At 61.6% G+C, this 57,081-nt stretch carries 50 protein-coding genes and 2 pseudogenes (2 of these 52 only partly in view); 18 read left to right on the forward strand and 34 right to left on the reverse strand.

Annotated features, from left to right (window positions below; all coding sequences use genetic code 11):
* From PPA02S_RS09070 to PPA02S_RS09080, 3 genes and pseudogenes are all read right to left on the reverse strand, one after another.
* Positions 1-2,691: the 5' portion of an efflux RND transporter permease subunit gene (locus PPA02S_RS09070; protein WP_028634903.1), read on the reverse strand. 378 nt of this gene lie to the left of the window's left edge; the window shows 2,691 of its 3,069 coding nt (coding positions 1-2,691); it begins with the start codon at positions 2,689-2,691; its stop codon lies off the left edge, out of view.
* A gap of 6 nt (positions 2,692-2,697) precedes the next feature.
* Positions 2,698-3,783, reverse strand: coding sequence for an efflux RND transporter periplasmic adaptor subunit (locus PPA02S_RS09075; protein WP_028634902.1), 1,086 nt, complete (start codon positions 3,781-3,783; stop codon positions 2,698-2,700).
* 151 nt (positions 3,784-3,934) lie between these two features.
* Positions 3,935-4,673, reverse strand: a pseudogene (locus PPA02S_RS09080) (IS3 family transposase); the annotation flags it as partial.
* 694 nt (positions 4,674-5,367) lie between these two features.
* Between PPA02S_RS09080 and PPA02S_RS09085 the strand changes: the two are divergent.
* Positions 5,368-6,042 (forward strand): heavy metal response regulator transcription factor, encoded by a 675-nt coding sequence (locus PPA02S_RS09085; RefSeq protein ID WP_028634901.1) that lies wholly within the window; start codon positions 5,368-5,370, stop codon positions 6,040-6,042.
* On the forward strand, positions 6,039-7,457 hold the full coding sequence (locus tag PPA02S_RS09090; RefSeq protein ID WP_028634900.1) for a heavy metal sensor histidine kinase: 1,419 nt from the start codon (positions 6,039-6,041) through the stop codon (positions 7,455-7,457). Before PPA02S_RS09085 ends, PPA02S_RS09090 begins: the two co-directional genes overlap by 4 nt.
* Positions 7,458-7,514: 57 nt before the next feature.
* Here the strand turns inward: PPA02S_RS09090 and PPA02S_RS09095 are convergent, their stop codons facing one another.
* Positions 7,515-7,739 (reverse strand): hypothetical protein, encoded by a 225-nt coding sequence (locus PPA02S_RS09095; protein WP_028634899.1) that lies wholly within the window; start codon positions 7,737-7,739, stop codon positions 7,515-7,517.
* A 375-nt stretch (positions 7,740-8,114) separates the two neighbouring features.
* Here PPA02S_RS09095 and PPA02S_RS09100 point away from each other — a divergent pair, with 375 nt between their 5' ends.
* A complete protein-coding gene (locus PPA02S_RS09100; RefSeq protein ID WP_028634898.1) occupies positions 8,115-8,336 on the forward strand; it encodes a hypothetical protein in 222 nt (73 codons plus the stop codon).
* Positions 8,337-8,850: 514 nt separating this feature from the next.
* Here the strand turns inward: PPA02S_RS09100 and PPA02S_RS09105 are convergent.
* From PPA02S_RS09105 to PPA02S_RS09120, 4 genes are all read right to left on the reverse strand, one after another.
* Positions 8,851-9,174, reverse strand: coding sequence for a DUF2790 domain-containing protein (locus PPA02S_RS09105; RefSeq protein WP_028634897.1), 324 nt, complete (start codon positions 9,172-9,174; stop codon positions 8,851-8,853).
* A 162-nt stretch (positions 9,175-9,336) separates the two neighbouring features.
* A complete protein-coding gene (locus tag PPA02S_RS09110; protein ID WP_028634896.1) occupies positions 9,337-12,498 on the reverse strand; it encodes a CusA/CzcA family heavy metal efflux RND transporter in 3,162 nt (1,053 codons plus the stop codon).
* Positions 12,499-12,522: 24 nt separating this feature from the next.
* Complete coding sequence (locus PPA02S_RS09115; protein ID WP_028634895.1) at positions 12,523-13,719, reverse strand: efflux RND transporter periplasmic adaptor subunit; 1,197 nt, start codon at positions 13,717-13,719, stop codon at positions 12,523-12,525.
* A 68-nt stretch (positions 13,720-13,787) separates the two neighbouring features.
* Positions 13,788-15,059, reverse strand: a complete 1,272-nt coding sequence (locus PPA02S_RS09120) for a TolC family protein (protein WP_028634894.1) — start codon at positions 15,057-15,059, stop codon at positions 13,788-13,790.
* Between the two features lie 395 nt (positions 15,060-15,454).
* Between PPA02S_RS09120 and PPA02S_RS09125 the strand changes: the two genes are divergently transcribed.
* The 4 genes and pseudogenes from PPA02S_RS09125 to PPA02S_RS09140 all read left to right on the forward strand — a co-directional run bounded on the left by PPA02S_RS09125 (position 15,455) and on the right by PPA02S_RS09140 (position 19,667).
* Positions 15,455-16,798, forward strand: a complete 1,344-nt coding sequence (locus PPA02S_RS09125) for an OprD family porin (protein WP_028634893.1) — start codon at positions 15,455-15,457, stop codon at positions 16,796-16,798.
* 488 nt (positions 16,799-17,286) lie between these two features.
* Positions 17,287-17,961, forward strand: coding sequence for a heavy metal response regulator transcription factor (locus PPA02S_RS09130; protein WP_028634892.1), 675 nt, complete (start codon positions 17,287-17,289; stop codon positions 17,959-17,961).
* A gap of 746 nt (positions 17,962-18,707) precedes the next feature.
* Positions 18,708-18,970 (forward strand): annotated as a pseudogene (locus PPA02S_RS22585) (IS66 family transposase); the annotation flags it as partial.
* A 55-nt stretch (positions 18,971-19,025) separates the two neighbouring features.
* Positions 19,026-19,667: a TetR/AcrR family transcriptional regulator C-terminal domain-containing protein gene (locus tag PPA02S_RS09140; protein WP_028634891.1), complete on the forward strand. Its 642-nt coding sequence runs from the start codon at positions 19,026-19,028 to the stop codon at positions 19,665-19,667.
* Between the two features lie 640 nt (positions 19,668-20,307).
* Here PPA02S_RS09140 and PPA02S_RS09145 read toward each other — a convergent pair.
* On the reverse strand, positions 20,308-21,084 hold the full coding sequence (locus PPA02S_RS09145) for a class I SAM-dependent methyltransferase (protein WP_028634890.1): 777 nt from the start codon (positions 21,082-21,084) through the stop codon (positions 20,308-20,310).
* A gap of 104 nt (positions 21,085-21,188) precedes the next feature.
* Between PPA02S_RS09145 and PPA02S_RS09150 the strand changes: the two genes are divergently transcribed.
* Positions 21,189-21,809 (forward strand): hypothetical protein, encoded by a 621-nt coding sequence (locus PPA02S_RS09150; RefSeq protein WP_028634889.1) that lies wholly within the window; start codon positions 21,189-21,191, stop codon positions 21,807-21,809.
* 2 nt (positions 21,810-21,811) lie between these two features.
* Here the strand turns inward: PPA02S_RS09150 and PPA02S_RS09155 are convergent, their stop codons facing one another.
* The 7 genes from PPA02S_RS09155 to ppc all read right to left on the reverse strand — a co-directional run bounded on the left by PPA02S_RS09155 (position 21,812) and on the right by ppc (position 28,961).
* Positions 21,812-22,501 (reverse strand): extensin-like domain-containing protein, encoded by a 690-nt coding sequence (locus PPA02S_RS09155; RefSeq protein ID WP_028634888.1) that lies wholly within the window; start codon positions 22,499-22,501, stop codon positions 21,812-21,814.
* Entirely contained in the window at positions 22,501-23,331 is an 831-nt protein-coding gene (locus PPA02S_RS09160) for an isocitrate lyase/PEP mutase family protein (RefSeq protein ID WP_028634887.1), read from the reverse strand. Before PPA02S_RS09160 ends, PPA02S_RS09155 begins: the two co-directional genes overlap by 1 nt.
* Before the next feature lie 27 nt (positions 23,332-23,358).
* Entirely contained in the window at positions 23,359-24,228 is an 870-nt protein-coding gene (locus PPA02S_RS09165; RefSeq protein WP_028634886.1) for a DUF72 domain-containing protein, read from the reverse strand.
* A 3-nt stretch (positions 24,229-24,231) separates the two neighbouring features.
* Entirely contained in the window at positions 24,232-24,513 is a 282-nt protein-coding gene (locus PPA02S_RS09170; RefSeq protein ID WP_028634885.1) for a hypothetical protein, read from the reverse strand.
* Between the two features lie 129 nt (positions 24,514-24,642).
* Positions 24,643-25,317: a tRNA (adenosine(37)-N6)-threonylcarbamoyltransferase complex dimerization subunit type 1 TsaB gene (gene tsaB, locus PPA02S_RS09175; protein WP_028634884.1), complete on the reverse strand. Its 675-nt coding sequence runs from the start codon at positions 25,315-25,317 to the stop codon at positions 24,643-24,645.
* 108 nt (positions 25,318-25,425) lie between these two features.
* A complete protein-coding gene (adk, locus tag PPA02S_RS09180) occupies positions 25,426-26,076 on the reverse strand; it encodes an adenylate kinase (RefSeq protein ID WP_028634883.1) in 651 nt (216 codons plus the stop codon).
* A gap of 257 nt (positions 26,077-26,333) precedes the next feature.
* Entirely contained in the window at positions 26,334-28,961 is a 2,628-nt protein-coding gene (gene ppc / locus PPA02S_RS09185) for a phosphoenolpyruvate carboxylase (RefSeq protein WP_028634882.1), read from the reverse strand.
* Between the two features lie 199 nt (positions 28,962-29,160).
* Here ppc and PPA02S_RS09190 point away from each other — a divergent pair, with 199 nt between their 5' ends.
* The 3 genes from PPA02S_RS09190 to lptF all read left to right on the forward strand — a co-directional run bounded on the left by PPA02S_RS09190 (position 29,161) and on the right by lptF (position 31,018).
* A complete protein-coding gene (locus PPA02S_RS09190) occupies positions 29,161-29,502 on the forward strand; it encodes a hypothetical protein (RefSeq protein WP_028634881.1) in 342 nt (113 codons plus the stop codon).
* A gap of 269 nt (positions 29,503-29,771) precedes the next feature.
* Positions 29,772-30,185 (forward strand): DUF4398 domain-containing protein, encoded by a 414-nt coding sequence (locus PPA02S_RS09195; protein WP_028634880.1) that lies wholly within the window; start codon positions 29,772-29,774, stop codon positions 30,183-30,185.
* A gap of 50 nt (positions 30,186-30,235) precedes the next feature.
* On the forward strand, positions 30,236-31,018 hold the full coding sequence (gene lptF / locus PPA02S_RS09200) for a lipotoxin F family OmpA-related lipoprotein LptF (protein ID WP_028634879.1): 783 nt from the start codon (positions 30,236-30,238) through the stop codon (positions 31,016-31,018).
* A gap of 140 nt (positions 31,019-31,158) precedes the next feature.
* Here lptF and PPA02S_RS09205 read toward each other — a convergent pair whose 3' ends face one another.
* From PPA02S_RS09205 to PPA02S_RS09275, 15 genes are all read right to left on the reverse strand, one after another.
* Positions 31,159-31,485 carry a PA3694 family proteiin gene (locus PPA02S_RS09205; protein ID WP_028634878.1) on the reverse strand — a complete coding sequence of 109 codons (327 nt, stop codon included), beginning with the start codon at positions 31,483-31,485 and terminating at the stop codon, positions 31,159-31,161.
* Complete coding sequence (locus tag PPA02S_RS09210) at positions 31,482-32,405, reverse strand: alpha/beta hydrolase (RefSeq protein WP_028634877.1); 924 nt, start codon at positions 32,403-32,405, stop codon at positions 31,482-31,484. Before PPA02S_RS09210 ends, PPA02S_RS09205 begins: the two co-directional genes overlap by 4 nt.
* Positions 32,377-33,654, reverse strand: a complete 1,278-nt coding sequence (locus PPA02S_RS09215; protein WP_028634876.1) for a flavohemoglobin expression-modulating QEGLA motif protein — start codon at positions 33,652-33,654, stop codon at positions 32,377-32,379. The genes PPA02S_RS09210 and PPA02S_RS09215 overlap by 29 nt, the downstream gene beginning before the upstream one ends.
* Before the next feature lie 77 nt (positions 33,655-33,731).
* Positions 33,732-34,280 carry a hypothetical protein gene (locus PPA02S_RS09220; RefSeq protein ID WP_028634875.1) on the reverse strand — a complete coding sequence of 183 codons (549 nt, stop codon included), beginning with the start codon at positions 34,278-34,280 and terminating at the stop codon, positions 33,732-33,734.
* A 28-nt stretch (positions 34,281-34,308) separates the two neighbouring features.
* The gene (locus tag PPA02S_RS09225; RefSeq protein WP_028634874.1) at positions 34,309-35,013 is read right to left on the reverse strand and encodes a TetR/AcrR family transcriptional regulator; all 705 of its coding nucleotides are present in this window, start codon (positions 35,011-35,013) and stop codon (positions 34,309-34,311) included.
* A 141-nt stretch (positions 35,014-35,154) separates the two neighbouring features.
* Positions 35,155-36,657: a lysine--tRNA ligase gene (gene lysS / locus PPA02S_RS09230; protein WP_028634873.1), complete on the reverse strand. Its 1,503-nt coding sequence runs from the start codon at positions 36,655-36,657 to the stop codon at positions 35,155-35,157.
* Between the two features lie 93 nt (positions 36,658-36,750).
* Positions 36,751-37,846, reverse strand: a protein-coding gene (gene prfB / locus PPA02S_RS23010) for a peptide chain release factor 2 (RefSeq protein ID WP_154660095.1) whose coding sequence is annotated in 2 segments (ribosomal slippage) — positions 36,751-37,773 and positions 37,775-37,846 — 1,095 coding nt in all. Because the reading frame shifts where the segments join, the coding sequence is not laid out codon by codon here.
* A 150-nt stretch (positions 37,847-37,996) separates the two neighbouring features.
* Entirely contained in the window at positions 37,997-39,001 is a 1,005-nt protein-coding gene (gene wspR, locus PPA02S_RS09240) for a Wsp signal transduction system regulator diguanylate cyclase WspR (protein ID WP_028634871.1), read from the reverse strand.
* A 51-nt stretch (positions 39,002-39,052) separates the two neighbouring features.
* Entirely contained in the window at positions 39,053-40,066 is a 1,014-nt protein-coding gene (wspF, locus tag PPA02S_RS09245) for a Wsp signal transduction system protein-glutamate methylesterase WspF (RefSeq protein ID WP_028634870.1), read from the reverse strand.
* Positions 40,063-42,339 (reverse strand): hybrid sensor histidine kinase/response regulator, encoded by a 2,277-nt coding sequence (locus PPA02S_RS09250; RefSeq protein WP_028634869.1) that lies wholly within the window; start codon positions 42,337-42,339, stop codon positions 40,063-40,065. Before PPA02S_RS09250 ends, wspF begins: the two co-directional genes overlap by 4 nt.
* Positions 42,336-43,001: a chemotaxis protein CheW gene (locus tag PPA02S_RS09255; protein ID WP_028634868.1), complete on the reverse strand. Its 666-nt coding sequence runs from the start codon at positions 42,999-43,001 to the stop codon at positions 42,336-42,338. The genes PPA02S_RS09250 and PPA02S_RS09255 overlap by 4 nt, the downstream gene beginning before the upstream one ends.
* Positions 42,998-44,296, reverse strand: a complete 1,299-nt coding sequence (locus PPA02S_RS09260; protein ID WP_028634867.1) for a CheR family methyltransferase — start codon at positions 44,294-44,296, stop codon at positions 42,998-43,000. The genes PPA02S_RS09255 and PPA02S_RS09260 overlap by 4 nt, the downstream gene beginning before the upstream one ends.
* Positions 44,293-44,799 carry a chemotaxis protein CheW gene (locus PPA02S_RS09265; protein WP_028634866.1) on the reverse strand — a complete coding sequence of 169 codons (507 nt, stop codon included), beginning with the start codon at positions 44,797-44,799 and terminating at the stop codon, positions 44,293-44,295. Before PPA02S_RS09265 ends, PPA02S_RS09260 begins: the two co-directional genes overlap by 4 nt.
* A gap of 5 nt (positions 44,800-44,804) precedes the next feature.
* Positions 44,805-46,427, reverse strand: coding sequence for a methyl-accepting chemotaxis protein (locus tag PPA02S_RS09270; RefSeq protein WP_028634865.1), 1,623 nt, complete (start codon positions 46,425-46,427; stop codon positions 44,805-44,807).
* A 128-nt stretch (positions 46,428-46,555) separates the two neighbouring features.
* The gene (locus PPA02S_RS09275; protein ID WP_028634864.1) at positions 46,556-47,242 is read right to left on the reverse strand and encodes a tellurite resistance TerB family protein; all 687 of its coding nucleotides are present in this window, start codon (positions 47,240-47,242) and stop codon (positions 46,556-46,558) included.
* A 161-nt stretch (positions 47,243-47,403) separates the two neighbouring features.
* Here PPA02S_RS09275 and ydcS point away from each other — a divergent pair, with 161 nt between their 5' ends.
* From ydcS to PPA02S_RS09305, 7 genes are all read left to right on the forward strand, one after another.
* Positions 47,404-48,555, forward strand: coding sequence for a putative ABC transporter substrate-binding protein YdcS (gene ydcS, locus PPA02S_RS09280; protein ID WP_028634863.1), 1,152 nt, complete (start codon positions 47,404-47,406; stop codon positions 48,553-48,555).
* Positions 48,556-48,641: 86 nt separating this feature from the next.
* On the forward strand, positions 48,642-49,673 hold the full coding sequence (locus PPA02S_RS09285) for an ABC transporter ATP-binding protein (RefSeq protein WP_028634862.1): 1,032 nt from the start codon (positions 48,642-48,644) through the stop codon (positions 49,671-49,673).
* A 1-nt stretch (position 49,674) separates the two neighbouring features.
* Positions 49,675-50,586, forward strand: coding sequence for an ABC transporter permease (locus PPA02S_RS09290; protein ID WP_028634861.1), 912 nt, complete (start codon positions 49,675-49,677; stop codon positions 50,584-50,586).
* Positions 50,576-51,382, forward strand: coding sequence for an ABC transporter permease (locus PPA02S_RS09295; RefSeq protein WP_028634860.1), 807 nt, complete (start codon positions 50,576-50,578; stop codon positions 51,380-51,382). Before PPA02S_RS09290 ends, PPA02S_RS09295 begins: the two co-directional genes overlap by 11 nt.
* A 16-nt stretch (positions 51,383-51,398) precedes the next feature.
* Positions 51,399-52,823, forward strand: a complete 1,425-nt coding sequence (locus tag PPA02S_RS09300; protein WP_028634859.1) for a gamma-aminobutyraldehyde dehydrogenase — start codon at positions 51,399-51,401, stop codon at positions 52,821-52,823.
* A gap of 125 nt (positions 52,824-52,948) precedes the next feature.
* Positions 52,949-53,203, forward strand: coding sequence for a type II toxin-antitoxin system HicA family toxin (locus tag PPA02S_RS22590; protein WP_080667894.1), 255 nt, complete (start codon positions 52,949-52,951; stop codon positions 53,201-53,203).
* The gene (locus PPA02S_RS09305; RefSeq protein WP_028634858.1) at positions 53,200-53,532 is read left to right on the forward strand and encodes a type II toxin-antitoxin system HicB family antitoxin; all 333 of its coding nucleotides are present in this window, start codon (positions 53,200-53,202) and stop codon (positions 53,530-53,532) included. The genes PPA02S_RS22590 and PPA02S_RS09305 overlap by 4 nt, the downstream gene beginning before the upstream one ends.
* A 32-nt stretch (positions 53,533-53,564) precedes the next feature.
* Here PPA02S_RS09305 and PPA02S_RS09310 read toward each other — a convergent pair whose 3' ends face one another.
* From PPA02S_RS09310 to PPA02S_RS09320, 3 genes are all read right to left on the reverse strand, one after another.
* Entirely contained in the window at positions 53,565-54,671 is a 1,107-nt protein-coding gene (locus PPA02S_RS09310; RefSeq protein WP_028634857.1) for an NADH:flavin oxidoreductase/NADH oxidase, read from the reverse strand.
* A gap of 209 nt (positions 54,672-54,880) precedes the next feature.
* The gene (recJ, locus tag PPA02S_RS09315; protein ID WP_028634856.1) at positions 54,881-56,590 is read right to left on the reverse strand and encodes a single-stranded-DNA-specific exonuclease RecJ; all 1,710 of its coding nucleotides are present in this window, start codon (positions 56,588-56,590) and stop codon (positions 54,881-54,883) included.
* A gap of 8 nt (positions 56,591-56,598) precedes the next feature.
* Positions 56,599-57,081, reverse strand: the 3' portion of a protein-coding gene (locus tag PPA02S_RS09320; protein WP_028634855.1) for a YaeQ family protein. It continues 60 nt past the right edge of the window; the window shows 483 of its 543 coding nt (coding positions 61-543); its start codon lies beyond the right edge, outside the window; the stop codon is at positions 56,599-56,601.

Below are 57,081 nucleotides of genomic sequence, written 5' to 3' on the forward strand. Positions count from 1 at the left end.
CGCAGTGAGAAACACCATGACCGTGCGCGAGAAACTGCGCAGCTGGATCATCAACAGGCTCAGCACCACCACCACGAACAACGGCATACCCGCGTTCACCGACTTCTGCCCACGCTCGGCATCCTCGACCGTGCCGCCCACCTCCAGCAGGTAACCCTCGGGCAAGCTGGCCCGGATGCCCTGCAACGTCGGCTCGATCTGCTTCACCAGGGTCGCGGGTTGCTGCTTGTCGTAGATATCGGCACGCACGGTGACCGTCGGCAAGCGGTTGCGGTGCCAGATGATGCCTTCCTCGAAGCCATAGGCCAGGGTCGCCACCTGTGACAGCGCCACGCTGTGGCCATTTTCAGTGGGCAAGGCCAGGCTGGCCAGGTTGCCCAGCTCGCCACGCTCCTGCGCGGTGCCGCGCAACAGAATCTCGATCAGTTCGTTGTCCTCGCGGTACTGGCTGACCGTGGTACCGGTCAGCGAGCTTCGCAGGAAGCTCGACAGCTGAGCAGTGCTCACGCCCAGTGCCCGCGCGCGGTCCTGGTCAATCTCCAGGAACACCGCCTTGCTGGGCTCTTCCCAATCAAGGTGCACATTGACCACATGGGGGTTTTCGCGCACCTTCTCGGCCACCTGCCGTGCCAGCTCGCGTGCGGTCTCGATATGCTCGCCGGTGACCCGAAACTGCACCGGGTAGCCCACAGGCGGGCCGTTTTCCAGGCGCGTGACCCGGGCGCGGACGTCCGGGAACTGCTGGTCCACGGTATCGATCAGCCAGTTGCGCAGGCGCTCGCGGGCCTCCATGGATTCGGCCAGCACCACGAACTGGGCAAAGCTCGGCGCCGGCAGTTGCTGATCCAGCGGCAGGTAGAAGCGCGGCGAGCCGGTGCCCACGTAAGCCACGTAATTGTCGATGCCCTGCTGCTGGCGCAGCAGCGCTTCGAGCTGCCTCACCTTCTCGGCGGTGTTGGCCAGGGACGCCCCTTCGGCCAGCTTCAGGTCGACCATCAGTTCCGGGCGGCCCGATGCGGGGAAGAACTGCTGCGGCACGAAACGGAACAGCAGGATGCTTCCGGCAAAGGCGGCGAGGGTCAGCAGGATCACTGTCTTGCGCCGGCGCACGCACCACTCCACCACCCGCCTGACACGCCGATAGAAGGGTGTGGCGTAGGGGTCGGGCGCAAAACCATCCTCGCCATGGCGCGCTTCACGCTGCCTGGCCAGGTCCGGCAGCAGGCGCTCCCCCAGATACGGTACGAACACCACGGCGGCTACCCACGAAGCCAGCAGGGCGATGGTGACCACCTGGAAGATCGAACGGGTGTACTCGCCGGTACTGGAGGCGGCCGTCGCAATGGGCAGAAAACCCGCTGCCGTGATCAGTGTGCCGGTGAGCATCGGGAACGCGGTGCTGGTCCAGGCATAGCTGGCGGCCTTGAGGCGGTCGTAGCCCTGCTCCATCTTGATCGCCATCATTTCCACGGCAATGATCGCATCGTCCACCAGCAGCCCCAACGCCAGCACCAGCGCGCCCAGGGATATCTTGTGCAGGCCGATGCCGAAGTAGTACATGGCAGCGAACGTCATGGCCAGCACCAGCGGGATGGCCAGGGCCACCACCAGCCCGGTACGCAGCCCCAGGGAGAAGAAGCTGACCAGCAGCACGATGACCAATGCTTCGATCAGCACCTGGACGAATTCGCCTACACCGGCTTTCACCGCCGCGGGCTGATCGGAAACCTTGCGCAGCTCCATGCCCGCCGGCAGGCTGCGCGCCAGCCGCTCGAACTCGCTTTCCAGGGCCTTGCCGAGCACCAGGATGTCGCCGCCGTCCTTCATCGACACGGCCAGGCCAATGGCATCCTCACCCATGAAGCGCATACGCGGCGCGGGGGGGTCGTTGAAGCCACGCTGCACCTCGGCCACATCGCCAATGCGCAGGGTGCGGTCACCCACGCGCAGGGGAAACTGACGGATCTGCTCGACACTGTCAAAACGCCCACTTACGCGTAGTTGCAGACGTTCACTGGGCGTTTCGAAGAAGCCTGCGGTGCTGACTGCGTTTTGCTCCTGCAGGGCCTGTTGCACGGCCTGCAGGGGTATCCCCAACGTGGCCAGCTTGAGGTTGGACAGTTCGATCCAGACCTTTTCGTCCTGCAGGCCGAGCAGCTCGACCTTGCCCACATCCTTCACCCGCTGCAGCTGAATCTGGATGCGGTCGGCATAGTCCTTGAGCACCGCATAATCGAACCCTTCACCGGTCAGTGCGTAGATATTGCCGAAGGTGGTACCGAACTCGTCATTGAAAAACGGCCCCTGGATTTCCGGTGGCAGGGTGTGACGAATGTCCGCGACCTTCTTGCGGATCTGGTACCACAACTCAGGGATGTCCTTGGAATGCAGTGAGTCCCGCGCCATGAAAGTGACCTGTGACTCACCGGGGCGCGAGAACGAGACGATCCGCTCGTACTCGCCGGTTTCCATCAACTTCTTCTCGATGCGCTCGGTGACTTGCCGCGAAACTTCTTCGGCGGTCGCGCCCGGCCACAGGGTACGGATGACCATGGCCTTGAAGGTAAAGGGCGGATCTTCACTTTGCCCCAGTTTGGTGTAGGACAGCGCGCCGATCGCGGCCAGTAGAATCATCAGGAACAGCACGATCTGGCGGTTGCGCAACGCCCAGGCAGACAGGTTGAACCCCATCGGGACTTACTCCTTGACCGTCAGGTTCACAACCCGGTTATTACGGTCCACCGGGCGGACCTGCTGGCCCTCGCGCAGTACATGACCACCCGCTGCCACCACCCAGTCACCCGCCGCAAGGCCCGCCAGCACCGGCACGCTTTCTGACCCGTAGGGCCCCAGCTGCACCACGGCGCGCTCCAGCCGGCTTTCGCTGTTCACCCGCCAGACGTAGGCCTGGCCGTTTTCTGCGGTAACGGCCGACAGCGGCACCGACAATGGCACCTGCCCTGGATGGGCGATGAACACCCTGGCGCTCTGGCCCAGTTCGGCGGGCACAGCAGCGGAGGTGAACGCGATGCGCGCGGCGAAGGTGCGCGAGCGGGCATCGGCCGAAGGCGACAGCTCCCGGATGCGCCCAGCAAAGCGCTGGCCGGGGTTCGACCACAGCTCCACGCTGACCGGCTGGCCCACCTTCAGCCGGGCGAACTGCTGTTCAGGCAGGGCAATCGCCACTTCACGCTCACCGTCAGCGGCCAGGGTGAAGATGGTCTGGCCTGCGGCGACCACCTGGCCAACTTCCACCTGACGCCTGGCCACAACCCCCGCCTGGGGGGCGCGCAGCACGGCGTAGTCCGCCTGGTTGCCGGCTACATCCACCTCGGCCTTGGCCTGCTTGAGGCGGGCAAGGCCGGCGCGGTAGAGGTTTTCAGCATTGTCGTATTGGGAATGGCTGATCATCTGCCGTTCCAGCAATTTCTGGTAACGGTCACGCTCGGTGCGCACCAGCGCCAGGTTGGCTTCGGCCCCGGCTAATTGGGCACGGTTGGCTTCCAGTTGCAGGCGCACGTCTTGAGGGTCCAGCTCGGCCAGCGGCTGGTCGGCCTTGACCCGCTGCCCCTCCTCCACCAGCCGGCGGTTGACCTTGCCGCCGATGCGAAAAGCCAGCGCAGGCTCCAGCCGGGCCCTGACTTCGCCAGGGTAACTGTCGGCTGCCGCTTCAGCCGGCTGCGGCTGGGTAACCAGCGCCGGGCGTACTGCGGGTGGCGGTGCGGGTTCCTGGCTGCACGCGGCAAGCAGCAGCAAGGCAACGGGCATGGCATGGCGCGGCATCTGGAATCCTTTCGCGGCGTGCAGTATTGGATATTTGTACTGGTGAGTATATTAAGTCAGCCGGTGCACGCCGGAAAGAGGCAGTGAGGGTTTTTGAACCGTGGCTTTTCACCTGTGGCCCATGCCGTGTCTGGTTCTTGTAGTGGTCAACTAATCCCGAACACAGTTTTGAGTTTTCCTCAGCGTTGGCCGGAGCCAGCCCATCGTTGAACTGATGGGGTCTTACCCAGTTGTAATGATCCATCAGGTACAGGCTAATATCTCGCTGAGCGTGCTGTCCGGTCAGGTAGCCCGTGACCGGTATCCACTCTGTTTTCAAGCTGCGAAACACCCGCTCCATCGGCGCATTATCCCAGCAGTTGCCTCGGCGACTCCTGTCCTGGCGCATGCGGTAGCGCCATAACCGCTGGCGGAACTGACGGCTACCCTATTGCGATCCCTGATCGGAGTGAAACAGCACCCCTTGGGGCTTTCCACGTTGTTCGTACGCCACGTCCAGTGATAACCAAATCTGCATCCGGTCTTTCTGACAAAGCCCAGCCCATCACGCGCCGCGCATAAAGATCGAGGACACCGCCAGATAGTGCCCTTTACCCTGCGCCCAAATGCAGGTGATGTCGCCACACCAGACCTGATTTGGCGCGTCGACATCAAACGCTTGGTTCAACACATGAATACCCGGCCGCTCCACCGTCGCTTTCTTGTAAGCGTGCGACCCTGCTGCTTGCTGACCAGCGACAGCCCCGCATCAGGCTGCGCACCTAGAATCGTCCGATTTTCTCACCTTCATCTTGCAGCATTGACTTGATGCTGCGGCTGCCGAGTGCATCTCGACCTCGTGTGAAAAGCTCATTCACTCGACTGCGCAGCTTCAGACGCTCAACGTCAGGAATTCATAAGAAGTCCCTTAATAAAAAAGCGCCCGTAGAGAGGCGCTAAAATTCACCTACCACAGGCGCGTAGGGTTTACAGGTGAATGCACTGACGCGAACAACTGCCCGTCGCTCTTGCCAAGCTGCTTTGAAATGAGACACTTTCCAAAGCAGCGAGGCCTCTTCCGCTGGCCTTAAACTAACAAAGGAGGCTGACATCAAGATGATCGCGCAATGACAATTTGGACATGTAATAGAGGGTAAGATAATTATTCGAGAGACTACTGAGCCGGCACGCGTACTCATTCGCAGAAAGGCGTAGCCGTTTCTGCCATGCATGGGGACTGCCTGAGTGGCACACTCGATCCAGAGTCGGTACCCTTCTCTACAACCTAACGACCGAAATACTGCCTGCCCTGGCTGATTCAACATGCCAGGCGAAGCTGTCATACACCGTCGCAGGCCCAGAATCCGCGAAGCTCAGAGGTGGAGCCTGCATGACTGTCAGAAATCTTGCGGCTACATTACAAATTTGTAGGATTTCGCCGCGGCCAGCGTCTTCGCGTTAAAATTCAAGCGTCCTCAGGTGACCCGGCGTATGGGCAGAGGTAGCGACTACCCCATGCCATACCCCCAGCCAAATTTTCGAACAGCCTGCAACCATAATCTTGGCGGATTAGGCCATCTCCTTCCTCACACCTTGAGATAAGTTATGCGCGTTCTAGTTGTGGAAGACGAAGTAAAAACTGCCGAATATCTTCAGCAGGGCCTATCCGAAAGCGGGTACGTCGTAGATATCGTGCACAACGGTGTGGGTGCCCTGCACTTGTTCAACACTCATGTCTATTCGTTGGTCCTGCTGGACGTGAACCTGCCGGGTATCGACGGTTGGGACCTTCTGGAAACCATCCGAAAAACCAGCCGGGTCCGCATCATCATGCTGACCGCCCGAGGTCGCATCAATGACAAGCTCAAAGGGTTGGACGGTGGCGCGGATGATTACCTTGTGAAGCCATTCGAATTTCCTGAGCTCCTTGCTCGTATCCGTTCGCTGCAGCGCCGTGGGGATGAGTTGGTCGAGAAAAGCTCGCTGAAAATTGCCGACCTCGAACTCGATGCCGTCCGCCATCGCGTCTTCCGAAGTGGCACCCGTATCGATCTGACCACCAAGGAGTTTACGCTCCTGCACCTGCTCATGAGCCGAACGGGCGAAGCGCTGACTCGCTCTCAGATCATCTCGTTGGTCTGGGACATGAATTTTGATTGCGACACCAATGTCATCGACGTCGCCATCCGGCGCTTGCGCTCGAAGATCGATGACCCGTTTGAAACCAAGCTCATTCACACGCTCCGTGGCGTTGGGTACGTTTTTGAGGAACGCGCATGAGGCCATTCAGCCTGGCTGCAAAGCTGGGATTAAAAGTTGGGTTGATGAGTGCAGCGTTGCTGCTACTGTTCGCCACCTTCGGCTATCTGATGGTAGGCGAGGCTCTGGAGAGAAACGCCAGAGCGGATCTTGAAGTAAAGATGGCGGGGATGGCTCACAACCTGTCCACCCTCACGGATATCTCCGGTGTCAACGCGGATGCGCATCAGCTTGTCGACTTGGTCATGGGCCACAACAACCTGTATGTGAGCATATTCGATACCTCGCCCAGTCAGACTCCACTGCTCTCGATTGGCTCGAGACAGGTCAATCTGGAGGTACACAAGTTTCAGCCGGAGGCCCAGCCCAAAGAGCACGAATGGCGGGATACGCAGGGCCGTCCTCTGCTGAGTGCTTCCCGGATCATGCGCTTGGGCGATGGAACAGAGGTCAGCGTCTACATGACCATGGACCAGTCATCCAGTGAGGCGCTGCTCGATGCATTGCTGACTTGGGCCATGATGATGTCTCCCGTAATCCTCGCGCTGATCCTGGCCATAGGCTGGTGGACTGTGCGCAGAGGCCTGCTGCCACTGACCAAGTTCCTCAAGATCGCGTCGAAAATCTCAACCGAAAGCCTCGACCATCGTCTCCCAACTGATGGGATGCCGGCAGAACTCAAAATGCTCGCCGACGGCATTAACATCATGCTGGCTCGCCTGGATGATGGGGTTCAGCAGCTCTCGCAGTTTTCCGACGACCTTGCTCACGAGCTTCGGGCACCGCTCTCAAACCTGATGGGCAAGGCCCAGGTTGCCTTGACAAGAGAACGATCGCTTTCCGAGTACCGTGAGGTTTTGGAGTCGTGCACAGAAGAGCTGGACCGCATGAGTCGCATGGTTTCCGACATGCTGTTCTTGGCCCAGGTCAGTCACCCGGCGTCCATGGTGGAGTTTGAACCCGTGTCCTTGGTCGACGAGGTTCAGCGTGTGTGCGACCTCTTCAGCATTTCGGCAGAGGAAGGCGAGATCCAGTTGCAGATCTTTGGCAGTGATGATGTGGTGCGTGGGAACCGCCTGATGGTTCAACGGGCCGTGTCGAACCTTGTGTCGAACGCTATCCGCTACTGCCCTCGCGGCCGCACGGTCTACGTGAAGGTGCAACATTGTGCGAGCGGTACGACCTTGAGTGTAGGCAACCCCGGCCGTGGTATTGCCAAACAACACCACACGCACTTGTTTGAGCGGTTCTACCGTGTCGACAAAAGCCGAGCCCGGAGTGAAGGCGGTACCGGTCTGGGTTTGGCCATCGTGCAGTCAATCATGAGCCTGCATCAGGGCTCGGCTAGCGTGGAGGTGACCGAAGAAAACTTCACCTGGTTCCATCTTCACTTTCCCGCAGGCCAGCTCATGCAGCCGGCAATGGCCGCCGCTTAAAACGCGCAGTCATGAATAGGCCCGTCAATCGACGGGCCTTTTTGTTTGCCTTATGCATCAGTGCCGGAGGACCACCGGGTCCATGGGCGACCGCACAATCACCGACTCTATGATCTTCTGCTCGTTTGCCATTATGGTTGCTGTGGTCAGCTCAGCAATTAAAGGCCGAACGGCTAGCTTTTCTGCATTTGACCAAGCTATCTCGGCCTTGTGCACCTCTTCTTGGACCTGTCGACCAACCGCTTCTACCTGCTCCACCAGCTCGTTCGATTTTTCCAGCACCGCGCTACCTGCCCGTGTCTGGGTGGTGAGATCGTCAAGCTGGGCGGTGAGCTTTTCTGTGCATCGTCGGATAGCGCCAATGGCAACTGCCCAGGCTCAATGTCATTCAAGGCTATCTTCTAGGGCGGCCAACAACGCCGCGCTGAATTATCGCAATAGATATCAAAATTGTAATTGACGAGAAAATTCTTAGTCGCCCTCGACAGTGCCGAGATAGACATGACCCTCCAGATTTGACGATTTAACGCACTCTGCCTGCCGTAAAGATTACGGAATTGTAATTATTGACTCACCTTGTCGTTAGCTTCGCGCTCCTAAACTACAAACCCACAAAGGCTCCTAATCAGGCAGGCCTAGTATGAACCGGAGTTCACAGTGAAATTCGTCAACTCAATCGCTGTTGTTAGCCTGCTTCTGGGTCTCATGGGTACCGCTTACGCTGAAGGCGGCTTCGAGCGAGCGAAACAGTTCAACGAGCACTTCAGAGCTGAGCAAGCTCGCCTATGGAACGATGACGCTTCGGATCGGAACAAACAACACGTCGCTCACGAGCAAAAGAAAGCAAGCAAGGAGGGTAAGGAACACGCCGATAATTAATTGGCGATTAAACAGGACTTCAAATGACGAAAACAATCGACAAAAAAGCCAGGGTAAAACCTGGCTTTTTTGTGCCTGTAAATTGACTGTAGTGGTCAACAACTCCCGGACACAGAATTGAGTTTTTCTTCCGCAACCGCCGGCGGTACGAAGCCGTTGTGCTCATGCGGCCTTATCCAGTTGTACCGCTGCATGAGACGCCAATGGCCTGCTCGGCCAACGCTGTCGTCATGTAACTCACTGTCGGCACCCCCTCCGTTTCGAAGAGAAGGTGGTGCTCTCGATTACAAACCACGGGCAGCGTTTAGTATGCTTTGCCATCTGGCCCACCGGATACGATTGGAACTGACTGAGGCTTGTTCTGATCGATGTTGTTCCGCACCTTGCTCGACGCTCGTTTGTACTTGACCTCGCTGACCTTCAGCGAACAATGCTTCTGAAAGAAGCACCCCTAAAAATGCCAGGCACTGCCTGGCACTTGCGCATTCTCTAATTATTTTATTCACTGCGGTCACTACTTGTTATTGATGCACTGTGAATACATCGAGTAACGAACAGTCCTGAGCGTGCCCTGGGAGTCCTCGAATGTCATCAACCGTGGGTAGACTTGGCAGGTACGCGGGTCCTGCGACTGACGTACGAAATTAGCAACGTCTATCTTCATGCCATATTTGTAATCCTGTATCTCTGGCATTGGCTGGCCATTCTTCTCCGCGTACTTGGCCACTGCGGCCTGGTGTTCCTTGGTGTATTGCAGCTGCTGGCTCTCGGAGAACGTGTTGGCCTGCGAAGCCACCGAGAAAACAACAAGTGCAGCAGCGATCATTAGCTTTTTCATAAACCCCTCTCAATTTCAGATCTTCTCGGGCGTCATCTTAGCAATGCATAGGCATCACCGGCATGACGAGAAACTTACAATCTTGAAAGGTAAGTGCATCTACTTTACTTTAAACAAAAAAGCCCACAATACGTATTGTGGACTTCTCTTTAGCGGTGGCTATTAGCTAACCACTTCGGCCTCGTCGCCGTCCTCATCCATGCGGTGTGCCCAGTGATAAAGGGCAGGCAGTACCAGCAAGGTCAGTGCAGTGGAGGACAGGATCCCGCCGATCACCACCGTCGCCAATGGCCGCTGAACTTCTGCACCGGTACCGGTGGCCAAAGCCATCGGGATGAAGCCCAGTGACGCCACCAAGGCTGTCATCAAAACAGGTCGCAGACGGGTCAATGCGCCTTCATCGACTGCCTGCCTGAGCGTACGTCCCTCCTCCCTTAGCCCGCGGATGAAAGCAATCATCACCAGGCCGTTCAGTACCGCAACGCCGGACAGTGCAATGAAGCCGACACCTGCCGAGATCGACAGTGGGATGTCCCGCAGCCACAACGCCACAACACCACCGGTGAGTGCGAATGGAATACCGGTGAAGACCAGCATGCCGTCCTTCAGGTTGTTGAACATCAGGAACAACAGGGTCATGACCAACAGCAAGGCGACTGGAACAACGATCTGCAGGCGTTTGGCAGCCGACTGCAGCTGCTCGAACTGGCCACCCCAAGTCGTCCAGTAGCCCGCAGGGATTTGCACCTTTTTGTCCAGCGATGCGGTCGCTTCCTCAACGAAGGACCCCAGGTCGCGGCCCCGAACGTTGGCGCTGACGATTACCAGACGTTTGCCGTTCTCGCGGCTGATTTGGTTCGGGCCCAGTTGCAGGTCCAGGTTAGCGACCTGGGACAGCGGGATAAAACCGATCTGATTGGCACCCTGAGCCGCATTGGCAGGTACCGGGATCAGCAAGCTGGACATCCCCGCTACGTCGGTGCGAACGGTCTCTGGTAGGCGTACAACCAGGTCGAACCGACGGTCGCCCTCATACAGCGTGCCGGCCTGACGGCCACCCACGGCGATAGCGATCGAGTTCTGAACATCCGCGATATTCAGGCCGTAGCGTGCTGCTTTTTCGCGGTCGATGTTGATAGTCAGCACCGGCAGGCCGGATGTCTGTTCAACTTTCACTTCTGAGGAGCCCGGTACCGCATTGAGCGCTGCCGCGATCTTGTTGGCGGTGTTGTTGAGCACGTCCATGTCATCGCCGAAGACCTTCACAGCGACGTCACTACGCACGCCCGAAATCAGCTCGTTGAAACGCAGTTGGATTGGCTGCGACAACTCATAGTTGCTTCCTGGAACACCGGCTGCAGCCTTCTGCACCTCAGCAATCAGCTCATCGCGAGGCTTTTTGGGGTTAGGCCACTGATCCTGAGGCTTGAGCATGATGTAGGCGTCGGAGGCGTTCGGTGGCATCGGGTCAGATGCGATTTCCGCGGTACCCGAGCGTGCGAACATACGCTCGACTTCAGGCACCTGCGCTATCACCGCTTTCTCCAGACGCTGTTGCATCTCGACGGACTGAGTGAGGCTCGTTCCAGGCACACGCATGGCCTGCATCGCAAAGTCACCCTCACTGAGACTTGGGATGAACTCGCTACCCATACGACTTGCCAGCACACCGCTGAGTACGACCAAGGCTACTGCGGCCGAGAAAGCGATGCTCCGATGTCCCAACACCCATTGGAGAACCGGCTCATAGCGCAGTCGAGCAGTGCGCATGACCACGCCTTCCTCTTCCTTCACCTTGCCAGTGACGAACATGGCAATAGCTGCAGGAACAAAGGTAACGGACAGGACCATTGCCCCCAGCAGCGCCATCACAACGGTGAAAGCCATCGGGTGGAACATTTTGCCTTCGACGCCGGTGAGGGCGAAGATCGGCAGGTATACCACCATGATGATCAGCTGGCCGAAGATCAGCGGCCGCCGGGCTTCTCGCGCCGCCGCGAAGACTTCGTGGAAGCGTTCGGTTTTGGTGAGCATGCGGCCATGCTTATGCTGCGCATGAGCCAGTCGACGGATCGCGTTTTCCACAATAACCACAGCACCGTCGACGATGATGCCGAAGTCGAGTGCCCCCAAACTCATTAAGTTGGCACTGACCTTGTTGTTGAACATGCCTGTGAAGGTGAACAGCATGGACAGCGGAATCACCATCGCGGTGATCAGTGCCGCACGGATGTTGCCGAGGAACAGGAACAGAATGGCGATTACCAGGATCGCGCCTTCCACCAAGTTCTTCTTCACCGTCGCGATGGCTTTTTCAACCAGGTTGGTACGGTCGTAAACGGTCACAGCCACCACGCCCTTTGGCAGGGTACGGTTGATGTCCGACAGTTTGGCGGCGACAGCTTGAGACACCGTACGGCTGTTTTCCCCAATCAACATGAACACGGTACCGAGCACGACTTCGCGGCCGTTCTCAGTAGCCGCACCTGTACGGAGCTCTTTGCCGATGCTGATGTCAGCAACGCTGCTGATGCGAATCGGTGCACCCTCCACACTGGTGATCACGATATTGGCGATGTCTTCGATGTTGCCTACCTGACCCGGCGCACGGATGAGCAACTGCTCCCCATTACGCTCGATATAGCCGGCGCCGACGTTGGCGTTGTTACTTTCCAACGCTGCGACCAGGTCATTGAGGGTCAGCTTGTAGGTAGCCAGGCGCTTTGGATCCGGCGCTACCAGAAACTGCTTGGCATAGCCGCCGATGGTATTGATCTCGGCAACACCCGGCACGTTGCGCAGCTGAGGCTTGATGATCCAGTCCTGGATCACCCGCAGGTCGGTCGGGGTGTACGGCGTACCGTCCTCTTTGACCGCGCCATCTTCGGCTTCAACGGTCCATAGGAAGATCTCGCCAAGGCCGGTAGATACCGGCCCCATGACGGCCTCTACGCCTTCTGGCAGCTGTTCCTTCGCAACCTGCAGCCGCTCGTTGATCAACTGACGGGCAAAGAAGATGTCAGTGCCATCCTTGAAGATTACGGTGACCTGAGACAGGCCAGAGCGAGACAGGGAACGGGTCTGCTGAAGGCCCGGCAGACCGGCCATGGCCGTTTCAACTGGAAACGTGATCCGTTGTTCTGTTTCCAAGGGCGAATAACCAGGCGCTGCAGTGTTGATCTGCACCTGGACGTTGGTGATATCGGGTACCGCATCGATGGGCAGCTTTTGATAGCTGTAGATACCGATACCCGCCATGATCAGAACAGCGATCATTACTACGATGCGCTGCTCGATGGCGAATCTGATGATACGTTCAAACATGAGAAATCATCCTGTCAGTTCGCATCAGTGACCGTGTTCGGCAGAAGCTTTGCCAAGCTCGGACTTGAGTGTGAAGCTGCCACTGGTCGCTACCTGGGCGCCGGCATTGATACCGTCGGTGATTTCCACGTAGCCGTTGTCGCGGCGGCCCAGTATTACCGGCCGGGTGTCGAAGCCTTCAGAGGTGCGCACGAATACCGATGGTTTGTCTTCAACAGTCTGTATCGCAACTTCCGGAACGGCTACGGCCACTCGATCAGTCTGGGAAGTGACCGCGATATTCACGAACAGGCCTGGACGCCAGGCACCGTTGGGGTTGGTCAAGGTGACGCGGACGGTGGCTGCACGGTTCTGCTCACCCAGCAGGCTACCGACATACCCCACCTTTCCTTCGACCTCGACGTTCATGTCAGGCGAAGAGACTCTGACCGCACGACCTGTCATGACCTTGCCCAAGTCCGTAGGTGGCACGGCGAAGGTGGCCCAGACTTGGTTCAGGTCGGAAAGGATGAAGGCGTTGGTTGCCTCGCTGACAACTTCACCGACGGTCAGGTGCTTCTCCACTACCACGGCGTCGAAGGGAGCCCGAAGCTCGTATCGATTACCGCCGACGGAGTTGACCGAAGCGCCGATGGCGCCCACCTTCTGTTTGGCGTTGGCCAGGGAGATTTCAGCTTCTTGAAGCGCTTGACGGGCCTGGAGGTAGTCTTGCTCTGCGGAGACCTTGTCCTGCCACAGTTGTTTCTCACGATCAAAAGTCACGCGTGCCAGTTCTAGTCGACGCTGTGCAGCCTGTTGCTCACTGCGCAGGTCAGAAATCTGTTGGCTGGCGATCACCGCGAGGACCTGGCCCTTCTTGACTGTCTCGCCCAGATTGGCCTGGACAGTCTCAACAACGCCAGGTACGCGAGGAACGACATGGGCAGTGCGGTCTTCGTCGAAGCGAATTTCGCCTGGGAAGCTCACGACTGTACCCAAGTCACGAGGCGCCGCAGCTTCCAGGGTAACTCCGGCTGCCTTGATTTGTTCGGCGCTGAGCGTCAGCTTGCCCTCTTCTTCGCCGCCCTCTTCGTCGTGGCCTTCTTCCCCATGGCCGTCATTAGCGCCGTGCTCTGCGGTACTGGCAGGCTGCTGTTCAGAACTGTTGTTCCAGGCAAGGCTGCCAAATCCGAGGGCTACCACCGCGGCTACCGCGAGGGCCATGTTGCGTTTGTTGTCCATTGCTACTCCTGCTGATCGTAGGCACCGGCTTGTTCAGGGCGGTGTGCCGAAAAAAATGATTGGCCCGTTCAGCGAACGTCGACGGTCGAGCCGACTTCGCCATAAACCCTTTCCACTTGCGCACGCGCATTGGTCGCCGCTGCCAATGATTCGAGGTATTGGCCACGAGCGACGATCAAGGTGCGCTGTGCATCCAGCACTTCGATGAAGCCGAATTTGCCCATCTCGAAGCCGCGAGTTGCGGTCTCTACGGCTTGCTGGGCTGAAGGCAGAATGGTCTTGTCGTAGGACTCGACCTCCTGCATGGCGGTGGACCATTGATTCAACGCGGTTTGGGTTTCGGTGCGCAGGCGCAGCTCCACAGCGTTGCGCTGGTCTCGGGCTTGATCAGCACGTCGAGAAGCGGAAAGGATGTTGCCTTGGTTGCGATCGAATAGCGGTAAAGGCATGGATAGGCCCACGGTGTTCACTCGCTCACGTACAGAGCGGTCGTATTGGCTACCCACGCTGACAGTGAGGTTTGGAATACGCTGAGCTTTCTCTGAACCGAGCGAGGCATCACTTTTGTCGATCTGCACCACGGCCTGGCGCATTTCTGCTGTCTGGTCGAGCTTTGCCAGTAGATCATCAGTACGAGGCGGCAAGCCCGGAGACAGGGTTGGCGATTCGAGTCGATCAAACACGGTGACTGAGCTGCCCGTTATTTGTGCGAGCTGTTGGTAAGCGGTTACTTTCTCCGCTTCGGCGCGTCGAAGTTGCAGCTTGGCCTCGGCCAGTTGCACCTGGGCGCGAGTGGCCTCCACCGGGGAAGATTTACCCGCGCGAACACGGCTATCGACAATGCGAAGACTGCGGTCAGTCAGCTCCAGAGACTGCTCGGCCAGATCAAGGCCGGTCTGGGCACGCAACGCGGCGTAAAAGGCCTGCACAACGTCTGCTCGCAGACCGTTCACGCGCCGGTCCAACTCCAGCTGTGCGGCGGTCTGTCCGTAAGCGGCAACATCAACACGAGCCCCCCGCTTGCCACCCAGCTCCAGGGTCTGACTGAGCGAAACGGTCGTCGTGCTGGTGTTACGACGGGTGTCTTCCATGTCGTACGAAATTGTGGGGTTTGGGATAAGCCCGGCCTGCTTGCGAGCACCATCAGCGATGCCAATCTCTTGCCTGGCGGCAGCCAGATCAGGGTTTGCATCCATGGCCGTCGAAAGCGCCTGGGGCAAGCTGATGCTTTGGGCAAAAGCTGCAGGTGCCATCACACCGGAGATGACTGCACAGCGTGCAGCAATCTTCCAGGGCGAGACGGAGGTCTTGGATAAGAAACTGCGGTTATACCGGGGCACTTTGATGGTCCTCGTGCACAAACTTCGATAACGCTTGGCGAGAACGCCGAAACAGCTGCCAAGCCCCACTGGATTAGGTGATGGCACTCTAATGAGCGGTAGCTATCAGTGGGGTGGCTGGAAAATTACAATTTCGTAAAGAACGCCCTTAGATAGTGGGAGGTCCAGCGCAGCACCAGAGTCACGTTAGTAATCACGGAGAGCGTAAATACGTACGGCGACGCGTAGCCATAACGTGTAGATGACGAAATTGTAATTGTCCTATCACCCTCCCGTTATCTTCGGCCTGCAAATATGAGCTCGCGCTACGCTAGGCGCGCCGCCGGGTCAGAACAATTAACGACACCCGCATCGGTACACACAATAAAAACTGCCGTGAATCAAAGGAGCATCGGATGAAAACCAAAGTACCACTGTATGTGGCGGCAGTTTCTGCGCTGTCTGGAAGCTATGCGATTTCGGCACACGCTGAAGATAAGCCTGAAGGCTTCATTGAAGGCAGCAGCCTTACGGTGCTGAACCGTAACGTCTACTTCAACCGTGATAATCGCGACAGCACCGCCCCCACTTACAACAGTGGCAAGGGCAATACCAACGGCTACTCCGAGGCTTGGGCGCACGCGATCATCAGCAAATTCAACTCTGGGTTCACCCAGGGTACTGTCGGCTTTGGCGTTGATGCCTTTGCCATGATCGGCCTTAAGCTCGACACGGGTGATGGGCGTAACGGCGGCCGTAGCTCATTTGACGTACTGCCCGTTAACAACAAGGGCGAAGCTCGCGACGAATACACCAAGATCGGTGGCGCAGCCAAAGTCCGTTTTTTCGACACCGTCGTGAAAGTGGGTGATGTATTCCCATCAACCCCGGTCGTTGCATCCGGTGACTCGCGCCTGCTGCCTGAGAGCTTCCGCGGCGTGACGGTAGAGAACACAAGCATCCAGGGCCTTACTCTACAAGGTGGTCGGTTGCACGCCATGAGCCAACCAGTCTCTAGCAACCTGAACGACAACTTTGTTACGTTTTACGGCGGCCCGGTCAATTCGCCATGGATCGGCTACGGTGGTGGTGACTACACGGTCAACGATAATTGGACCGTTAGCGTATACGCGAGCCAGTTGAAGGACGTCTGGAACCAGTACTACACCGGTACCAACTTCGCCTACGCCTTGAGCGATGACGTGGCGCTGATCGGTGGCTTCAACTATTACAAAGCGGTCGACGAAGGTAAGCGACGGCTGGGTGAATTCGACAACAATATCTGGAGTGCGAAGGTTGGCGTACGCTATGGAGCTCACACCCTGGCCCTGTCGCACCAGCGCAACAACGGAGACGACGACTTCGACTACCTGCGTCAGTCGGACTCGATCTTCGTCGACAACTCCATCCAGTACAGCGACTTCAACTCGCCGAAAGAGCGTTCCTGGATGCTGCGCTATGACCTGAACTTTACCAGCTACGGTATTCCAGGCCTGACGTTCATGACTCGCTACGCCAGAGGTTCGGGCGCAGATTACTCGAACGCTAACCAGTTCTACATGCGCACTGACGATAACGGCAACCCGCTCGACAATCAGAAACGCTGGGAGCGTGACGTCGAAGTAAAATACGTTGTGCAAACCGGTCCGGCAAAAGACCTGTCCTTCCGGTTGCGCCAGGCAACCACACGAGCTACTGCATTTGAATCGGACTTGGATGAAACGCGCATCATTATTGAGTACCCGCTTTCGATTCTGTGATTCACTGAACGGAACCGTGCTTCGACGTCGGGTCCCATTAGTAAAGCGAGCATTACACATTCACCTTGAGTGGCTTAAGTGCTCCTTTGGTAAAGGTGGATATTTGGCGCCCATTGGGCGCCTTTTTTTTGCCTAACCTTCAAGTAAGCGTTCGATTTTAAGCATCACATGCCGATGAAATTCATGATGACACCCGTGGCCCGTCTCCTTAATGTGAGCCACCTCGCCGTCATCGGAGCGAAACGAAGCCAGTACAAGGAAGACAATAACCTGATACTTCATGAGGTCAAATCGCCTACTGGGGAGAGGGCCCGCGCCTGTCAAACCCGAATCGCGACAAGATATACCGCCAGGCTATCAACTGTATTACCTAGACATTACAAATCCGTCATTTGAACCCCCGCACAGTGATTTTGATTTACCATCCATTTCTATAATGCCGGCACACGTGCGCGGTTAATTGCTCAGTGATATCGAGACAACATTCCATGCGAATTCTGGTAATTGAGGATGAATTGAAAACTGCGGAGTATGTGCGTCAAGGCCTTACAGAATGCGGATACGTAGTAGATTGCGTCCACACCGGGTCAGATGGATTATTCTTGGCCAAGCAGCACGAATACGAGTTGATTATCCTCGACATAAACCTACCTGAAATGGATGGGTGGCAGGTACTGGAACTGTTGCGACGTAAGCAGTGCGCTTCGCGAATCATGATGCTCACGGCGAGAAGCCGGCTAGCGGACAAGGTCCGTGGTCTGGAAAACGGTGCAGATGACTACCTGATCAAACCATTTGAGTTTCCTGAGCTACTGGCTCGGGTTCGCGCCTTGATGCGTAGGTCTGATCACGCCGCATCCGTAGAGACGATTCGCGTTGCTGACTTGGAACTTGATCAGAGCCGGCACAGGGCCTTCAGGGATGGCCAGCGAATTGATCTGACGACAAAAGAATTCGCATTGTTGCACTACCTGATGCGCAACACCGGTGTGGTGCTCAGCCGCACGCAGATTATCTCTCAGGTCTGGGATATGAATTTTGACTGTGACACCAACGTTGTAGAAGTATCGATTCGAAGACTGAGAGCGAAGATAGATGACCCTTTTGAAACCAAACTGATACACACGCTTCGAGGCGTAGGTTATGTGCTTGAAAAGCGTTAAGCGCCGAACCGTCAAGCGCTAAAACATCGGTTCAACTTACTCGGCACGGACAAACTTTACTCGTTGATTACGAGCAACTTCAACCCCTCGCACAATCCCCTCACCAACTATCATGAGGTCACCTCGGCATGAGGTATAGCATAGATTATCGGCAGGTTTCAGAGGGCCAATCATACGCAGAGCTGATTCGCGCTCAGCCGCCATTATCTTCAACAGCGACGGTCCGAGCCATTGCTCAGCCATTCGCTGACTGCCGATAACTGCTAGTGCGTGCGCTTACACGTCGGCGCATTGGAGAGCTGCTGCACTCTGCCGAGCGTTGAGCAGACTACGCGCCCGATTTGCCTACTGCGATGTGGGTGCCCGAGAACCTGATCCAGGACCGCCGCAATCCCGTACAACGGCGAAGAGGCGACCATGGGGTGCACTTCCCCTAAACCTATCGACTTCGGAACATCCATCGGTGGCCTCACCGCTTTGGTCGAGCTGGATATAAAAGGTGGCGGTATTCGACCCCGTGCTTTTCGTGTGCCTCAACGATCCGGGCAACCGCATGAAGATCCTCTATTTAGCTCAAGCGCCTGACGTCCAACCGCTTCGAAATATCGCCAGATGCCACCCACGAGGCGATCATTCTGACGGTCCAGGAACTCAACGGGTTGCTCGACGGTTTTGAGCTCTGGCGTAATCGTCCTCATCAGGTATTGACGCCGCGCTACGTGGCATGACCCGGTATAATCCGGGCCATGATTGCTCTGCCCGATGACCTTCCTGATGTTCCTGTTTTGTTCAAGCAGCTGTTGCTTGAGGCCCTCAATCGTTAGGAGGAAACCCTTCAGGCTTATCAGACTCACATCGTCGACCTGACAGAACAGATCACGCTATTGCGTGACCGTCTTTTTGGACGCAAGTCCGAGCAATTCGTGGAACCCACACGCTACACTTGGCCTTGCTCAATGACCTCCAAAGCGAGCCAATGCCGTTGGTGAGCGACGGCGATGAAGAAATGGGATGTGTAGGCTGTCGGCCCCTCAGGCGTATTAAGATAGGCAACTTTTCAGCAGATGCAGACCACCATGTCCAATGACGCACCCACCGGCCCAGGTCGCCCCAAGGACCTGGCCAAGCGCGAGGCGATCCTCGAGGCGGCCAAGGCGCTGTTCCTCAGCCTTGGTTACGCCAGCACCAGCATGGATGCGGTGGCTGCGGCAGCAGGCGTTTCGAAGCTTACCGTCTATAGCCATTTCACCGACAAGCAGACCTTGTTCACGTCCGCCGTCATGGCTACCTGCCAGGTACAGCTGCCCGACCAGTTGTTCGATTACCCCGAGGGCGCGTCGGTTGAGGATGTGCTATTGACGATCGGCCGCGGCTTCCAGGCGCTGATCAGCAGCGACGAAGCGGTCAAACTCAGCCGCCTGATTGTGGCCCAAGGCAGCCTGGACCCAAGCTTTGGCCAATACTTCTACGAAGCAGGGCCCAAGCGCGTGCTGGCCGGGATGGAAGCGCTGTTGCGAGGAGCCCATGAGCGCGGGCTGCTGCGCATCGACAACCCGCTGCGGGCGGCGGAGCATTTCTTCTGCCTGGTCAAGGGGGCACCAGATTATCGGTTGCTGCTAGGGTGCGCAGGGCCACTGCAGAGCGACGCGGCCGAAGCGCATGTGCGCGAGGTCGTCGGCGTGTTCTTGCGGGCATTTCAGCCCTAAGAGAGCAGTTGCCATCATCTATGCGCACCCGTTGTAGAGAGCCCCTCTCCCCGATACGGGTCAGGCCGCTAAGGCGTTCGCCTACTCATCACTTCTGCCAGTACCCGACAAGGTGGTTTCTTGTCAATATCATATCTAGGCCACGATATGAGCACCGTCACCATACCGTCGCAAAAAATCAGGCTTTTTTACAAGGGCAATAAGCTCTCGAGTTTATACTCGAGCCCTCTCCACCACACAATGCTAAGTGCCAACCACCGAAATCTGTGCGAAATGACCAGTTCAACTTCGCAAGCGCTCATCTTGGCTACCGACGTACAGGGCTCAACGGTCAACGCTGCCTCAGAAAGCCAGACGATTGTTACTTACAACGCTTATGGCAATGACAATTGTCAGCCTGACGATCCCCTGTTGTCTCGATTCACCGGGCAGAGCTGGCTACCCTATGCCATAGGTTATGCGTTAGGTAATGGTTACCGTCTGTTCAATTGCTCGGCAATCTCCCGGCCTGGGATGGCCCTATTAGCCAAACTGCGGATATGATTCTAACGCCTCCATCATCCCAAGCCGATGTTGATCTGATACCGGAGCCCCTGCAGCTGGAAGATTTGCAGGAACGCCTGAGGCGTCTGCGTGATGACTAGGCCTTCAACGCCTTCTTTGGATAAATGTCATACCGACTGGACTTCCCCTCCAGACTATGGCTTGGATTCGGCCCATCAATAATCGGCGCCTTGCGCGGCCTCTTCACCACCACCCGGTGGCTGGCCAGCGCCAAGGCGGCCTCAAGCAGGGCCGGGGCGTCCAGGTCGTCACCAACCAATGGGCGGAACACGCGCATTTCCTTCTTCACCAGCGCGCTCTTGTCGCGGTGCGGGAACATGGGGTCGAGGTAGATCACCTGTGGCGGCTCGCCTTCCCAGCCGCGCATGCGCTCGATGGCGTTGCCCGTCAGCAGGCGCATGCGCGCTACAATCGGCCCCACCTCTTCATCCCGCTGCGCCCGCGCCAGGCCATCTTCCAGTAACGCGGCGATCAGTGGCTGGCGCTCGATCAGGGTCATCCGGCAGCCCAGGCTGGCCAGCACGAACGCATCCTTGCCCAGGCCGGCAGTGGCATCCAGTACCTGAGGCCGTATGCCCTGGGCAATGCCTACGGCCTTGGCGATCATCTGCCCGTTGCCGCCGCCGAACTGGCGCCGGTGCGCGGCCTGGCCCTCGACGAAGTCCACCCGCACCGGACCGGGCGCCTGGGGGCCCAACTGCTGAATCTGCAAACCATCGGCCCCGACTTGCACCGCAAATTCGGCCTCATCCTGCTGCAGCGGCAGGCCCAGGCGCTCGGCCCACACCTGGGCCTGCTCGGCGTACTCGCCAGCCATTGCCTCGACCCTGATCACCACACCTTGCTCTTGCATCGTCCACACCTGAAAAAACCAACGCTACCCTTAATGAACCGGCCACCACGGCCGATACAGGCAATATCCCGCTATTCTGCCAGAGCACAACGCGCGCGGCTGCCATGTCAGAAACTCTTCCCATCGGCTTGACCTATTTGTCGCCCGTCGGCAACTACAGTCAGCACAACACCCAGGCACTCGGGGGCGTCAGCCACCTGTGGCAGGATTTCTTTGCCCGGGCCATGGCCGAACAGCAAGCGCTGCCGGTTGATGGCTTCAGCCAGGCGCTGGAACAGCACGACAAGGACAGTGGAGAACCTGTGGGGGGTGCCCGTGCCCTGGCCCTGATCGATGCCCAGCGCGCCTGCCCGGTGTTAGACACTGTAGTGGCACCGCCAGAGCCGTTGTTCCTGCCCAAGGCCGAACTGGAAGCCAAGCTGTTGCCACCTGCACCCGAGCCCTACAGCGCTATCGACCTGATCGAGCAGCAGCGCCAGCTGGACATGGACAACAGCTGGTTGCGCCCGGTGGTCATGAGCCAGGGCCACCCTGTTGCCGAGCCCGGCCCGGGGCCTGCACCACGCCCGCTGTTCCTGCCCATCGCCGAATTAGAAACGCATCTACTGGACCCGGCGCCCGAGCCCTACGACGAATCCACCCTGGCGATTCAGCAGAGCGACCTGGCGTTCGATATCCACTGGGCGCGCCCTGTGGTGCTCAACAACGTTCGCGCCCACGCCTGAGGCTAGCGGCAGATCTGCCAGCGGCCCATGTCTACATGGAAATGATTACGGTGCGCCGCGTTGTACTCCGGGCCCAGTACCGTACTGAACCGCTCACAGGCAGCCTGTTGCACCTCGCGCAAGAACGCTGCCTTCTGCCCGCCCGCCTGCCAGTCACGGGCCAGCACGATGCGCTGGCCATCCTGTAGGCGAAAGCCGCTGATATCGAAGGCGTTGGCCGTGGCATGCTGGCTCAGCCTGCCTTCCTTGCGGTGGTAAACGTTGCGGCAGGCAAAACTGCCCAAATGGTCGACCTGCGCCACGGGTTGGCCCAGTACCCGCTGCGCGACCGGCTGCAAGCCATGGCGCTCGAACAGCGCATAAGCCACTGCCAAAGGGCATGTGGCCAGAAAGCTGCTGCTCAGCCGTGCTTCCCCACCCTCGATACGCCAAACGTTGCGCAAGGGGCAGTTGGCCGACGCGGGGCTGTCGGCCTGCGCACGGTAGCGCAACTGGCTGGTTTCCAGCGCCTGGCGGCACAGTACCGGGTCATCGCGCAGGCGCGACAGTTTGTAGGCGGTCAGCAAATTGGGCGGCTGGCGCACATCCAGCGGTGCCAAAGGGTTCCACTGGGCCGGCAGGCGCCAGCCCAGTTGCCAGGCCAGGGCTGCCAGCAATAGCCCACCGGCCAGCAACCCTAGCAACAGGCGCATCAGCGGCGGAACAGGTCGTTGAGCTGATCGAACGGCAACGCGTGTTCGCCGTAGCCGAACGTGCCCTGCTCACGAATCTCCATCGCTGCGCGGTGCAAGGCCCCGAAGGCCGCCCGGGCCATGGACGAGCCTACGCTGATGCGGCGTACCCCCAGGTCCTGCAATTGGTTGACGCTCAGCGACACGCCGCTCATGCCCATCAGCACGTTGACAGGCCGTGGCGCCAAGGCCTGCACCACCGCTCGTACTTCCTCGGCGGTACGCAGGCCCGGGGCATAGAGCACATCGGCCCCCGCCTCGGCATAGGCTTGCAGCCGCTGGATGGTGTCATCCAGGTCTTGGCGCCCGTGCAGCAGGTTTTCAGCACGGGCACACAGGGTGAACGGGAACGGCAATCCGCGAGCCACCTGAACAGCGGCGCGCACCCGCTCGACCGCCAGCCCCATGTCGTAGATGGGCGACGCCTGCTGGCCACTGGCATCCTCGATGGACCCCCCCACCAAGCCGGCCTCGGCGGCACGCTGGATGGCCAGGGCACAGGCTTCGGGCAGGTCACCGAAGCCGTTCTCCAGGTCGGCAGCCACCGGCAACGGGGTGGCATCAACGATCTCGCCGGCGTTATCCAGCACCTCATCCAGGCCAAGCGCCCCCTCTGCGTCGGGCCGCCCAAGGCTGAAGGCCAGGCCTGCACTGGTGGTGGCCAGCGCCTCGAAACCCAGGCTGGCCAACAGCCTGGCCGAGCCTGCGTCCCAGGGGTTGGGCATGACAAAGGCGCCATCGCGCTCATGCAGGGCTTTGAAGGCTTCGGCTCGCAGGGTTTGCACATCCATGGTTACACTCCGGCAGTCAGAAACGGGTCAGAGTAGACCCAGTTGTTCGACCTCAGGTGCGCGTGGCAATTCCGGCAGTGCCGCCAGCCCTGGCAGGCGCTGCATCAGCCGTTGATGAAAACGCTGCGCCAGCGCCGCAGCCAGGCGGTTGTCCGAGGTGTGCAGGAAGATGTATGGGTTGCGCCCTTCTTCGATCCAGGCGCCAACCTTTTCCACCCACGGCGTCAGGAAGGGCTCATTGGCCTCCAGTTGCGGGTGGCCGATGAAGCGCACCTGGGGATGCTGGCTGAAGGCTGCCGGGCGCGGCGGTACCTTGGGCTTCTTGGCCTGGGCATGCAGCACCGCAGGGTCGCGGGAAGTGCAACTGAACAAGGCTCGCGGGTCCAGGCATATACGTTCCACGCCGCTGGCATGCAGCAACCGGTTGAGCGCGCGTTCTTCCTCGCCTTTTGCGAAAAACGCGGGGTGGCGCACCTCCACCGCCACGGGCACACCGATCTGCTGCAGAAACGGGTCCAGTTCCGCCAGCCGCGCTGGGCCGAAGGAGGCCTGCAACTGCAACCAGTACGGCGCAACGCGACGCCCCAGCGGGGCCATCAGGCGGGTGAAGTCGAACGCAGGCTCCAGCTGGTCACGCAGGTCACCCTCGTGGCTGATATCCCGTGGGAACTTGGCAGTGAAACGGAAATGCTCTGGCATCACCTGGGCCCAGCGGGCGACAGTCGCGGGCGCAGGCCTGGCGTAGAACGTGGTGTTGCCCTCAACGGCGTTGAATACCTGGCTGTACAGGCCGAGCATCTCGTTGCTGCTCGCATCGGCAGGGTACAGGTACTCACGCCAGGCGCTTTCGCTCCACGACGGGCAACCCAGGTAGTAAGGCAATGGCGACGGATTCATCCGTCAAATGTACAGGTCCAGCCCCAGCACTTCCATGTCCCAATCGGTGAAACCGGCAGTACTCAGGTAGCTGGCCAGCGCCGTGGCGGTGCGCCTGTCACGGGCGCGGGGGAACACCATGTCCTGCTGGCGGGCAGGCAATGCAGAACGACGGCGGGGGGTAGGCTCCTGGGCAAGTTGCTCCTCAACCACTTCCGCATCATCCACGGATGCTTCGCGCACCCCAGCCTTGCGCGGCGGGCGCTTGATTGGGTAAGACTGCGAGGAGAAACCGTCGATACGCATGGGAGAGCACTCAGGGCCAGTGATGGCAATCTAGCATCATCGGGCACCTGTTACTAATGCCCGATTGATAACTTGACCACATTTCGAGCAAAGAGTTATAGCGCTATCGGTAATAACCGACGAGTAGCATCAGACCTTCTTGGGCGTCGCCACATTGTCGCGCAGGTACACCGGTTGCGCCTGGTCAGCTGTAATGGCCTCCCCGCGTGCCCAGGCGAAGCTGGCCAGGCCCAGCACATCTTGCGCACTGGGCAAGGCAGTGGCGTTGCTGGCCTGCACGGGCACAGCCAGCCGGTCGGCATAACCCCACCCGGTCCCGGCGCCGAACCATTGGCCGGTGCTGCCCTCAGGCAATGCCACCTGCTCGGGCGGCAACACCGCTTCGGCGCCCACCAGGCGCATTTCACCTGCGCAGGCCTGGTAGCAGCCCCAGTACACTTCATCCATGCGCGCATCGATGGCGGCCGCCACCTGTTGCGCGCCCTGCTCGCGGAGGGCCCCCTGGGCAAGAGCAGCGAGGTTGGACACCGGCAGCACCGGCCGCTCGAGTGCGAAGGCCAGGCCCTGTACCACCCCGATGGCAATGCGCACACCGGTAAAGGCACCCGGGCCACGGCCATAGGCGATGGCATCCAGCGCGCCAAGCGCTACCCCGGACCCGGCCAGCAGCTGCTTGATCATCGGCAGCAGCTTTTGCGCGTGCATGCGGGGGATGACTTCGTAGTGGCTGGTTACCTTGCCGTCATGCAGCAGCGCAACGGAACAGGCTTCGGTGGCGGTATCCAGGGCCAACAGGGTGGTCATCGAACGGGTTTCCAGGTGCTTGGGAGAACGCAGCAGTATAAAGCAGCGACAGCGGGCGGGGGAACGTTATGGTGAGGCTGGGCGCACAGGGCGCCCAACCTGATCGGCTCAGCTCAGCGCGGTCAGCACCTTGGCAGTAATAGCCTCGACCGAACCCACGCCCTCGATGTGGCTGTACTTCGGCTTGCCGGCGTTTGCCTGGGACAACTTCTGGTAGAACTCCACCAGCGGCTTGGTCTGGCTGTGGTAGACCGACAGACGATGGCGCACCGTCTCTTCCTTGTCGTCGTCGCGCTGGATCAGGTCCTCGCCTGTCACATCGTCCTTGCCTTCCACTTTCGGCGGGTTGTACTGGATGTGATAGGTGCGGCCCGAAGCCAGGTGCACACGGCGGCCAGCCATGCGGCCAACGATCTCTTCGTCATCCACGGCGATTTCGACCACGGCGTCGATGGCCACGCCGGCTTTGACCATGGCCTCGGCCTGCGGGATGGTGCGCGGGAAGCCGTCGAACAGGCAGCCGTTGGCGCAGTCAGGCTGGGCGATGCGCTCCTTGACCAGGTTGATGATCAGCTCATCGGACACCAGTTGGCCCGCATCCATGACTTTTTTCAGTTCCAGGCCCAGCGGGGTGCCCGCCTTGACGGCGGCACGCAGCATGTCACCGGTGGAAATCTGCGGAATACCGAACTTTTCGGTGATGAACTTTGCCTGAGTACCTTTACCGGCCCCGGGAGCTCCCAGCAGAATTACGCGCATCTTGTGCTCCTCAAATTTTTTTATGGAATTCAATGGATTCGGCGACCAGGGCCAAGTCCGGAAATATCGGTATGGCCATAAAGCGGCCAGAGGGCTGCTCAAGATACACAGCGCCCGGCAGCCAGACAAGCGTCCCAAAGTTGCAGGAATGCGCCACTTGAGGCCAACCCTGCAGGCGGTTGCGCCCGTCGCAACCCGGCTGCCAGCACCCGCGCACAAGGTGCAGCAATGTGCGCGTGAGCACTCCCCCTACAGCCTCAACCGGTGTTGCGCAGCCCCGCTGCAATCCCCGCCACGGTCACCAGCAAGGCCTGCTCCAACGGGCTGTCCAGAGCGGCTTCGCGGGCGCGCGAGCGCGCCAGCAGCTCGGCCTGCAGCCGGTGCAGCGGGTCCAGGTAGGTGTTGCGCAGGCTGATGAATTCGAGGGTTTCCGGGCTGTGTGCCAGTAGCACCGGCTGCCCGGTCAAGGCCAGTACCACCTGGCACGACTGCGACAATAGGTCGCGCAAATGTGCACCTAAAGGAAGCAGTTCAGGTTGCACCAGACGTTCGTCGTAGGCCTCGGCGATCTGCGCATCGGCCTTGGCCAGCACCATCTCGAGCATGTCGATGCGGGTGCGGAAAAACGGCCATTGCTCACGCATCTGCGCCAGCATCGCCCCTTGCCCACTGGCCAGTGCATTGTTCAGAGCGGTTTCCCAGCCCAGCCATGCCGGCAGCATCAGGCGGGTCTGGGTCCACCCGAAAATCCACGGAATGGCCCGCAGGCTTTCGATACCCCCGGCGCGGCGTTTGGCCGGGCGGCTGCCCAGTGGCAGGCGGCCCAGCTCCTGCTCTGGGGTGGACTGACGGAAATACTCGACGAAGTCCGGCGTCTCGCGCACCACCTGCCGGTAGGCCTTGACGCCGTCGGCGGCCAATTGGTCCATCACCTCGCGCCAAGCGGGTTGCGGCGGCGGCGGGGGCAGCAGGGTCGCCTCCAGCACCGCGGCCAGGTACAGGTTGAGGTTCTGCTCGGCGATGCCCGGCAGGCCGAACTTGAAACGGATCATCTCCCCTTGTTCGGTAGTACGGAACCGGCCGGCGACCGAGCCAGGCGGCTGCGACAGGATGGCGGCGTGTGCAGGGCCACCACCGCGCCCTACCGTGCCGCCTCGGCCATGGAACAGCAGCAGCTCAACCTCATGCTCGGCGCAGATGCGCACCAGGCTCTCCTGGGCGCGGTACTGCGCCCAGGCGGCGGCCGTGGTGCCAGCATCCTTGGCTGAATCGGAATAACCGATCATCACTTCCTGGGGGCCGTGCAGGCTGTCACGGTAACTGGGCAGCCCCAGCAGGCGCTGCATCACCGGGCCGGCGTTGTCCAGGTCCGCCAGGGTTTCGAACAGCGGCACCACACGCATCGGGCGGGTCAGGCCGGCTTCCTTGAGCAGCAGTTGCACGGCCAGCACATCAGAGGCTGCGCCAGCCATCGAGATCACGTAAGACCCCAGCGAAGCGCCTGGCGCGGCCGCGATCTCCCGGCAAGTGGCAAGCACTTCGGCGGTGTCGTCCTCGGGCGTGAAATGCCCAGGCAGCAACGGCCGGCGATTTTTCAGTTCATCCTGCAGGAAGCTGATGCGCTGCTCTTCGTCCCAGTCCGCATAACGCCCAAGGCCGAGGTACTCAGTGATTTCACTCAAGGCATCGCGGTGACGGGCAGCGTCCTGACGCACGTCCAGGCGTACCAGGAACAGGCCGAAGGTAACGGCCCGGCGCAGGCAATCCAGCAGCGGGCCATCGGCAATCACCCCCATGCCGCATTCGTTCAGGGAGTCGTAGCACAGTTGCAAGGGCGCAATGAGGTCACGGTTATCAACCAACACCTCGGCGCCGGGCGGTTGGCTACCCGTCAGGGCGGCATGTGCCCAGGCGCGCGTGGCCCTTAGGCGGTCGCGCAGTTGCTTGAGCAGTGCACGGTAAGGTTCAGCGCTGTCTCCGACACGCTCGCGCAAGGCATTGCTGGCCTGCTGCATGGACAACTGCGCTGCCAGCGCGTCGATGTCGCGCAGGAACAGGTCGGCGGCCATCCACCTGGCCAGCAGCAGCACTTCGCGGGTAACCGCGGCAGTGACATTGGGGTTGCCATCCCGGTCACCGCCCATCCACGACGCAAAGCGGATTGGCGCGGCGTCGAGCGGCAGGCGCAGGCCAGTGGCATCGTGCAAGGCCTTGTCGACCTTGCGCAGGTGACTGGGAATTGCCTGCCAGAGCGAATGCTCGATGACGGCAAAGCCCCACTTCGCTTCATCGACCGGTGTGGGGCGTGTGCGACGGATTTCTTCGGTGTGCCAGGCCTCGGCAATCAGCCGGCGCAGCCGTTCACGCACCTGTTCGGCCTCCTGAGGGGTCAGGTCACGATGGTCTTGAGCAGCCAGTTGCCCGGCAATGGCGTCGTATTTCTGGATGAGGGTGCGGCGCGCCACCTCGGTAGGGTGCGCGGTCAGCACCAGCTGGATATCCAGCGCAGCAACCTCGTCGGCCAAGGCCTGGTTGCCATGGCCAGCGTGTTTCAGACGGGCCAGCAACTCTGGCAGCACCCTCGCCTCGAAGGGTTCGGGCTGGTCGCCATCACGACGGCGGATCAATTGGTACTGCTCGGCCATGTTGGCCAGGTTCAGAAATTGGTTGAAGGCCCTGGCAACCGGCAGCAGGTCATCCTCTGCCAGGTCGCCGAGGGTTGAACTGAGCTGTTCGCCCGCGCTGCGGCGATCGGCCTTGGCACTGTGGCGGATGGCTTCGATCTTCTGCAAAAACGCTTCGCCATGCTGCTGGCGAATGGTCTCACCCAGCAGCTCGCCCAGCACATGGACATCTTCACGCAAACGCACATCGATATCGGTCATTGGCCCTCTCTGTGGCGCAGCTCAGGCGCCTTGCATCCCTGGTAAGGCTTCGCGCACTGCCGGTGACGGCCGTGGTTGCATCAAGAGTGCCTACAGCCAGGGCGCAAAGGCAAGCCACCTTCGGCCAAAGCAAACTAAAGTGAAGCCACGACACTCCCATGCACTGCATGCCTTTTGACAGGCGTTACCAGAGGCCACCATGAAAATACGTGAACTCGCCCAGCACTGGGAACAAAATGCCGCCGGCGCCCTCAGCCGCACAGAACATGTGTTGCACCTGGACCTGGAGTCCGAAGCGCGTCTGGCCGCATTGATCGACATGTACCCCAAACGCACCGCCGAGGAACTGCTCGGCGAACTGGTGGCTGCGGCCCTTGAGGAACTGGAAGCCAGCTTTCCTTATGCGCAGGGCCACCAGGTGATCGCCACCGATGAGGAAGGCGACCCCCTCTATGAGGATGTGGGCCCTACCCCCAGGTTTCTGGCGCTCTCACGCCATCATCTGCACGCACGCGCCAAACCTGGCGACGGCGAACAATGACGCAGCTCCTTGTACCGGAAATTGGCGAGCGCACCCGCCTAGGCGGGACTCGCCCGGGTCTGGGCGCTGACCAACCAGTCAGAAATTGTTGGCCAACCGAGGGAGATTTTTCTGAACTATTCGAAAAATGTTCCAGTCGGAGCCAATAGCCATCACGCTAAAACCCTGCACACCGGTACTTGTGCGTCATTCAGCTGAAGCGTACGGAAACGGTTGGGGGGGATGAGCGATGGACTGCTACGGACATCGTCATTATCAGGAGTGATCCAATGGAGCTGACCACCATGAAAACCCGCACTTTCAAACCGTCATCCTCTCACGTGCGCGGGTTCAAGCTGGCCGCGCTGGCCCTGGGCAGTAGCCTGGTCCTGGCCGGCTGTGCAGGCAACCCGCCGACCGAGCAGTACGCGGTAACCCAGTCCGCCGTGAACGCTGCAGTGAGCGCAGGGGGCACCGAGTACGCTGCTGTCGAAATGAAAGCAGCACAGGACAAGTTCAAGCAGGCCGAAATCGCCATGCATGACAAGAAGTACGACGAAGCCAAGCGTCTGGCCGAGCAGGCCGAATGGGACGCTCGCCTCGCCGAACGCAAGGCCCAGGCGGCCAAGGCCCAGAAGGCCGTGCAGGATGCCCGCCAGGGCGTTCAGGACGTACGTGAGGAAGGCCTGCGCAGCGCTCAGTGAGCCCTGCCCCGCCAACCCTAGCCTTCGTATTCGATCAAAGGATGAACACTATGCGCAAACACGTCATGATTCCCGCTCTTCTGGCCCTCAGCGTTGGTCTGGCAGCCTGCTCCCACGACCCGAACGCCAACCTGGAAGCGGCACGCACCAACTTCTCGTCGCTGCAGAGCGATCCGCAAGCCAGCAAAGTGGCAGCCCTTGAAACCAAGGATGCCCAGGACTGGCTGAACAAGGCCGACAAGGCCTACATGGACCGTGAAGACGACAAGAAGGTCGACCAGCTGGCCTACCTGACCAACCAGCGCGTCGAAGTGGCCAAGCAGACCATCGCCCTGCGCACCGCAGAAGGTGACCTGAAAAACGCCGCTGCCCAGCGCGCCCAGGCCAAACTGGACGCCCGTGACGCCCAGATCGCCAAGCTGCAGCAGAGCCTGAACGCCAAGCAAACCGACCGTGGCACCCTGGTGACCTTCGGCGACGTGCTGTTCGACTTCAACAAGGCCGAGCTGAAAAGCAACGCTTACCCGAACATCACCAAGCTGGCCCAGTTCCTTCAGGAAAACCCTGAGCGCAAGGTGATCGTAGAGGGCTACACCGACAGCGTCGGTTCGGCCAACTACAACCAGTCGCTGTCCGAGCGCCGCGCTGGCAGCGTGCGCATGGCACTGGTTCGCGCAGGCGTAGACCCGGCTCGCATCGTGTCGCAGGGCTATGGCAAGGAGTACCCGGTAGCGGATAACTCCAGCAACTCCGGCCGTGCCCAGAACCGTCGCGTGGAAGTCACCATCTCCAACGACAACCAGCCGGTAGCACCGCGCTCGTCGATGCGTTAACACGCGTTCGGCTGCAATACATTGAGCCGCTTTGCGGCTCTTCGCGAGCAAGCCCGCTCCTACAGTGATTACACAATCCTGTGAGAGCGGGCTTTCCTGCGCATGGCTGCAGCGCAGCCTAGGTAAATTTCAATTCAGGCTTATTGCACCTGCTGAGGCGTCTCTTCACCCATGCACCTTACCGCGCGTTTGCGGTTATCCACCAGTACGCCCGTCAGGCCCTTCTGCTGGGTATCGAACAGCACCAGCACGCCATCTACGCACTGCGCTACCTGCAGCGCCGGCTCCAGGGAGACCTTGTAGTCTTCGCCGGGTACGGTCTTGAGCATGGTGAAATCCTGCAGCAACAAGGCATCCTGCGGTTTGGCAAAGTGCAGGTAACCGTAGTACCACAAGGCCCCAACCGTCACGATGATCGTGCCAACACCAGTAAGGATCAGCGGTATGGCGTTGCGTTCTTCACTCATTGCGGGGCCTTCTCGTCAGGGGAATTCGGTAGCTCGGCCAGCCGCCTCAGGCTGCTGAAGTGGCTGGGGTCATCCAGAAAACGCAGCATCACTTCGCGCCAGGTGGGGTCGGCGAACGTTTGCACGTGCCCGCCCCGGGTCAGCTGCAACACCCGGGGTGGCGGCGCGTGCTGGTACAGGCGGATCACGTTGTCCATCGGCACCAGGTCATCGTCGATGCTGTGGAAGAACAGCTTGGGCGGGCTGGTCAGCTGCTCGATGGCGTTGATTGCGCTGTCGCTGTCCGGCACCAGCCACGACAACGGCACCTGCAGCGGCCAGGTCATCCAGGACGTGCTCAACGCGTAACGGCCCACCGCGCGGTAGCTGGCCGGCACGCCGTCAAACACCAGTGCACTGAAGCGTTGGCGCTGCTCGGGGTGCGCGGCCAGGTAGTGAATGGCCATGGCGCCGCCAAGGCTTTGGCCGAGCAGCACCAACGGCTTGCCCTTGACCTCCGGCGCCTGGTCGAGCCAGGCCATGGCAGCAGCGATGTCCTGGTACACCTCCGGCAACCGGGGCTTGCCTTCCGACAAGCCATAGCCGCGGTAGTCGATCAGCAACACCTGGTAGCCCTGCTCCGGCAGCCAGTAACTGCCCCCCAGGTGCCCGGGCAGGTTGCCGCCATTGCCGTGCAGGTGCAGCACCGTGCCTTTGACCGGCACACCCGCTTTGGCAGGCAGCCACCAACCGTGCAACCGCACACCGTCGGCCGCAACCAGGGTGACATCCTGGTATGCAAGCTTGGCACGCTCCGGGGTGAATGCCTGGCCACGCTCGGGATAGAACAGCAGGCTGCTGCAGCCGTTCAGGGCCAGCATGGCGATGACCACGGCAAGCAGGCGGCGCACGCTACAGAATGTTGGCGTAGTCGGTTTCAATACGGTCCAGGCTCAGGTGGTTGAGGAAGTTGGAAAAGCACATCCAGGCCGATAACGCGTTAAGGTCGCGGAATTGCTCCGGCAGGTACTTGGGCGGCTCCACCAGGCCTTCCTCGACCAGCTGGCGCAAGGTGCGCATGTCTTCGAGGGTAGTCTTGCCGCAGAACAGCAAGGGGATCTGTTCCAGCTTGCCCTTCTTCACGGCCAACTGAATGTAGTTGTAAACCATGATGAAGCCCTTGAGGTAGGACAAGTCCTTGGTGAATGGCAGCCCATCCGGCACCGAGCCACGGAACACACGGCTGGCGTTGCTGTAGCTCTGCGCCATGTCGAAGCCCTGCTCATGGAAGAAGCGGTACACCTGCATGAAGTCGGCGCCCTCCTCAACCATATGGATGGCCCGGGTGCGGTTGGTGAGCTTGCGCAGGCGGCTGGGGTAGGATGCGAAGGCGATCACCTCCATCAAAATGGCCAGGCCCTCCTGGGTCACCGTCGAAGAAGGCGGGCCCTTGGCCAGGAAGGTACAGATGGGCTGGTTCAGGCCGTTGAGCGTTGTGCCCACATGCACCAGCCCCTCATGCACTTCCAGCGCCCGCACGTCACGGGCATTGAACATGGCGTCGGCGCGCACCTTGATATAGTCGGCGCCCGCTGCGGCGTCGGCGACGATGCCATCGGACTCGAATACCCGGATGGTGCTCTCGGCCTCACCAAACACGGTGTTCAAGCGCCGCTGCAAAATGGCCACGGCTTCCTTGGCGGTCAGGTTCTTGGGTTCGTCCTTGAGGTCGCCACGGCCATCAATGTTGTTCAGGTAATCCGAGAGCATCAGGCCGAGGTCGGCCAAGGTCGGGTCGCCGGCGTGGAACACGTCGGACGCCGCGCCGTACAACTCCTGGGAAATCAGCCCGAAGTCCTCGGTGCCACGGGCCTCGAGCATTCGCACCACCATGCGGTACTCGCGGCACATGCGCTTCATGATCTGCCCTACCGGGCTGAACTGGCCGAGCTGACGGATGATGTCACGCTCGATGGCCTGGAACTCTGCCTTGACCGCGCTAGAGTCAAAGCCCAGCGGCCGCGCGTGGTAGTAGGCACGGTCAACGGCTGGGGGCTCCTTGCCCTTGGCTTCGAAGAACCCCTGGCGGATGCCGTCGTCCCACTTCACCGCATCCAGCACCCGGATGGGGGTTTGTGCCGCGACGATGCGATCGGACAGGGTACGTATGGTTTGTTGGTATTCGTCCAACGGGTACTCCTTCTGCGGGGCCGGGGGTGACACTGCTGGCAGATGCGCGAGGCTTTAGCCGCGAAGAGGGCAACGCGTCACTTGCCGGATCGCTGGAACCGCGCGGCTTCCACGAACAGGTCGGAATTGGCGGGGTCCTCCAGGTAGGCAAACACGCGGGCCGGCGGGCTGTCGACCAACACACCCTCGCCATTATCCTGCGGCACCTCGGTGCTGTGGCCGCTCAGCTCCTTGCTGTCCACGGCCTGCTGAACCTGCTGGAGGTCCAGGTCATAGACCACCAATTGTTTGCCATCGACGATATCGAAGCCGCCGATGACGAAGTTGCCGCCCAGCGTGTGCGGCACACGGGCCGACAGGTACCAGCGGTTGCCGTGGCGCGACACGGTAAAGATGTACTCCTCGGGGGCCTTGCCCTTGGCTGTGGCCACCGCCTTGTAGGCATCCGCACCGCTGCGGCTGATCACCAGTTGCAATGGCTCACCCCAGGCATCCTTGCTGTGCCACTTGCCCAGCAGCCCTTTGGGCGCCGCCTGGTTACCAGGCAAAGGCTGTGGGAATGTCACCAGACAACCGCCCAGCATCAGGAATGACAGCGTCAACAGCACCACACGCCAGGCTTTCATCAGGTTCTCCTTGAGTGACGACCCATGCTCAGGCCGATGCCAGCACCAGTTGCAGGTATCGGGTAAGCATAGCGAGCATCTGCCCATCGGCTTGCGCATCAGCGCCCTTGAGCAGGCCCTGATATTCCATCTGCTCGATAATCGCCGTCAACATCTGCGCATCCTGTTCGGGCTGGCGCGAGCCAACAACCTGCAGCAGTTGCCGCGTTCCGTGCAGCAGGATCTGCTCGTGGGCGCGCACCAGCGCGGCCAGCCGGGGGCACAGCAGCGCCTCTTGGCGAAACCCCTGCTCGGCCATGAGAAAGTCACGCCGGTTGAGCAACTGGCGCTGCACGTAGTCAGCGGTCATGGCTGCCACTTCGTTGGCCAGCCGCGCGCGTGCCTGCGGGCTGCCATCACCCTGGGCGAGCAACTGGCGCAGCACCACTTCGGTGTTGGCCCACAGCTTGGCCATGTAGGCGGCGCTGCGCTCGACATACTGGGCGAAAGAATCGGCGAGCAGGTCTTCGATGTCCTTGAAATAGTAGGTCGTGGCCGATAGGGGCACACCGGCTTCTGCGGCGACGGCGCGATGACGCACGCCGCGCACGCCATCGCGCACCACGATGCGCATGGCAGCGTCGAGGATGCGCTGACGGCGCTGTTCGCTGCCCAGGCGGGCAGTTTTGCGTCCTTGGTATTGCACGCTCTCGGCGACGGCGGTGGCGATGCCGGCGGCGCCCTGGTCAGGCATGGCAGGTGTCACGGGATAACCTCGGGAACTGGGGTGTCGCAGACAATACCAAATGTTCGGTGGGAACATGCCGTTGGCTCGTCATAGAACGCAAATGGGGCCGCAAAGCGGCCCCAAATGACATACCTGTATGCAGCAGACTCAGCCCTGCGGGCGCATGTGCGGGAACAGGATCACGTCACGAATCGATGGCGAATTGGTCAGCAGCATCACCAGGCGGTCGATACCGATGCCCTCACCTGCAGTCGGCGGCATGCCGTACTCCAGCGCGCGCACGAAGTCGGCATCGTAGTGCATGGCTTCGTCGTCACCGGCGTCCTTTTCCGCCACCTGGGCCAGGAAGCGCTCGGCCTGGTCTTCGGCGTCGTTCAGCTCGGAGTAGGCGTTGGCAATCTCGCGGCCACCAATGAACAGCTCGAAGCGGTCGGTAACGGCGGGGTTCTGGTCGTTACGGCGTGCCAGCGGCGACACCTCGAACGGGTATTCGGTGATGAAGTGCGGCTGCTCCAGCTTGTGCTCGACCAACTCTTCGAAAATCATGACCTGCAATTTGCCCAGGCCCTCGTGGCCCAGCACTTTGGCGCCGGCCTTCTTGGCGATGTCACGGGCGCGGTCCACGTCCTGCAAGTCCGCTGCAGTCAGCTCAGGGTTGTACTTGAGGATCGAGTCGAACACCGACAAGCGAACGAACGGCTCACCGAAGTGGAACACCTTGTCACCGTACGGCACATCGGTACTGCCCAGAACCAGCTGCGCAAGCTCGCGGAACAGCTCTTCAGTGAGGTCCATGTTGTCGCGGTAGTCGGCATAGGCCTGGTAGAACTCGAGCATGGTGAACTCGGGGTTGTGCCGGGTCGAGACACCTTCGTTGCGGAAGTTGCGGTTGATCTCGAAGACCTTCTCGAAGCCACCCACCACCAGGCGCTTGAGGTACAGCTCCGGCGCGATGCGCAGGAACATGGCCATGTCCAGGGCATTGTGATGGGTTTCGAACGGCTTGGCGGCGGCACCGCCGGGGATGGTCTGCAGCATCGGCGTTTCCACCTCGAGGAAGTCACGCTCGATGAGGAACTTGCGAATGTGCGAGATCACCTGGGAACGCACACGGAAGGTGTGGCGGGTTTCCTCGTTGACCATCAGGTCGACATAGCGCTGGCGGTAGCGCTGCTCGGTGTCGGTGAGGCCGTGGTGCTTGTCTGGCAGCGGGCGCAGCGACTTGGTCAGCAGGCGCACGTTGGTCATTTCGACGTACAGGTCACCTTTGCCCGAGCGGGCCAGGGTACCCTCGGCGCTGATGATGTCGCCCAGGTCCCAGGTCTTGACCGCCGCCAGGGTTTCCTCAGGCAGGGTCTTGCGGTTGACGTAGACCTGGATACGGCCGGTCATGTCCTGGATAACCATGAACGAGCCGCGGTTGAGCATGATACGGCCAGCTACCTTGACCGGGATCGCGGCTGCTTCCAGCTCTTCCTTGGTCTTGTCCACGTACTGCTTCTGCAGGTCGTTGCAGTAGCTGTCGCGACGGAAGTCGTTGGGGAAGGCATTGCCTTTGGCGCGCTCTGCGGCAAGTTTTTCCTTGCGCAGGGCGATCAGGGCGTTTTCTTCCTGTTGCAGGTCTTGCGATTCGGTCTTCAGGTCGCTCATGTCGTCAGTCTTTCCATCAGGTATTCGTTGCCCTTGTCGGGCAGGGCACGCGACCCCGGCCAGTGGCCGGGTATCGCGGCGGTGGTGTTCGGCTTACAGCCCCTGCTTGAGGCTGGCTTCGAGGTACTGGTCGAGGTCGCCATCGAGCACCTTCTGGCAGTCGCTGCGCTCGACACCGGTGCGCAAGTCCTTGATGCGCGAGTCGTCCAGCACGTAGGAGCGGATCTGGTGCCCCCAGCCGATGTCCGACTTGCTGTCCTCGAGTGCTTGCGAGGCGGCGTTGCGCTTCTGCATCTCCAGCTCGTACAACTTGGCCCGCAGCATTTTCATGGCGGTGTCCTTGTTGGCGTGCTGGGAGCGTTCGTTCTGGCAGGCCACCACGGTATTGGTTGGCACGTGGGTAATACGCACCGCCGAGTCGGTGGTGTTCACGTGCTGCCCGCCGGCGCCGGACGAGCGATAGGTGTCGACACGCAGGTCGGCCGGGTTGATTTCGATTTCAACCTTGTCGTCGATTTCCGGCGACACGAACACGGCCGAGAACGACGTATGGCGACGGGCGCCGGAGTCGAACGGGCTCTTGCGCACCAGGCGGTGCACGCCGATTTCGGTACGCAACCAGCCAAACGCGTACTCGCCCTTGATATGCACGGTGGCGCCCTTGATGCCCGCCACTTCACCTTCGGACAGCTCGATGATGGTAGCGTCGAACCCACGTTTGTCGGCCCAGCGCAGGTACATGCGCAGCAGGATGTTGGCCCAGTCCTGCGCCTCGGTACCGCCAGAACCGGCCTGGATGTCGAGGTAGGCGTTGTTCATGTCCATCTCGCCGCTGAACATGCGACGGAACTCAAGTTGCGCCAGGGATTCCTCCAGGGCCTGCAGCTCGGTCTCGACATCGCTCACGGCGCCTTCGTCACCCTCCTCGACGGCCATGTCGAGCAGGTCCTTGCAGTCGGACAGCCCGTTGGCCATCTTGTCCAGGGTTTCCACCACCTGGGCCAGCATGGCACGCTCGCGGCCCAGGGCCTGCGCGTACTCGGGTTTGTTCCAGACGTTGGGGTCTTCCAGCTCGCGGTTGACTTCGATCAGGCGGTCATGCTTGTGATCGTAGTCAAAGATACCCCCGAATGGACTGGGAACGCTCGGTGAGGTCCTTGATGGTGTTCAGGATCGGTTGGATTTCCATGGGCGGGCTACTCGTGCGAATTCGGTGAAAAGCCTGCGAGTATAACCGAGTATGCGGTTTGCCGTAACGGGGTAGCGGTGGTGGGCCACGCGCCGCGGTTGCGGCGCATCGCGCGTCTGGTTGCGCCTACCGGGGGACAGGCGCGCGGGTTCAGGCGATACCAACCTGGTTGCGGCCGCCGTTCTTGGCCTGGTAAAGGCCTTTGTCGGCGGCGGATATCAGCTGCCGGCAATGGCTGCCGATTGCCGGTACCTGGGTGGCCAGGCCCACGCTTACGGTCAGGTGCGAGCCGGCCTCGGGTGCGGTGTGGGGGATGCCCAGGGCCAGCACCGTCTGGCGCAGCTTCTCGGCAACCAGCCTTGCACCGCCCGGTGAGGTGTTGGGCAGCACCAGCGCAAATTCCTCGCCGCCATAGCGGGCCGGCAGGTCGCTGGGGCGCGACGACGAACTGCGAATGGCCTCGGCCACCCGGCGCAAGGCCTCGTCACCTGCCAGGTGGCCGAAGCTGTCGTTGAAGGCCTTGAAATAGTCCACGTCGATCATCAGCAGCGACAGCTGTTGCTGCTCGCGCATGGCCCGGCGCCATTCCAGCTCAAGGTACTCATCGAAGTGCCGGCGATTGGACAGCCCGGTCAAACCGTCAGAGTTCATCAGCCGCTGCAGCATCAGGTTCGAATCCAGCAGCTGCTGCTGGCTGACACGCAAGGCACGGTAGGCTTCGTCACGCTGAAGCAGCGTGAGGTAGGAGCGCGAGTGGTAGCGAATACGCGCCACCAGCTCGATGGTGTCTGGCAGCTTGACCAGGTAATCGTTTGCGCCTGCGGCAAATGCAGCACTCTTGACCAACGGGTCTTCCTTGGTCGACAGGACGATGATCGGAATGTCCTGGGTGGCCGGGTTGCTGCGGTACTCGCGCACCAGCGTCAACCCGTCCAGGCCAGGCATGATCAGGTCCTGCAGAATGACCGTGGGCTTGATCCGCATCGCCTGCAACACCGCCTGGTGCGGGTCGGCACAGAAATGGAAGTCGATATTGTCCTCGTTGGCCAACCCCCGCCGCACGGCCTCGCCGATCATTGCCTGATCGTCCACCAACAGCACCATCGCCGAATTCTCGTCGGTGCTCGCGAAACCTTCGATCGGTAAATCATTCATGCCTGTTCACCCGATCACTGCCGGCCTGGCGGCGTGATTCAATACACTTCGTCATTTTGCGAAAACTTCCATCAAGCGCCCGGCGATGCGTTCGAGCGGGCGGATTTCCACTGCGGCATCAATTGCCGCAGCAGCCTTGGGCATGCCATAGACCGCACTGCTTGCCTGGTCCTGGGCGATGGTCAGAAACCCTTGCTGGCGCATCATTTTCAAACCTTGCGCACCGTCGCGCCCCATACCTGTGAGCAGTACCCCCACCGCATCCCCAGACCAGTAGCGCGCCACGCTCTCGAAGAACACGTCGATGGAAGGGCGATAGATTTCATTCACCGGCTCGGCAGTGTAGGCCAGTTGGCCGTTCTGGAGCAGGCGCAGATGGTGGTTCGTGCCGGCCAACAGCACTTCACCGGGCTGCGGTGGCTCGCCTTCGCGTGCCAGCCGCACGTGCAGCCCGGCCGCGCTGCTGAGCCATTCGGCCATGCCTGCAGCAAACACCTGGTCCACGTGCTGAACCAGCACGATGGCGGCCGGAAACGCCGGCGGCAAGCCTTTGAGCAGCACCTCGAGGGCAGCCGGCCCACCGGCTGAGGAGCCAATGGCCACCAGGCCGCGGCGCTGGGACACTTCGCGCAGCGGTGCGGCTACGTGCCGCGGTGCAGGCGGGCGCTGCTGGCCGATCAGCCAACTGATGTTGAGGATCTTGCGCAACAGCGGTGCTGCCGCCTCGCGCGCGTCCCCAGCGCCCAGCGCTGGCGTGTCCACCACATCCAGCGCGCCGTGGCCCATGGCCTCGAATACCCGGTGCACATTCTGTTTACGGTCGACCGTGACGATGACGATGGCACAGGGGGTGTCGGCCATGATCCGCCGGGTTGCCTCCACGCCATCCATCACCGGCATGATCAGGTCCATCAAGATCAGGTCGGGGAGGCGCTCGGCACAGTGCTGGACAGCTTCGGCACCGTTGCTGGCCACCCAGACCACTTCGTGGGCAGGCTCCAGGGCGATCGCCCGGCGCAAGGCCTCAACGGCCAGGGGCATGTCATTGACGATGGCGATCTTCATCCCTGAGCACCTCCAATCAGCTCGACCACAGCATCCAGCAACGCATCGTCGTGGAAACTGGCCTTAGCCAAATAGTAGTCGGCCCCGGCATCCAGACCACGCCGTCGGTCTTCCTCGCGGTCCTTGTACGACACCACCATCACCGGCAACGACTGCAGGCGCTGGTCACGCCGCACCAGGGTGACCAGCTCGATACCGTCCATGCGCGGCATGTCGATATCGGTGATCAGCAGGTCGAAGTCGTCGCCACGCAGCGCATTCCAGCCGTCCATGCCGTCCACCGCCACGTCGACATCATAGCCGCGATTGCCCAGCAGCTTGCGCTGCAGCCCGCGCACGGTCAGCGAATCGTCCACCACCAGAATACGCTTGCGAGCCACCCCTGCCGCCCCGCCGCTACCGCGTTCGACCCGTTCGAGGCTGCCGGTGCTCAGCAGCTTGTCCACGGAGCGCAACAAGTCTTCGACGTCCACGATCAGCACCACTGAACCATCGTCCAGCAGAGCGCCCGAAGAAATGTCCTGCACCTTGCCCAGGCGCGGGTCCAGCGGCATCACCACCAGCACCCGCTCGCCAATCAGGCGCTCCACCGCCACCCCGTAGAGCTGTTCACGCTCGCGGATCACCACCACGCGCAAGCTGCCCTGGTCGGCCTGGGCCGGCGGGCGGTTGAGCAATTGGCTGGCCGCGACCAGGCCAACGTGTCGGCCTTCGTGCCAGAAATGCTGCCGGCCCTCGATCTGCACGATCTCCTCGGCGGTCACTTCCAGCGCATGTTCGATGTGGGCCAGCGGGAAGGCGTACGCTTCGCCGCCTACCTCTACCACCAGGCTGCGTACGACCGACAAGGTCTGGGGCACCTGCAGGTGGAAACGACAGCCCTGCCCCGCAGTCTGGGTCAGCTCGATGGCGCCACGCAGCTCACGGACCATATGCTGCACGGCGTCCAGCCCGACCCCACGGCCAGACACCTCCGTAACTTTGTCACGCAGGCTGAAGCCGGGCAGGAACAGGAACGTGAGCAATTCGTCGTCGCTCATGCGCAGCACGGTTTCAACCGGAGACAAGGCCCGCTCGACGATACTGGCGCGCAGGCGGTCCAGGTCGATGCCGGCACCGTCGTCCAGCAGTTCCAGGCTGAGCATGCCGGCATGGTGTGAGGCGCGCAGGCGAATCAAACCTTCCTCGGGCTTGCCCAGCAGCAGGCGGCGTTCGGGCGATTCAATGCCGTGGTCCACGGCATTGCGCAGCAAGTGGGTCAGCGGTGCCTCGAGCTTTTCCAGCACATCACGGTCTACCTGGGTTTTCTCGCCCTCCACCACCAGGCGCACCGGCTTGCCGAGCGAGCGGCCCAGGTCGCGGACCATGCGGCTCTGGCCGGCCAGCACATCGGCAAATGGGCGCATGCGGCAGGCCAGGGCGTTGTCGTACAGCAGTTGCGCGCGCTGGCTGGCCTGCCAGCCGAACTCATCCAGGTCCGCTGCCTGCTCGCGCAGGGTCTGCTGGGTTTCGCCCAGCACGCGTTGGGTCTGCGCCAGGGCGTCGAGTACCTCGCTGCCCAGGCCGCTGGCTTCCAGTTGCAGGCGCAGGCCGTCGAGGGCCTGCATGCCCTGGCCATGCAGGCGCTTGAGGCGTTGCAGGGTGGCCAGGTAAGGCTTGAGCCGCTGGGTTTCCACCAGCGACTTGCTGGACAGATCAAGCAGGCTGTTGAGCCGGTCGGCGGTTACCCGCAGCACCCGCTCTGCGCCCTCACCTTCACGCCGCCCGGCTTTGCGCCGCGGGGCGACTTCGGGCACCGGCGGCTCCATGGCCACAGCCAGTGGCGCAGGCGGTGGTTCAGGGGGCGGCGTAACCGGTGCAACCGCCGCCACCGGCAGCGCAGCCCCCGGGTCCAGCAACGCGGCCATCTGCGCCAGGAAGCCCGGTACGCTGCCCTGCGCCCCGGCATCGCCAGGCGTGGCGATGCGCATCAGCAGGTCAGTGCCCTGCAGCAAGGCGTCGATATGCTCGGCGGTAAGGCGCAAGCGGCCTTCCTGGGCAGCGACCAGGCAATCCTCCATCACGTGGGCAACGCTGACGCCGGCATCCACCCCGACGATACGCGCCGCGCCCTTCAGGGAGTGGGCGGCGCGCATGCAAGCTTCGAGCTGGTCAGCCTGGGTGGGGTTGCGTTCCAGGGCCATCAGGCCAGCGCTCAGCACCTGCGTCTGGGCATCGGCCTCCAGGCTGAAGAGTTCGAGCAACGATGCATCGCGCATTTGCTCTGGGGTCATGAAAGGCTCCGCTGCACCGCAGACAGTAATTGTTGTTCGTCCAGCACACGCACGCTGCGCCCCCGCCACTGCAATACCGCAGCCGTGAAGCGCACGGCGTCCTGGGCGCTGCCCAGCAGGCCAGGGTCGAGCCGGTGAATGCCGTCGATCTCTTCGACGGCCATCACCACCGGCCCGCCGTCTGCCGCCAGCGTCAGCATGCGCGGAGTAGCCCGGCTACCGCGCTGCTCGCCCGCACCCGCCGATGCCCCCAGCAACTCGGCCAGCGAGAGGCAGGGCACCAGGGCACCACGCACGTTGGCCACCCCCAACAGCACCCGTGAACGCTGATGGGGCAGCGAGTGAATGGCTTGCAGGGGCGCAACTTCAGCCAGGCAGGCGGTTGGCAATGCCAGCCATTCATCGCCCAGGCGAAACAGCAGCATGGACCGGCCGGCACAGCCTTCAGCAGGGGCAGGCTGGGCAGCCTCACGGTCTTGCAGCAGTGCGTAGCGGTCCAGCAAGCGTGTCGCCGCAGCAGCGTGCACTTCGCAGTTGCGGCAGTGAATGTGCCGCGGCAGCAGCGGGCACTGCTTGTTACCGTGCACACCAATGCGGTTCCAGCAATCATCAATGGTGACATCGGTTTCAGCGAGCAGGTTGATCGAGGACTCGTTGTTCATTGGCCAGGCTCCCGACCCGCACGCACGGCGCGGTCCTGCAGGCGCCTGGCGCCGGCCAGGTCACCCTGGGCGGCCAGCAGCGCGGCCAGATGCACCAAGGCCTCTGGGTGCTGGGGTTGCAGGTACAGGGCCTTGCGATAATGCGTCAGGGCTTGCGGCGCATCGCCTTCGGTGTCACTGAGCAGCCCCAGCCAGTAATACACCTGTGCGCTTGGGGCGAACTGACGCAGGTAACGCTGGCATTCGCTGCGGGCCTGCTGGCTGTCGCCGGCGTTGGCGCAGCGGGCGATATTGGCCAGCAACTCGCGTTCGGTACCTGTACTGGCTTCGTCCTGAGGGGAGCGTGCTGGCGCGCCAGCGACGGCTGCACGCAGCGGGCGAGGCAGGGGCGTCGAGGGCGGCGACTTACCGGGCATGTACAGCGCCGAGGGGCTGCGAGGGGGCACGGGAAGGCTCCGCGCGCTTTTTCCATCAGCGATGGACGGCAGCGCCGGGAGGGTTTCTTCCTGGCGCACGTAAGCAAAGGACTGGGGTATGCCCAAGGGGCGCATGCCCATGCGCGCCAGCAGGCTGCCTTCAGCGGGGCCGATGAACAGCACGCCCTGGGGGTGCAGCAGGCGCTTGAGGGTTTCGAATACCCGCTGCTGGGTCGGCACGTCGAAGTAGATCAGCAGGTTGCGGCAGAAAACAAAGTCGTATAGCCCGTCGCGGCTGGCCAACGCGGGGTCCAGCACATTGCCTACCTGCAGGCTTACCCGCTGGCGTACGCGCTCGTTCAGGCGGTGGCCATCCTCAAGGGCTTCGAAGTGTCGCTCGCGAAAGCCCAGGTTGTTGCCCCGGAAGGCATTGCGCCCATAGGTCGCCTGGTTGGCTTTGGCCACCGAAATAGGGCTGATGTCCATGCCGTCGATCAAAAATGACGGCGGCGCCATACCGGCATCGATCAGCGCCATTGCCAGCGAGTAGGGTTCTTCACCCGTGGAACAGGGCAGGCTCAGCAACCGCAGGGGCCGTGCGCCGGCAAGCTCGGCCAGGCGTTTATGGGCCAGGCTGGCCAGGGCGGTGAAAGAGTCCGGATAACGGAAAAACCAGGTTTCCGGCACGATCACCGCTTCGATCAGCGCCTGTTGCTCGTCGTGCGACTGCTGCAAGCGCAGCCAGTAGTCATCCAGCCCGTTGGCCTGCAGTGCACTGCACCGTTGGCGCAGGGCTCGCTCAACCATCGGCGCCCCCACCGAGTCCACGTCCAGGCCAATACGTTCGCGCAGGAAGTTGAAGAAGTGTTGCTCGTTCATGTCGACGCCCCGCTTGGCTCATCCACGTACAGCAACTGGTGCACGGTTTCAGGCAGCAGGTCACCGACCTCGATGCGCTGCAGCATGCCCTGGTCATCCTGGCGGACCGGGCCAAGGTAGGGCGCTGGCGCATTGTGTACGCCATAGGGTTTGAACTCGCCAGGGTGGCAACGCAAGGTTTCGGTAGCGTGCTCGAGCACCAGGCCAAGCTGCAGGCCGGCACGGTAGTGCACCAGTACCAGGCGGGTGCTGGTGCGCTGAACGGCAGGCCGGCCGATGCACAGGGCGGTCAGGTCGACCACCGGCACCAGCCGCCCGCGGTGGGCAAGAATGCCGGCGACCCAGGCTGGCGCGTGCAGCACCGGTTTGAGCGGCAGGCGCGGCAGTACCTCGACCACTTCATGCACGTTCAGGGCAAAACGCTGGTCATCGATGTGAAACAGCAAATACAACGTACCCTTGTCGTGGTCCGCCTGCGCCGCGCGCGGTTGCATGTCGATCATCGCGGTCAGACTTTGAAGCGCGATACGCCGCCGCGCAGGCCGGCAGCCACCTGGCTCAGCTCATCGATGGCAAAGCTGGCCTGGCGCAGCGATTCCACCGTCTGGGTGCTGGCATCGCTCAACTGGGCCAGTGCCTGGTTGATCTGCTCGGCGCCCGTGGCCTGGGCCTGCATGCCCTCGTTGACCATCAGCACGCGGGGTGCCAGGGCCTGCACCTGGTGAATGATCTGGCTGAGCTGCTCACCTACCTGCTGCACTTCGAACATGCCGCGGCGCACTTCTTCGGAGAACTTGTCCATGCCCATGACCCCAGCCGACACTGCCGACTGGATCTCGCGCACCATCTGTTCGATGTCATAGGTGGCAACGGCCGTCTGGTCGGCCAAGCGCCGGACCTCGGTCGCTACCACCGCAAAACCACGGCCGTATTCACCGGCTTTTTCCGCTTCGATAGCGGCGTTGAGCGACAGCAGGTTGGTCTGGTCGGCCACCTTGACGATAGTCACCACCATCTGCGTGATGTTGCTGGCCTTCTCGTTGAGAATGCCCAGCTTGGCGTTGACCAGGTCGGCCGCCCCCATTACCTGGTGCATGGTGTCTTCCATGCGCGCCAGCCCCTGCTGGCCGGAGCCGGCCAGGCTCGATGCCTGGTCGGCGGCGGAGGTCACCTCGGTCATGGTGCGCACCAGGTCCCGCGAAGTGGCGGCAATTTCACGGGACGTGGCACCAATCTCGGTGGTAGTGGCGGCCGTCTCGGTGGCCGTGGCCTGCTGCTGTTTGGAGGTGGCAGCGATTTCGGTTACCGACGTGGTGACCTGCACCGAAGAGCGCTGAGCCTGGGCGACAAGGTTGGCCAGCGATTCCGCCATCTCGTTGAAGCCGCCTTCGATGGCGCCGAATTCGTCCTTGCGCGCCAGGTTCAGGCGCATGCTCAGGTCACCCGAGCGCAGCTTGTCCAGGGCGGTGACGATCTGTTTCATGGGGGCGGTGATCGCACGCAGCAGCAGCCAGCCACAAATGCCGGCGGCCGCAATGGCCATCAACAGCGACACCAGCATGCTACCTTTGGCGGTGGCCACGGCGCCGACGATCTCGCGTGTCGCCGCATCGGCAGACAAGCGGTTCTGTTCGATCACTTCGTTCAGGTGCTTGCGACCCTCTACCCACGTCGGGGTCAGGACGTCGGTGATCAGGCGTTGGGCCTCGGGGTAGTTGCGCTGGCGGTAAGCATCGAGCACCTGGCCGATTTCACCGACGTAGGTCTGCTCCAGCTGGACGAAGGCCTCGAAGCGCGCCTGGTCCTCACCGCTACGGATGGTGCTCTGGTAGCTGGCCATGTGCTGCTTGAGCCGGTCTTCAAAGCTTTTGAACAGCTCGAGGTCGGCCGAAGACAGCTCGCGGCGGTCGGAAAGCCCCACCAGCTGCTGGCTGGTGACATAACTGTCCACCCACGCACTGCGGATCATCGAGCTGTAGTAGACGCCTGGAATGTTGTTGGTGCCCACCGCTTCCTCGGCAGTCTCGATGGTCACCAACCGCGAGTAGGCTGCCACGATCATCAACAGCATGATGGTGATGATCACGGCAAAGCTTGCCAGGATCCGTTGGCGCAACGTCCAGTTCTTCACATTCAGCCCTCAGGAATTCACTACGAGCGGGAAAAATCGTCGAAGTATAGCCCAGGCGCCCTACAGTTTTGCGGCTCAAATGCGGGCAGTGGCCGCAAAATGCCACCTCACTGAGGCGGCCGTGTTGCCTAGGCCTGAGCGGCAGCCTGCCGGGCCTGCTTTTCAAGCTCTTCGCGCAGCCCCGGCTGCAGGCCCAGACGGCGAGCCAGCTCGTCAAGGTAGGCGCGCTCCATGAAGTTCTCCTGGTCGACCATCATCAGGCTGGCCAGGTACATTTCTGCGGCTATTTCCGGCGTTTGTGCGGCGCTGGCCACTTCTGCCGGGTCCAGCGGCTTGTTCAGTTCCGCATGCAGCCATTGCTGCAACTGGCCGTCATTGTCCAGGCGGGTGAACTCGCCTTCGATCAGCGCCCGCTCCCGGTCGTCCACGTGGCCGTCGGACTTGGCGGCTGCCACCAGCGCCCGCAACACCGCCTGGCTGTGCTGCTCCACTTCAGCGGGTGGTACACGGTCTACGGTCTGCGGCTGCACCGCAGCACCCTGCTGGCTGGCCTGCCAGTTGCCGTAGGCTTTGTACGCCAGCACTCCGAGTGCCGCCAGGCCACCGTAGGTCAGGGCCTTGCCACCGAACTTGCGGGCCTTCTTGCTGCCCAGCAGTACCCCCAGCGCGCCCCCGCCCAGCAACCCGCCACCGGCGCCCGACAGCAGCCCGCCCAGGCCACCGGCGCCAGCCCCAGGCTTACCACCGCCCGCCTGTTTTTCGAGCAGTTGCTGACCCGATTTGAGCAGTTGATCCAGCAGGCCCCGAGTATTCATCGGTGCGTCTCCACATAAAGGAAATGAACAGCCAGAGTAAGACTTGCCCTACAACTCGCCACAGCGGATTTGCATCCGGATGTTGCATTGACCGGCAAAAAGCCAACTAGACTCGATATCGCCAGCACCTCCCGAACAAGAACTCCACAAGAGGGAATACCATGTCAGTGCACAAGACCGCATGGCTCGGCGCCTTGTCTATAGCCCTGCTCGCCAGCGCCGGCCTGCAGGCCGGCGAACCGCTCAAGGCGCTGGGCCCGGGCGAAGGGCGCCTGGACATCGTCGCCTGGCCTGGCTACATCGAGCGCGGTGAAAGCGACAAGGCCTACGACTGGGTAACCGGCTTCGAGCAGCAGACCGGGTGCAAGGTCAGCGTCAAGACCGCCGCCACCTCGGACGAAATGGTCAGCCTGATGACCAAGGGCGGTTATGACCTGGTGACCGCTTCGGGTGATGCCTCGCTGCGCCTGATTGCCGGCAAGCGGGTGCAGCCGATCAATACCTCACTGATTGCCAACTGGAAGCTCATCGACCCGCGCTTGCAGAACGGTGGCTGGTACGTGGTCGACAAGCAGGTCTATGGCACACCCTATCAGTGGGGCCCCAACGTGCTGCTCTACGACACCCGTGTTTTCCCCCAGCCGCCCACTACCTGGGGGGTGGTGTTCGTCCCGCAGGACCTGCCTGACGGCAAGCCCAACAAAGGCCGCGTGCAAGCTTACGACGGGCCTATCTACATCGCCGATGCCGCGCTGTACCTGAAATCAGCCAGGCCCGAACTGGGCATCGCCGACCCCTACGAACTCACCGAACCGCAGTACCAGGCGGTGCTGGAGCTGCTGCGCCAGCAGCATCCGCTGGTGCATCGTTACTGGCATGACGCCACGGTGCAGATGAGCGACGTGAAGAACGAAGGCGTGGTCGCCTCAAGCTCATGGGGCTACATGGTCAACGGCCTGAAAGCCGACAACCAGCCAGTCGCCTCGACGATTCCCAAGGAGGGTGCGACCGGCTGGGCGGACACCACCATGCTGCACGCCGAAGCCAAGCACCCCAACTGCGCCTACCAGTGGATGGACTGGTCACTGCAACCCAAGGTGCAGGGCGATGTGGCCGCCTGGTTCGGCTCCTTACCCGCCGTACCGGCCGCCTGCACCGGCAGCCAGCTGCTGGGCGCTGAAGGCTGCAAGACCAATGGTTTCGATAACTTCGACAAGATTGCCTTCTGGAAAACCCCACAGGCACAGGGCGGCAAGTTCGTGCCCTACAGCCGCTGGACCCAGGACTACATCGCGATCATGGGCGGACGCTGAGGTTTTCTGAATGCCTGTGCCGGCCTTTTCGCGGGTAAAACCGCGAAGGGGACAGCGCAGGAAACATTGATGCCGGGAGCCCACTCATGCCCCTAGCCGTCCAGTTCACTCAGGTTTCCCGCACCTTTGGCGAGGTCAAGGCAGTCGACCAGGTCAGCATCGACATCGCCGAAGGGGAATTTTTCTCCCTGCTCGGGCCCTCGGGCTCTGGCAAGACCACGTGCCTGCGGTTGATAGCGGGCTTCGAACAGCCCAGCAGCGGCTCCATCCGTATCCATGGGCTGGAGGCCGCTGGCGTTCCGCCGTACCAGCGAGACGTCAATACGGTTTTCCAGGACTACGCCCTGTTCCCGCACATGAACGTGCTGGACAACGTGGCCTACGGCCTGAAGGTAAAGGGCACGCCCAAGGCCGAGCGCCATAGCCGTGCCGAAAACGCCCTGGCCATGGTCGCCCTGGCCGGCTACGGCGCACGCAAGCCTGCCCAGCTGTCGGGCGGCCAACGCCAGCGGGTGGCGCTGGCCAGGGCGCTGGTCAACCGCCCACGGGTGCTGCTGCTGGATGAGCCGCTGGGGGCGCTGGACCTCAAGCTGCGTGAACAGATGCAGGTGGAGCTGAAGAACCTGCAACGACAACTGGGCATCACCTTCGTGTTCGTGACCCATGACCAGACCGAGGCGCTGTCGATGTCCGACCGGGTGGCGGTGTTCAACCGTGGCCGTATCGAACAGGTGGACACGCCGCGCAACCTCTACCTGAACCCGGCCACCCCCTTCGTGGCGTCCTTCGTCGGCACCTCCAACGTGGTGCGTGGCGCGCTGGCCGAAGCCCTCAGCGGCAGCCCTGCGCCCTTCTCCATCCGCCCCGAACACATACGCCTGGGCGCCGCCGGACCCGACAGCCGCCATGTTCAGGTCGAAGGCTTGTTGCGCGATATCCAGTACCAGGGCAGTGCCACGCGCTTCGAAGTACAGCTGGACAGCGGCCAGCTGCTGGCGGTCAGCCAGGCCAATGACAGCTGGCAGGCCATGCCCCAGGCTTGGCAGCCGGGGCAACGCGTGCAAGCGCACTGGCCGCAAGAGGCCATGACCCAGCTGCAGGACACCGAGGCGTACTGACATGACCCCACTGCGCACCTTGTCCAACGTGCTGTACCAGCGCCCCAACCTGTACCTGGCGCTGCTGCTGGTTACGCCCCTGGGGTGGTTCGGTGCCATCTACCTGGGCTCGCTGCTGAACCTGCTGTGGCAAGGTTTCTACACGTTCGATGACTTCACCATGGCAGTGACGCCCACGCTGACCCTGGCCAATTTCGCAGCGCTGTTCAACCCGTCCAACTTCGACATCATCGTGCGCACAGTGACCATGGCGGTCGCCGTATCACTGGCAAGTGCGGTGCTGGCCTTCCCCATTGCCTATTACATGGCCCGCTACACCCGCGGCAAGACCAAGGCGTTTTTCTACATTGCAGTGATGATGCCCATGTGGGCCAGCTATATCGTCAAGACCTACGCATGGACCCTGCTGCTGGCCAAGGGCGGTGTGGCCCAGTGGTTCACCCAGCAGTTGGCACTGGACGGCCTGCTGCAGGCCATCCTGGGCATTCCGGGGGTAGGTGGCAGCACGTTGTCCACGTCCCACCTGGGGCGTTTTCTGGTGTTCGTCTATATCTGGCTGCCATTCATGATCCTGCCGATCCAGGCTGCGCTGGAGCGCCTGCCGCCGTCGCTGCTGCAAGCCTCGGCCGACCTGGGGGCAAAGCCGCTGCAAACGTTCATGCAGGTGACCCTGCCGCTGTCGATACCCGGCATCGCCGCCGGCTCGATCTTCACCTTCTCGCTCACCCTCGGCGACTTCATCGTGCCACAGCTGGTGGGCCCGCCCGGCTACTTCATCGGCAGCATGGTCTATGCCCAGCAGGGTGCCATCGGCAACATGCCCATGGCTGCGGCGTTCACCCTGGTGCCCATTGTGCTGATCGCCCTCTACCTCGCTGTGGTCAAGCGCATGGGGGCCTTCGATGCACTCTGACAAGGCGCCCTGGGGCCTGCGCCTGGCCGCTTGGGGCGGGCTACTGTTCCTGCACTTTCCCATCCTGATCATTCTGCTGTACGCCTTCAATACCGAAGATGCAGCGTTCAGCTTTCCGCCCCGGGGCCTGACCCTGAAGTGGTTCACCGTGGCGCTGGCCAGGCCCGACGTGCTGGATGCAATCAGCCTCTCCCTGCAGGTGGCCTGCCTGGCCACGCTGATTGCGCTGGTGCTGGGCACGCTGGCTTCGGCGGCGCTGTACCGGCGCAGCTTTTTAGGCAAGGAAAGCCTTTCGCTGGTGCTGATACTCCCTATCGCCCTGCCCGGCATCATCACCGGCATCGCCTTGCTTTCGGCGTTCCGCAGCCTGGGTATCGAACCGGGTGTGTTCACCATCGTGGTCGGCCACGCCACCTTCTGCGTGGTGATCGTCTACAACAACGTGATCGCGCGCCTGCGGCGCACCTCGCAAAGCCTGATAGAAGCCTCGATGGACCTGGGCGCGGACGGTTGGCAGACGTTCCGCTACATCATCCTGCCCAACCTGGGCTCCGCGCTGCTGGCAGGCGGCATGCTGGCCTTTGCCCTGTCGTTCGACGAAATCATCGTGACTACCTTCACCGCGGGCCATGAGCGGACCCTGCCCATCTGGCTATTGAACCAGCTCAGCCGCCCACGTGACGTACCCGTGACCAACGTGGTTGCCATGCTGGTGATGCTGGTGACCATGCTGCCCATTCTTGGCGCCTACTACCTGACCCGGGGCGGCGACGCCGTAGCGGGCAGCGGCAAATGAACCTGGAGGAACCCCCATGCAAACCCAGATGCTGATCAATGGCCAGCTGGTTGCCGGCGAAGGCCCGGCCTGTACCGTGCTGGACCCTGCCAAGGGCACAGCCCTGGCGCAGATCCAGGAAGCCAGCGAAGCCCAGGTGGATAGCGCGGTGCGTGCTGCGCATCAGGCTTTCGACAGTTGGTCGCAGGCCTGCCCCAAGGACCGCGCGCAGGCCCTGCTGGCACTGGCAGATACCATCGAGGCCAACGGTGACGAGTTGGCCGGGCTGGAATCGCAAAACTGCGGCAAACCGCTGGGCGCTGCCCGCAACGACGAGATCCCCGCGATTGCCGACGTATTCCGCTATTTTGCCGGCGCTGCGCGCTGCCTGGGTGGCCTGGCTGCCGGCGAGTATTTGCCGGGCCACACGTCGATGATCCGCCGGGACCCACTGGGGGTGGTGGCCTCGATCGCGCCGTGGAACTACCCGTTGATGATGCTGGCCTGGAAGGTCGCCCCCGCACTCGCTGCGGGTAACACCGTGGTGATCAAGCCATCGGAACTGACCCCGCTTACGGCCTTGCGCCTGGGTGAGCTGGCCAAGACGCTGCTGCCACCGGGGGTGCTGAACATTGTGTTTGGCCGCGGCCAGACGGTGGGCAATCCGCTGGTCACTCACCCGCTGGTGCGCATGGTTTCGCTGACGGGCTCGATCGCCACCGGGGCTCACATCATCGGTGCCACCGCCGACAGCGTAAAACGCACCCATATGGAGCTGGGCGGCAAAGCCCCGGTGCTGGTGTTCGACGATGCCGACATCGACGCCGCCATCGACGGCATCCGCACGTTCGGCTTCTACAATGCCGGCCAGGACTGCACCGCAGCCTGCCGCCTGTATGTGCAGGACGGTATCTACGAGCGTTTCGTCGAACGCCTGGGTGCGGCGGTGGCCAGCCTCAAGCAGGGTCTGCAGGACGCGGAGGGTACAGAGCTGGGCCCGCTGATCAGCGCCCAGCACCGCGACAAGGTGGCAGGCCTGGTACAGCGCGCCATCGCGCAGCCGCACATTCGCCTGGTCACGGGCGGCAAGGTCGTTGCCGGGGATGGCTTCTTTTTCGAGCCAACGGTGCTGGCCGATGCCCAGCAGGATGACGAGATCGTGCGCCATGAGGTGTTTGGCCCAGTGGTGTCGGTCACCCGCTTTACTGACGAGGCGCAGGCGTTGGCATGGGCCAACGACTCCAACTACGGGCTTGCCTCATCCGTGTGGACCCGCGACACCGGCCGCGCCCACCGCCTGGCGGCGCGGCTGCAATATGGCTGCACGTGGGTGAATACCCACTTCATGCTGGTCAGCGAAATGCCCCACGGCGGGCAGAAGCATTCAGGGTATGGGAAGGACATGTCGATGCACGGGCTGGAGGATTACACCTGCGTGCGGCATGTGATGATCAAGCACTGAGGGCTCGTTCATTGAGGACCACGTAGTGTCGTGGCCCCACGCTCAGAAATATCCTTCAACAACGATGGATCACCTCCTACAGGTGATCCATTGAGCGGCTTTCGTTGGTATCATAATCTGATACCATGAACAATCAACAGAAAGCCACGCTTGAAAACCTGTGGAAGACACCAACGCCCAAGGCGCTGGAATGGGCGCGAATTGAAACCCTGCTGGTATCGGCAGGTGCGCGAGTCATTGAAGGGCGTGGCTCGCGTGTGCGCTTCGAACTTAACGGTGTAGTAGCGACGTTTCATCGCCCTCACCCGGACAGGCACGCGAAAACCTATCAGATACGGGATGCCCGCCAGTTTCTTGAGCAGGCAGGAGTAACGCCATGAACGTGATGAATTATCGCGGCTACGCCGCACGCATCGAATACAGCGATGAAGACCAACTGCTGATCGGCCACGTCGCGGGTATCCGGGATGTGATCGGCTTTCACGGTGAATCCATCAGCGAGCTACGCCAGGCCTTCCATGAGGCAGTAGATGATTATCTGGAAACCTGTGAGCGCCTTGGCCGGGCGCCGCAGAAAACCTACTCCGGCAAACTGAGCCTGCGGCTTGAGCCCGCCCTTCATGCCAGCGTGGCTGCCAAGGCCGAACTGGCACAGAAGAGCATCAATCAATGGGTCACCGACATCCTCAGCGGGGCGGCCTGCGCCTGACCGCCATGGCGGCTCAGTGCCGCCCCCGCACCTCAATCACGCAAGTCCGACTCATGAATCGGATTCGCACGGCTGGTGGCCCGCTGGTACTGGGCGGGCCAGGTGGCCTTGTTGCCGCCCAGGTCGTCATCGGCGTGCAGTGGCCAGTAGGGGTCACGCAGCAGTTCACGGGCGAGGAAGATGATATCGGCCTGGCCCGTACGCAGAATGTGTTCGGCCTGGGCGGGTTCGGTAATCATGCCGACGGTGCCGGTTGCCATCTCCGATTCCTTGCGCACGCGCTCGGCAAAGCGGGTTTGGTAACCCGGGCCGGTCGGGATTTCGGCATGGCTCGAGGTACCGCCAGACGACACGTCGATCAGGTCCACGCCCAGCACGCGCAGGCAGCGGGCCAACTCGACCGTCTCGTCCGGGTTCCAGCCATCCTCCACCCAGTCGGTGGCCGACACCCTTACGAACAGCGGCAGCTCCGCAGGCCACACCTCGCGCACCGCCTCTACTACCTGCAGGGTCAGGCGAATACGGTTTTCGAAACAGCTGCCGTAGTCGTCCTGGCGCTGGTTGCTCAGCGGTGACAAGAACTGGTGCAGCAGGTAACCGTGGGCGGCGTGAACCTCAACGACCTTGAAACCCGCTTCCAGGGCACGCTGGGTAGCGGCGACGAACGCGTCCACTACACCCTGGATTTCATCGCGGCTCAGTTCGCGGGGGGCGGTATGCTCGGGGTCAAAGGCAATAGGGGATGGCCCCACGGGCTGCCAGCCACCGTCTTCAGGTTTGACGCTGCCGTGCTTGCCCAACCACGGCCGGTGAGTGCTGGCCTTGCGCCCGGCATGGGCCAGTTGAATACCCGGCACGGCGCCCTGGGCGGTGATGAAACGCGTGATGCGCTGCAGCGGGGGAATCTGGGCGTCGTTCCACAGGCCGAGGTCTTCGGCAGTAATGCGGCCATCCGCCGTGACCGCCACGGCTTCGCTGAACACCAGCCCCGCCCCGCCCACGGCACGGCTGCCCAGGTGGACAAGGTGCCAGTCGTTGGCCAGGCCATCGACAGAGGAATACTGGCACATCGGCGATACCGCAATGCGGTTTGGCAAGGTCAACTGACGCAGGGTGTAAGGCTCGAGCAGCAGGCTCATGAGGGCACCTCCCAAGGACTCCTAGGGTGATCCAGCTCGGGCACTCGCAGATCGATCCTTGGCCCGATGCCGGTCAATGTTCAGACTAGACCAGATTGGGTGGGGGGTAGGTTCCATGGGATTTGGGTGGTCATGGGTGCCTGGCTCGAGAGGGATGTCGTTTTCCAGATCGAGCACCCCCAAAAAAACCACGGCAACTCCAGCAACCCTCAGCGCGGCTCCATGTGGGCGATCATCAACTGCACACTTTCATTGCCACGAAACTCGTTCACGTCCAGCTTGTAGGCCAGTTCCACCCAGCGAACGGTCGGGTTGGGCCAGACCTCACGGTCAATGCCAAAGGCGATGCCGTCCAGGCGCACGGTGCCACACTCGCTCTTGAGCACCACTTTCAAGTGGCGCTCACCCACCACGCGCTGCTCCACCAGCTGGAACACCCCATGGAACAACGGCTCGGGGAAGTGCTGCCCCCAAGGGCCGGCATTGCGCAGGGCCTTGGCCAGGTCCAGGTGGAACTCTTCTACTGCCAGGCTGCCATCGGACAACAAACGGCCGGTGAGGTCGTCTTCACACAACTGGCGCCGTACTTCTTCATCGAACGCTTCGGCAAACGCCGGGAAATTCCCCTCCGGCAGAGACAGCCCAGCCGCCATGGCGTGGCCGCCGAACTTGCTGATCAACTGCGGATGGCGGGCAGCAACGGCATCCAGCGCATCGCGGATGTGAAAGCCTGGAACCGAACGGGCAGACCCCTTCAGCACACCCTCCCCCGCATCGGCGAAGGCGATGGTAGGCCGGTGGTAGCGCTCCTTCAGGCGTGACGCCAGGATGCCGATCACGCCCTGGTGCCACTCGGCATCGAACAGGCACAGCCCGTAAGGCATCGACTCCACCGGCAGGTCCCGCAGTTGGGCCAGGGCCTCGCGCTGCATGCCCTGTTCGATGGACTTGCGGTCCTGGTTCAGGCCGTCCAGCTGTTGGGCCATGTCCTGGGCCAGGGCCGCGTCTTCGCACAGCAGGCATTCGATACCCAGGCTCATGTCATCCAGGCGCCCGGCAGCGTTCAGCCGTGGGCCGAGGATGAAGCCCAGGTCGGTGGAGGTGATGCGCCGGTGGTCGCGGCGGGCCACTTCGAGAATGGCCTTCAACCCCGGCCGGGCACGGCCAGCGCGGATACGCTCGAGGCCCTGGTAAACCAGGATGCGGTTGTTGGCATCCAGCGGTACCACATCAGCCACGCTGCCCAGCGCCACCAGGTCGAGCAGTTCACCGATGTTGGGCTGCGGCTGCGTTGCGTAACGCCCGAGGCTGCGCAACCGTGCACGCAGGGCCATGAGTACATAGAAGATCACCCCCACACCGGCCAGCGCCTTGCTGGGGAACGTGCAGCCGGGCTGGTTGGGGTTGATTATGGCATCGGCTTCTGGCAACTGCTCACCGGGCAGATGATGGTCAGTGACCAATACCTTCAGCCCAGCGGCCTTGGCGGCAGCGACGCCCTCGACACTGGAAATGCCGTTGTCTACGGTGATCAGCAATTCAGGCTGGCGTTGCAGTGCCACTTCGACGATTTCCGGGGTCAGCCCGTAGCCGTACTCGAAGCGGTTGGGCACCAGGTAATCGACGTGGGCGGCCCCCAGCAAACGCAGGCCCAGCACGCCGACGGTACTGGCCGTGGCGCCATCGGCATCGAAGTCACCGACGATGAGAATACGCTGGCGCTGGTCGATGGCGTGCACCAGCAAATCGACACCGGCTTCGATGCCTTTGAGCTGCTGATAAGGCAACAGGCGCGCCAGGCTCTTGTCCAGCTCGGCCTCGCTCTGCACGCCACGGGCGGCGTACAGGCGGGTGAGCAACGGCGGTAGGTTACCGAGAAAAGGCAGGGCGGGCGGCAGCGGGCGAGGTTCAATACGCATGGGGTGGTTCAGCCACGCTCCCCGAGCAGCCACTGCAACTGCACTTCGTGCTGGCCACGGTCGTCGGTGACAAACACCGTGCCTTCACTGATCATCACATCCCATTTGATGCTGCGCGGCATGTCGGTGGCCAGTGTTTCCAGCACTTCCTGGGGCACTGCGGCGATGCTGAGGTTTTTCAGGTTCTTGACCGCGCCCACCACCTTGCCTTCCCACACGCGCAGGCTGCCGTAGGCCAGCAGGCTGGTGCGCTCGGTACGGCGCGAGCACCAGGTCAGGCGCTCGGCGTCGGGCTGGCCCACCTCGATCCAGTGCAGCACCCGGTCGTCCAGGCTTTTTTCCCACAGCGCCGGTTCGTCGACATCCGAGAGGCCACGGCCGAATGCCAGGTTCTCGTTGTACCACAGCGCGTACGCCAACAAACGAACCGCCATGCGCTCTTCGGTTTCCGAAGGGTGCCGTGCAATGGTCTGCTTGACGCTCTCGTAGAC

It is taken from the genome of Pseudomonas parafulva NBRC 16636 = DSM 17004, from assembly GCF_000730645.1.
GTDB lineage: Bacteria > Pseudomonadota > Gammaproteobacteria > Pseudomonadales > Pseudomonadaceae > Aquipseudomonas > Aquipseudomonas parafulva.

Coding starts and splice junctions, on each gene's coding strand:
- PPA02S_RS09305 (WP_028634858.1), top strand. CDS start 53,200: ATGAACGTGATGAATTATCGCGGCTACGCCGCACGCATCGAATACAGC.
- PPA02S_RS09220 (WP_028634875.1), bottom strand. CDS start 34,280: ATGAAAGCCTGGCGTGTGGTGCTGTTGACGCTGTCATTCCTGATGCTG.
- PPA02S_RS09255 (WP_028634868.1), bottom strand. CDS start 43,001: ATGAACAACGAGTCCTCGATCAACCTGCTCGCTGAAACCGATGTCACC.
- PPA02S_RS09110 (WP_028634896.1), bottom strand. CDS start 12,498: ATGTTTGAACGTATCATCAGATTCGCCATCGAGCAGCGCATCGTAGTA.
- PPA02S_RS09140 (WP_028634891.1), top strand. CDS start 19,026: ATGCAGACCACCATGTCCAATGACGCACCCACCGGCCCAGGTCGCCCC.
- wspR (WP_028634871.1), bottom strand. CDS start 39,001: ATGAATGATTTACCGATCGAAGGTTTCGCGAGCACCGACGAGAATTCG.
- PPA02S_RS09155 (WP_028634888.1), bottom strand. CDS start 22,501: ATGCGCCTGTTGCTAGGGTTGCTGGCCGGTGGGCTATTGCTGGCAGCC.
- lysS (WP_028634873.1), bottom strand. CDS start 36,657: ATGAGCGACCTGAAGACCGAATCGCAAGACCTGCAACAGGAAGAAAAC.
- tsaB (WP_028634884.1), bottom strand. CDS start 25,317: ATGACCACCCTGTTGGCCCTGGATACCGCCACCGAAGCCTGTTCCGTT.
- PPA02S_RS09195 (WP_028634880.1), top strand. CDS start 29,772: ATGGAGCTGACCACCATGAAAACCCGCACTTTCAAACCGTCATCCTCT.
- PPA02S_RS22590 (WP_080667894.1), top strand. CDS start 52,949: ATGAACAATCAACAGAAAGCCACGCTTGAAAACCTGTGGAAGACACCA.
- PPA02S_RS09300 (WP_028634859.1), top strand. CDS start 51,399: ATGCAAACCCAGATGCTGATCAATGGCCAGCTGGTTGCCGGCGAAGGC.
- PPA02S_RS09275 (WP_028634864.1), bottom strand. CDS start 47,242: ATGAATACTCGGGGCCTGCTGGATCAACTGCTCAAATCGGGTCAGCAA.
- PPA02S_RS09150 (WP_028634889.1), top strand. CDS start 21,189: ATGTCAGAAACTCTTCCCATCGGCTTGACCTATTTGTCGCCCGTCGGC.
- ydcS (WP_028634863.1), top strand. CDS start 47,404: ATGTCAGTGCACAAGACCGCATGGCTCGGCGCCTTGTCTATAGCCCTG.
- PPA02S_RS09145 (WP_028634890.1), bottom strand. CDS start 21,084: ATGCAAGAGCAAGGTGTGGTGATCAGGGTCGAGGCAATGGCTGGCGAG.
- PPA02S_RS09250 (WP_028634869.1), bottom strand. CDS start 42,339: ATGACCCCAGAGCAAATGCGCGATGCATCGTTGCTCGAACTCTTCAGC.
- PPA02S_RS09085 (WP_028634901.1), top strand. CDS start 5,368: ATGCGCGTTCTAGTTGTGGAAGACGAAGTAAAAACTGCCGAATATCTT.
- PPA02S_RS09105 (WP_028634897.1), bottom strand. CDS start 9,174: ATGAAAAAGCTAATGATCGCTGCTGCACTTGTTGTTTTCTCGGTGGCT.
- PPA02S_RS09160 (WP_028634887.1), bottom strand. CDS start 23,331: ATGGATGTGCAAACCCTGCGAGCCGAAGCCTTCAAAGCCCTGCATGAG.
- PPA02S_RS09310 (WP_028634857.1), bottom strand. CDS start 54,671: ATGAGCCTGCTGCTCGAGCCTTACACCCTGCGTCAGTTGACCTTGCCA.
- PPA02S_RS09130 (WP_028634892.1), top strand. CDS start 17,287: ATGCGAATTCTGGTAATTGAGGATGAATTGAAAACTGCGGAGTATGTG.
- PPA02S_RS09265 (WP_028634866.1), bottom strand. CDS start 44,799: ATGATCGACATGCAACCGCGCGCGGCGCAGGCGGACCACGACAAGGGT.
- PPA02S_RS09190 (WP_028634881.1), top strand. CDS start 29,161: ATGAAAATACGTGAACTCGCCCAGCACTGGGAACAAAATGCCGCCGGC.
- PPA02S_RS09170 (WP_028634885.1), bottom strand. CDS start 24,513: ATGCGTATCGACGGTTTCTCCTCGCAGTCTTACCCAATCAAGCGCCCG.
- PPA02S_RS09205 (WP_028634878.1), bottom strand. CDS start 31,485: ATGAGTGAAGAACGCAACGCCATACCGCTGATCCTTACTGGTGTTGGC.
- PPA02S_RS09165 (WP_028634886.1), bottom strand. CDS start 24,228: ATGAATCCGTCGCCATTGCCTTACTACCTGGGTTGCCCGTCGTGGAGC.
- wspF (WP_028634870.1), bottom strand. CDS start 40,066: ATGAAGATCGCCATCGTCAATGACATGCCCCTGGCCGTTGAGGCCTTG.
- PPA02S_RS09295 (WP_028634860.1), top strand. CDS start 50,576: ATGCACTCTGACAAGGCGCCCTGGGGCCTGCGCCTGGCCGCTTGGGGC.
- PPA02S_RS09285 (WP_028634862.1), top strand. CDS start 48,642: ATGCCCCTAGCCGTCCAGTTCACTCAGGTTTCCCGCACCTTTGGCGAG.
- lptF (WP_028634879.1), top strand. CDS start 30,236: ATGCGCAAACACGTCATGATTCCCGCTCTTCTGGCCCTCAGCGTTGGT.
- PPA02S_RS09125 (WP_028634893.1), top strand. CDS start 15,455: ATGAAAACCAAAGTACCACTGTATGTGGCGGCAGTTTCTGCGCTGTCT.
- adk (WP_028634883.1), bottom strand. CDS start 26,076: ATGCGCGTAATTCTGCTGGGAGCTCCCGGGGCCGGTAAAGGTACTCAG.
- PPA02S_RS09090 (WP_028634900.1), top strand. CDS start 6,039: ATGAGGCCATTCAGCCTGGCTGCAAAGCTGGGATTAAAAGTTGGGTTG.
- PPA02S_RS09225 (WP_028634874.1), bottom strand. CDS start 35,013: ATGCCTGACCAGGGCGCCGCCGGCATCGCCACCGCCGTCGCCGAGAGC.
- recJ (WP_028634856.1), bottom strand. CDS start 56,590: ATGCGTATTGAACCTCGCCCGCTGCCGCCCGCCCTGCCTTTTCTCGGT.
- PPA02S_RS09260 (WP_028634867.1), bottom strand. CDS start 44,296: ATGAACGAGCAACACTTCTTCAACTTCCTGCGCGAACGTATTGGCCTG.
- PPA02S_RS09115 (WP_028634895.1), bottom strand. CDS start 13,719: ATGGACAACAAACGCAACATGGCCCTCGCGGTAGCCGCGGTGGTAGCC.
- PPA02S_RS09290 (WP_028634861.1), top strand. CDS start 49,675: ATGACCCCACTGCGCACCTTGTCCAACGTGCTGTACCAGCGCCCCAAC.
- ppc (WP_028634882.1), bottom strand. CDS start 28,961: ATGACCGATATCGATGTGCGTTTGCGTGAAGATGTCCATGTGCTGGGC.
- PPA02S_RS09075 (WP_028634902.1), bottom strand. CDS start 3,783: ATGCCGCGCCATGCCATGCCCGTTGCCTTGCTGCTGCTTGCCGCGTGC.